This window comes from Brevibacterium sp. 2SA (genome assembly GCF_005502845.1).
GTDB lineage: Bacteria > Actinomycetota > Actinomycetes > Actinomycetales > Brevibacteriaceae > Brevibacterium.
The window spans coordinates 1-55,563 of sequence record NZ_SCMW01000015.1; the positions used below are offsets into that span (position 1 = coordinate 1).

Annotated in this window: 58 protein-coding genes and 2 tRNA genes (1 of these 60 only partly in view); 21 read left to right on the forward strand and 39 right to left on the reverse strand. The window is 68.8% G+C overall.

Translation table 11 applies throughout. The annotated features are described in order from the left end of the window. The 5 genes from FFS20_RS07620 to FFS20_RS07640 all read right to left on the reverse strand — a co-directional run. Positions 1-729, reverse strand: a 729-nt coding sequence (locus FFS20_RS07620) for an ABC transporter permease (RefSeq protein ID WP_137825267.1), incomplete at its 3' end; no start/stop codon positions are given. 99 nt (positions 730-828) lie between these two features. After that, positions 829-1,230 (reverse strand): TOBE domain-containing protein, encoded by a 402-nt coding sequence (locus tag FFS20_RS07625; RefSeq protein ID WP_137825268.1) that lies wholly within the window; start codon positions 1,228-1,230, stop codon positions 829-831. Continuing rightward, positions 1,227-1,649, reverse strand: coding sequence for a molybdenum cofactor biosynthesis protein MoaE (locus tag FFS20_RS07630; RefSeq protein WP_137825269.1), 423 nt, complete (start codon positions 1,647-1,649; stop codon positions 1,227-1,229). Before FFS20_RS07630 ends, FFS20_RS07625 begins: the two co-directional genes overlap by 4 nt. Further along, positions 1,646-2,116 carry a cyclic pyranopterin monophosphate synthase MoaC gene (gene moaC, locus FFS20_RS07635; RefSeq protein WP_283202125.1) on the reverse strand — a complete coding sequence of 157 codons (471 nt, stop codon included), beginning with the start codon at positions 2,114-2,116 and terminating at the stop codon, positions 1,646-1,648. Before moaC ends, FFS20_RS07630 begins: the two co-directional genes overlap by 4 nt. Beyond that, positions 2,113-3,327, reverse strand: coding sequence for a molybdopterin molybdotransferase MoeA (locus FFS20_RS07640; RefSeq protein WP_137825271.1), 1,215 nt, complete (start codon positions 3,325-3,327; stop codon positions 2,113-2,115). The genes moaC and FFS20_RS07640 overlap by 4 nt, the downstream gene beginning before the upstream one ends. 45 nt (positions 3,328-3,372) lie before the next feature. On the opposite strand from FFS20_RS07640, the gene moaA reads away from it, so the two are divergent. Both moaA and FFS20_RS07650 read left to right on the forward strand, forming a co-directional pair. Continuing rightward, complete coding sequence (gene moaA / locus FFS20_RS07645) at positions 3,373-4,461, forward strand: GTP 3',8-cyclase MoaA (RefSeq protein WP_137825272.1); 1,089 nt, start codon at positions 3,373-3,375, stop codon at positions 4,459-4,461. Positions 4,462-4,469: 8 nt separating this feature from the next. Continuing rightward, entirely contained in the window at positions 4,470-4,748 is a 279-nt protein-coding gene (locus FFS20_RS07650; protein ID WP_249356721.1) for a MoaD/ThiS family protein, read from the forward strand. A gap of 74 nt (positions 4,749-4,822) precedes the next feature. Here the strand turns inward: FFS20_RS07650 and FFS20_RS07655 are convergent, their stop codons facing one another. Together FFS20_RS07655 and FFS20_RS07660 are read right to left on the reverse strand one after the other, a co-directional pair. Continuing rightward, entirely contained in the window at positions 4,823-5,962 is a 1,140-nt protein-coding gene (locus tag FFS20_RS07655; protein ID WP_137825274.1) for a HesA/MoeB/ThiF family protein, read from the reverse strand. A gap of 42 nt (positions 5,963-6,004) precedes the next feature. Then, the gene (locus FFS20_RS07660; RefSeq protein ID WP_137825275.1) at positions 6,005-7,210 is read right to left on the reverse strand and encodes a molybdopterin molybdotransferase MoeA; all 1,206 of its coding nucleotides are present in this window, start codon (positions 7,208-7,210) and stop codon (positions 6,005-6,007) included. A 132-nt stretch (positions 7,211-7,342) separates the two neighbouring features. Here FFS20_RS07660 and FFS20_RS07665 point away from each other — a divergent pair, with 132 nt between their 5' ends. After that, positions 7,343-8,182, forward strand: coding sequence for a CPBP family intramembrane glutamic endopeptidase (locus FFS20_RS07665; RefSeq protein WP_249356722.1), 840 nt, complete (start codon positions 7,343-7,345; stop codon positions 8,180-8,182). Between the two features lie 92 nt (positions 8,183-8,274). Here the strand turns inward: FFS20_RS07665 and FFS20_RS07670 are convergent, their stop codons facing one another. Next, on the reverse strand, positions 8,275-9,744 hold the full coding sequence (locus tag FFS20_RS07670) for a peptide MFS transporter (RefSeq protein WP_137825277.1): 1,470 nt from the start codon (positions 9,742-9,744) through the stop codon (positions 8,275-8,277). Positions 9,745-9,863: 119 nt separating this feature from the next. Continuing rightward, on the reverse strand, positions 9,864-11,174 hold the full coding sequence (locus FFS20_RS07675) for an MFS transporter (RefSeq protein ID WP_137825278.1): 1,311 nt from the start codon (positions 11,172-11,174) through the stop codon (positions 9,864-9,866). Between the two features lie 280 nt (positions 11,175-11,454). Between FFS20_RS07675 and FFS20_RS07680 the strand changes: the two genes are divergently transcribed. Further along, complete coding sequence (locus tag FFS20_RS07680; RefSeq protein WP_137825323.1) at positions 11,455-11,868, forward strand: phage holin family protein; 414 nt, start codon at positions 11,455-11,457, stop codon at positions 11,866-11,868. 92 nt (positions 11,869-11,960) lie between these two features. Next, complete coding sequence (locus tag FFS20_RS07685) at positions 11,961-12,188, forward strand: hypothetical protein (protein ID WP_137825279.1); 228 nt, start codon at positions 11,961-11,963, stop codon at positions 12,186-12,188. 66 nt (positions 12,189-12,254) lie between these two features. Here FFS20_RS07685 and FFS20_RS07690 read toward each other — a convergent pair whose 3' ends face one another. Together FFS20_RS07690 and FFS20_RS07695 are read right to left on the reverse strand one after the other, a co-directional pair. Then, positions 12,255-13,118 carry an alpha/beta hydrolase gene (locus FFS20_RS07690; protein ID WP_249356723.1) on the reverse strand — a complete coding sequence of 288 codons (864 nt, stop codon included), beginning with the start codon at positions 13,116-13,118 and terminating at the stop codon, positions 12,255-12,257. Between the two features lie 2 nt (positions 13,119-13,120). After that, positions 13,121-14,062, reverse strand: coding sequence for a universal stress protein (locus FFS20_RS07695; RefSeq protein WP_249356724.1), 942 nt, complete (start codon positions 14,060-14,062; stop codon positions 13,121-13,123). Positions 14,063-14,739: 677 nt separating this feature from the next. On the opposite strand from FFS20_RS07695, the gene FFS20_RS07700 reads away from it, so the two are divergent. Then, positions 14,740-14,958 (forward strand): hypothetical protein, encoded by a 219-nt coding sequence (locus FFS20_RS07700; protein WP_137825281.1) that lies wholly within the window; start codon positions 14,740-14,742, stop codon positions 14,956-14,958. A 161-nt stretch (positions 14,959-15,119) separates the two neighbouring features. Continuing rightward, a tRNA-Ala gene (locus FFS20_RS07705) sits at positions 15,120-15,192 on the forward strand. 81 nt (positions 15,193-15,273) lie between these two features. On the opposite strand, the gene FFS20_RS07710 is transcribed toward FFS20_RS07705, so the two are convergent. From FFS20_RS07710 to FFS20_RS07725, 4 genes are all read right to left on the reverse strand, one after another. Next, positions 15,274-15,798, reverse strand: a complete 525-nt coding sequence (locus tag FFS20_RS07710) for a methylated-DNA--[protein]-cysteine S-methyltransferase (protein WP_137825282.1) — start codon at positions 15,796-15,798, stop codon at positions 15,274-15,276. 90 nt (positions 15,799-15,888) lie between these two features. Beyond that, the gene (locus tag FFS20_RS07715) at positions 15,889-17,340 is read right to left on the reverse strand and encodes an Ada metal-binding domain-containing protein (RefSeq protein ID WP_137825283.1); all 1,452 of its coding nucleotides are present in this window, start codon (positions 17,338-17,340) and stop codon (positions 15,889-15,891) included. Positions 17,341-17,372: 32 nt separating this feature from the next. Continuing rightward, positions 17,373-18,329 carry an arsenic resistance protein gene (locus FFS20_RS07720; RefSeq protein WP_137825284.1) on the reverse strand — a complete coding sequence of 319 codons (957 nt, stop codon included), beginning with the start codon at positions 18,327-18,329 and terminating at the stop codon, positions 17,373-17,375. Next, positions 18,326-19,777, reverse strand: a complete 1,452-nt coding sequence (locus tag FFS20_RS07725) for a PLP-dependent aminotransferase family protein (protein WP_249356725.1) — start codon at positions 19,775-19,777, stop codon at positions 18,326-18,328. The genes FFS20_RS07720 and FFS20_RS07725 overlap by 4 nt, the downstream gene beginning before the upstream one ends. A gap of 122 nt (positions 19,778-19,899) precedes the next feature. Here FFS20_RS07725 and FFS20_RS07730 point away from each other — a divergent pair, with 122 nt between their 5' ends. Continuing rightward, positions 19,900-20,571, forward strand: coding sequence for a hypothetical protein (locus FFS20_RS07730; protein ID WP_137825285.1), 672 nt, complete (start codon positions 19,900-19,902; stop codon positions 20,569-20,571). 143 nt (positions 20,572-20,714) lie between these two features. Here FFS20_RS07730 and FFS20_RS07735 read toward each other — a convergent pair whose 3' ends face one another. Next, positions 20,715-22,088, reverse strand: coding sequence for an aminotransferase class V-fold PLP-dependent enzyme (locus FFS20_RS07735; protein ID WP_137825286.1), 1,374 nt, complete (start codon positions 22,086-22,088; stop codon positions 20,715-20,717). A 288-nt stretch (positions 22,089-22,376) separates the two neighbouring features. Between FFS20_RS07735 and FFS20_RS07740 the strand changes: the two genes are divergently transcribed. Genes FFS20_RS07740 through FFS20_RS07750 form a run of 3 tightly spaced genes read left to right on the forward strand, consistent with a single transcriptional unit; the run spans position 22,377 to position 25,641 of the window. Then, positions 22,377-23,231: a TetR family transcriptional regulator C-terminal domain-containing protein gene (locus tag FFS20_RS07740; RefSeq protein ID WP_137825287.1), complete on the forward strand. Its 855-nt coding sequence runs from the start codon at positions 22,377-22,379 to the stop codon at positions 23,229-23,231. Next, positions 23,228-24,139 (forward strand): 3-keto-5-aminohexanoate cleavage protein, encoded by a 912-nt coding sequence (locus FFS20_RS07745; RefSeq protein ID WP_137825288.1) that lies wholly within the window; start codon positions 23,228-23,230, stop codon positions 24,137-24,139. Before FFS20_RS07740 ends, FFS20_RS07745 begins: the two co-directional genes overlap by 4 nt. Continuing rightward, positions 24,136-25,641, forward strand: a complete 1,506-nt coding sequence (locus FFS20_RS07750; RefSeq protein ID WP_137825289.1) for a 3-hydroxyacyl-CoA dehydrogenase NAD-binding domain-containing protein — start codon at positions 24,136-24,138, stop codon at positions 25,639-25,641. Before FFS20_RS07745 ends, FFS20_RS07750 begins: the two co-directional genes overlap by 4 nt. Before the next feature lies 1 nt (position 25,642). Here the strand turns inward: FFS20_RS07750 and bioD are convergent, their stop codons facing one another. From bioD to bioB, 4 genes are read right to left on the reverse strand one after another with little or no spacing between them, the layout of a single operon-like run. Beyond that, on the reverse strand, positions 25,643-26,377 hold the full coding sequence (gene bioD / locus FFS20_RS07755; RefSeq protein WP_137825290.1) for a dethiobiotin synthase: 735 nt from the start codon (positions 26,375-26,377) through the stop codon (positions 25,643-25,645). 2 nt (positions 26,378-26,379) lie between these two features. After that, positions 26,380-27,510 (reverse strand): 8-amino-7-oxononanoate synthase, encoded by a 1,131-nt coding sequence (locus FFS20_RS07760; protein ID WP_249356726.1) that lies wholly within the window; start codon positions 27,508-27,510, stop codon positions 26,380-26,382. After that, entirely contained in the window at positions 27,507-28,829 is a 1,323-nt protein-coding gene (locus FFS20_RS07765) for an adenosylmethionine--8-amino-7-oxononanoate transaminase (protein WP_212743300.1), read from the reverse strand. The genes FFS20_RS07760 and FFS20_RS07765 overlap by 4 nt, the downstream gene beginning before the upstream one ends. Next, positions 28,822-29,994: a biotin synthase BioB gene (bioB, locus tag FFS20_RS07770; RefSeq protein WP_137825293.1), complete on the reverse strand. Its 1,173-nt coding sequence runs from the start codon at positions 29,992-29,994 to the stop codon at positions 28,822-28,824. The genes FFS20_RS07765 and bioB overlap by 8 nt, the downstream gene beginning before the upstream one ends. Positions 29,995-30,193: 199 nt before the next feature. Between bioB and FFS20_RS07775 the strand changes: the two genes are divergently transcribed. Then, entirely contained in the window at positions 30,194-30,727 is a 534-nt protein-coding gene (locus FFS20_RS07775; protein WP_137825294.1) for a YdeI/OmpD-associated family protein, read from the forward strand. A gap of 220 nt (positions 30,728-30,947) precedes the next feature. Beyond that, entirely contained in the window at positions 30,948-31,094 is a 147-nt protein-coding gene (locus FFS20_RS17910) for a hypothetical protein (RefSeq protein ID WP_171007027.1), read from the forward strand. On the opposite strand, the gene FFS20_RS07785 is transcribed toward FFS20_RS17910, so the two are convergent. Both FFS20_RS07785 and FFS20_RS07790 read right to left on the reverse strand, forming a co-directional pair. After that, positions 31,091-32,266 (reverse strand): MFS transporter, encoded by a 1,176-nt coding sequence (locus FFS20_RS07785; RefSeq protein WP_137825295.1) that lies wholly within the window; start codon positions 32,264-32,266, stop codon positions 31,091-31,093. The genes FFS20_RS17910 and FFS20_RS07785 overlap by 4 nt on opposite strands. A 118-nt stretch (positions 32,267-32,384) precedes the next feature. Next, complete coding sequence (locus FFS20_RS07790; protein ID WP_249356727.1) at positions 32,385-32,750, reverse strand: hypothetical protein; 366 nt, start codon at positions 32,748-32,750, stop codon at positions 32,385-32,387. A 304-nt stretch (positions 32,751-33,054) separates the two neighbouring features. Between FFS20_RS07790 and FFS20_RS07795 the strand changes: the two genes are divergently transcribed. Further along, the gene (locus FFS20_RS07795) at positions 33,055-33,756 is read left to right on the forward strand and encodes a hypothetical protein (protein ID WP_137825296.1); all 702 of its coding nucleotides are present in this window, start codon (positions 33,055-33,057) and stop codon (positions 33,754-33,756) included. A 48-nt stretch (positions 33,757-33,804) separates the two neighbouring features. Here FFS20_RS07795 and FFS20_RS07800 read toward each other — a convergent pair whose 3' ends face one another. Continuing rightward, complete coding sequence (locus FFS20_RS07800; RefSeq protein WP_137825297.1) at positions 33,805-34,470, reverse strand: TetR/AcrR family transcriptional regulator; 666 nt, start codon at positions 34,468-34,470, stop codon at positions 33,805-33,807. A gap of 198 nt (positions 34,471-34,668) precedes the next feature. On the opposite strand from FFS20_RS07800, the gene FFS20_RS07805 reads away from it, so the two are divergent. The 4 genes from FFS20_RS07805 (at position 34,669) to FFS20_RS07820 (ending at position 38,056) form a co-directional block, all read left to right on the forward strand. Beyond that, a complete protein-coding gene (locus tag FFS20_RS07805) occupies positions 34,669-36,285 on the forward strand; it encodes a bifunctional 3-(3-hydroxy-phenyl)propionate/3-hydroxycinnamic acid hydroxylase (protein ID WP_137825298.1) in 1,617 nt (538 codons plus the stop codon). After that, positions 36,282-37,196: a dioxygenase gene (locus FFS20_RS07810; protein WP_137825299.1), complete on the forward strand. Its 915-nt coding sequence runs from the start codon at positions 36,282-36,284 to the stop codon at positions 37,194-37,196. The genes FFS20_RS07805 and FFS20_RS07810 overlap by 4 nt, the downstream gene beginning before the upstream one ends. A gap of 42 nt (positions 37,197-37,238) precedes the next feature. Next, complete coding sequence (locus tag FFS20_RS18090; protein ID WP_212743301.1) at positions 37,239-37,445, forward strand: hypothetical protein; 207 nt, start codon at positions 37,239-37,241, stop codon at positions 37,443-37,445. A 281-nt stretch (positions 37,446-37,726) separates the two neighbouring features. Beyond that, positions 37,727-38,056: a hypothetical protein gene (locus FFS20_RS07820; protein ID WP_137825300.1), complete on the forward strand. Its 330-nt coding sequence runs from the start codon at positions 37,727-37,729 to the stop codon at positions 38,054-38,056. Positions 38,057-38,152: 96 nt separating this feature from the next. Here FFS20_RS07820 and FFS20_RS07825 read toward each other — a convergent pair. After that, positions 38,153-38,225, reverse strand: a tRNA-Ala gene (locus FFS20_RS07825). Between the two features lie 115 nt (positions 38,226-38,340). Between FFS20_RS07825 and FFS20_RS07830 the strand changes: the two genes are divergently transcribed. Both FFS20_RS07830 and FFS20_RS07835 read left to right on the forward strand, forming a co-directional pair. Continuing rightward, positions 38,341-39,549, forward strand: coding sequence for an FAD-dependent oxidoreductase (locus FFS20_RS07830; RefSeq protein WP_137825301.1), 1,209 nt, complete (start codon positions 38,341-38,343; stop codon positions 39,547-39,549). Between the two features lie 7 nt (positions 39,550-39,556). Continuing rightward, positions 39,557-40,279, forward strand: a complete 723-nt coding sequence (locus FFS20_RS07835; protein ID WP_212743302.1) for an alpha-ketoglutarate-dependent dioxygenase AlkB — start codon at positions 39,557-39,559, stop codon at positions 40,277-40,279. A gap of 6 nt (positions 40,280-40,285) precedes the next feature. Here the strand turns inward: FFS20_RS07835 and efeB are convergent, their stop codons facing one another. The 9 genes from efeB to FFS20_RS07880 form a co-directional block, all read right to left on the reverse strand. Beyond that, positions 40,286-41,536 (reverse strand): iron uptake transporter deferrochelatase/peroxidase subunit, encoded by a 1,251-nt coding sequence (efeB, locus tag FFS20_RS07840; RefSeq protein ID WP_137825303.1) that lies wholly within the window; start codon positions 41,534-41,536, stop codon positions 40,286-40,288. After that, on the reverse strand, positions 41,536-42,687 hold the full coding sequence (efeO, locus tag FFS20_RS07845) for an iron uptake system protein EfeO (RefSeq protein WP_137825304.1): 1,152 nt from the start codon (positions 42,685-42,687) through the stop codon (positions 41,536-41,538). The genes efeB and efeO overlap by 1 nt, the downstream gene beginning before the upstream one ends. A gap of 111 nt (positions 42,688-42,798) precedes the next feature. Continuing rightward, a complete protein-coding gene (gene efeU, locus FFS20_RS07850; RefSeq protein WP_137825305.1) occupies positions 42,799-43,659 on the reverse strand; it encodes an iron uptake transporter permease EfeU in 861 nt (286 codons plus the stop codon). A 109-nt stretch (positions 43,660-43,768) separates the two neighbouring features. Further along, positions 43,769-44,143, reverse strand: coding sequence for a monovalent cation/H(+) antiporter subunit G (locus FFS20_RS07855; protein WP_137825306.1), 375 nt, complete (start codon positions 44,141-44,143; stop codon positions 43,769-43,771). Beyond that, positions 44,143-44,403 carry a monovalent cation/H+ antiporter complex subunit F gene (locus FFS20_RS07860; RefSeq protein WP_137825307.1) on the reverse strand — a complete coding sequence of 87 codons (261 nt, stop codon included), beginning with the start codon at positions 44,401-44,403 and terminating at the stop codon, positions 44,143-44,145. Before FFS20_RS07860 ends, FFS20_RS07855 begins: the two co-directional genes overlap by 1 nt. Continuing rightward, positions 44,400-44,843, reverse strand: coding sequence for a Na+/H+ antiporter subunit E (locus tag FFS20_RS07865; protein WP_137825308.1), 444 nt, complete (start codon positions 44,841-44,843; stop codon positions 44,400-44,402). The genes FFS20_RS07860 and FFS20_RS07865 overlap by 4 nt, the downstream gene beginning before the upstream one ends. Continuing rightward, on the reverse strand, positions 44,840-46,357 hold the full coding sequence (locus tag FFS20_RS07870) for a proton-conducting transporter membrane subunit (protein ID WP_137825309.1): 1,518 nt from the start codon (positions 46,355-46,357) through the stop codon (positions 44,840-44,842). Before FFS20_RS07870 ends, FFS20_RS07865 begins: the two co-directional genes overlap by 4 nt. Further along, positions 46,354-46,686, reverse strand: coding sequence for a cation:proton antiporter subunit C (locus FFS20_RS07875; protein WP_137825310.1), 333 nt, complete (start codon positions 46,684-46,686; stop codon positions 46,354-46,356). The genes FFS20_RS07870 and FFS20_RS07875 overlap by 4 nt, the downstream gene beginning before the upstream one ends. Beyond that, positions 46,683-49,730 carry a DUF4040 family protein gene (locus FFS20_RS07880; protein WP_137825311.1) on the reverse strand — a complete coding sequence of 1,016 codons (3,048 nt, stop codon included), beginning with the start codon at positions 49,728-49,730 and terminating at the stop codon, positions 46,683-46,685. The genes FFS20_RS07875 and FFS20_RS07880 overlap by 4 nt, the downstream gene beginning before the upstream one ends. A gap of 108 nt (positions 49,731-49,838) precedes the next feature. Here FFS20_RS07880 and FFS20_RS07885 point away from each other — a divergent pair, with 108 nt between their 5' ends. After that, positions 49,839-50,969 (forward strand): glycosyltransferase family 1 protein, encoded by a 1,131-nt coding sequence (locus FFS20_RS07885; RefSeq protein ID WP_249356728.1) that lies wholly within the window; start codon positions 49,839-49,841, stop codon positions 50,967-50,969. On the opposite strand, the gene FFS20_RS07890 is transcribed toward FFS20_RS07885, so the two are convergent. The 6 genes from FFS20_RS07890 to FFS20_RS07910 all read right to left on the reverse strand — a co-directional run. After that, positions 50,970-51,566, reverse strand: a complete 597-nt coding sequence (locus tag FFS20_RS07890; RefSeq protein WP_137825312.1) for a histidine phosphatase family protein — start codon at positions 51,564-51,566, stop codon at positions 50,970-50,972. It lies immediately after the preceding gene. After that, positions 51,563-52,000, reverse strand: coding sequence for a ribosome silencing factor (gene rsfS, locus FFS20_RS07895; protein WP_137825313.1), 438 nt, complete (start codon positions 51,998-52,000; stop codon positions 51,563-51,565). Before rsfS ends, FFS20_RS07890 begins: the two co-directional genes overlap by 4 nt. Before the next feature lie 26 nt (positions 52,001-52,026). Then, positions 52,027-53,763: a hypothetical protein gene (locus tag FFS20_RS07900; RefSeq protein ID WP_137825314.1), complete on the reverse strand. Its 1,737-nt coding sequence runs from the start codon at positions 53,761-53,763 to the stop codon at positions 52,027-52,029. After that, positions 53,756-54,361, reverse strand: a complete 606-nt coding sequence (nadD, locus tag FFS20_RS07905; RefSeq protein WP_137825315.1) for a nicotinate-nucleotide adenylyltransferase — start codon at positions 54,359-54,361, stop codon at positions 53,756-53,758. Before nadD ends, FFS20_RS07900 begins: the two co-directional genes overlap by 8 nt. A 1-nt stretch (position 54,362) precedes the next feature. Continuing rightward, positions 54,363-54,515, reverse strand: a complete 153-nt coding sequence (locus tag FFS20_RS17915; protein WP_171007026.1) for a hypothetical protein — start codon at positions 54,513-54,515, stop codon at positions 54,363-54,365. A gap of 84 nt (positions 54,516-54,599) precedes the next feature. After that, a protein-coding gene (locus FFS20_RS07910; RefSeq protein ID WP_137825316.1) for a glutamate-5-semialdehyde dehydrogenase crosses the window boundary here: on the reverse strand, positions 54,600-55,563 show its 3' portion. 326 nt of this gene lie beyond the right edge of the window; 964 of the gene's 1,290 nt are visible here — the last part of the coding sequence; the start codon falls outside the window, past its right edge — the gene reads right to left on this strand; the stop codon is at positions 54,600-54,602.

The window sequence follows — 55,563 nt, forward strand, 5'->3', positions numbered from 1 at the left end:
GGAGAGGGCGATCGCCGACTGCGGATCGGACTCGCGGACGAGGTAGATCTGCAGCGGCATCGTCCGGGTCACCCCAGACAGGGAACCGGCGAAGGTGAGGGTCGCCCCGAACTCGCCGAGGGACCGGGCGAAGCAGAGGACGGCACCGGTGAGGATGCCCGCCCTCAGCATCGGCACGGTGACCGTGACGAACACCCGCATCGGCGTCGCCCCGAGTTCGGCGGCGGCGATCTCATAGCGCTGCCCGCGCGCGGCGACCGCGGTCTCGACCGACATCACCATGAACGGGAGGGAGACGAAGATCTGGGCGACGACGACGGCTGCCGTCGTGTACGCGAGCCCGAGACCGGCCTCGGTGAGCAGGGACCCGAGATACGCCGAGCGCCCCCACGTGTAGAGGAGTGCGAGGCCGCTGACGACCGGCGGCAGGACGAGCGGGAGGAGGATGAGGGTGCGCACGAGCCGCTGCCCCGGGAACGTCGTCGTGGCGAGAAGATACCCGAGCGGGAAGCCGAGGACGACGCTGACGAACGCGGAGATCGTCGACGTGAGCAGGGACAGTCCCATCGCCAGCTGGGACTCGGGGGCCGCGATGACCTCGCCGAGGTGGCCGAGGTCGATGCGGGTGACCATCCCGATGATGGGGACGAGGAGGAACGCGACGGCGAGGACAGCGGGAATCCACAGCCACCTCGGCGCCGTCGCATGTCTCCGGGCACGTCCCGTCACGGACGGTACCCCGGTGTGGAATCACAGATCATCCACCCATTATCACCCGCAGATGCGGAGTTTCATGCCATCTGCGTCAGCATCTGAGACTGGTTCGGGTCAGTCGCCGCCGGCGGTGTCGATCCACACCATCGTCGCCTTGACGGCCGCGGTGGCGAGACTGCCGGGTTCGAGTTCGAGCTGACGGCACGCCTCGGCGGACATCAGGGACACGACCCGGAACGGTCCGCACTGGAGGCTGACCTGCGCCATCACCCCGTCGATGACGACATCGGTGACGAGACCGGTGAAGCGGTTGCGCGCCGAGCTGCGCACGTGCGTCGGGTCCTCGAGGGAACCGGCGCCGTCCTGGGCGAGCACGGCGAGTTCGGCGCCGTCGACGACGGACCGGTTCGAGGCGTCCTTGTGCTGAGCGAGCCGGCCGTCGCTGATCCAGCGGCGGATGGTGTCGTCGCTGACGCCGAGGAACCGGGCGGCCTCGCTGATGCGCAGCTGAGTCATTCGAGCGCTCCCACCCATTCGTCGTCGCCGTCGGTGAAGAACTGGTGCTTCCAGATCGCCACCTTCTCCTTGACCTCGTCGACGAGCTCGCCGCACGCGACGAACGACTCACGACGGTGCGGTGAGGCGACGACGGCGGCCAGCGCCACGTCACCGACGGACAGCTCTCCGACCCGATGGACGACGGAGAGGCGGACCGCGGGATGCCGCGCGGCCACGGCGGCGGCCGCCTCGGCGATGTGCGCGGGCGCCAGCGGGTGGGATTCGTAGACGAGCCGGGTGACACCGCGGCCCGAATCGTGGTCGCGGATGATCCCGGAGAAGGTCACGGCGGCGCCGCATTCGGCGGTGACGACCTCGGGTTCGAGCTCGGTCACGCTGATCGGGGACTCGGTGATGCCGGTGTTGATGACGGTCATGACTCCCGACTCCAGTCCCCGCTCTTGCCGCCGGTCTTCTCGAGCACCTTGATGTCGCCGATGACCGCGCGGTTGTCGACGGCCTTGATCATGTCGAAGATCGTTAGCGCGGCGACGGAGACCGCGGTCAGGGCCTCCATCTCGACACCGGTCACCGAGACCGTCTTCACGGCCGCGGTCACCGTGACGGCCGAGTCGGTGAGGGTGAAGTCGACGTCGACGCCGGTCAGCGGCAGCGGATGGCAGAGCGGGATGAGGTCGCTCGTGCGCTTGGCGCCCATCACCGCGGCGATCCGCGCCACCGGCAGGGCGTCGCCCTTGGGCAGGCCCGCCTCGGCGATGAGGGAGATGACCTCCGGGGTCGTCGTGATCGTGGCCGTGGCCACGGCCCGCCGCCGGGTGGTGCTCTTGTCGCCGACGTCGACCATCCGGGCGGCTCCGGTCTCGTCGAGGTGTGTGAGGCTCACGCGATTGTCCACGTTCTCAGCCTATCCCCCGCGCCCGCGAACGGGTCGTCAGGGTCATCGGTGGGCGGGATGAAGACGAGGTGGGTGCTCTCGGCGTAGCTGTGGAGCAGATGCGACCGGGAGCCGCCGACGAGGGTGATGCCGTCGTCGTCGACGATCGCCCGCCGCACCTGGAGTTTGCCGCGGGGCGGGGTCTCGTCGAGGTCGGCGGCGAGTCGGTGGAAGCCGACGGGGCGGGCGTCAGTGCCGGGATCGATGCCGAGGAGGGCCGGGCGGATGAAGAGCTCAAGACTGATGAGGGCGCTCACGGGGTTGCCCGGCAGGGCCACCCAGGGGCGACCGGCGAGCCTGCCCACGCCCTGCGGTCCGCCGGGCTGCATCGCGATGGGTTCGAAGAGCATGTCCGCGGCCGGGTCGAGGGCCGCGGCGAGTTTGACGACCTCGCGGGCGCCCTTCGAGATGCCGCCGGTCGATACGACGAGGTCGGTGTCGACGTCGCGCACTCGACGCAGCAGCTCCTCCGGGTCGTCGGGCACCCGCAGCCGGGTGACCTCCGCACCGAGGCGGGTGAGGCTCGCGGTCAGGGTGATGCCGTTGGCGTCCTCGATGCCGGCGTCGGCGTCCCCGGCGATCTCGTCTCCGGTGCTGAGGACGAGGATGCGCGGGAGGGTGACGACCTCGAGGTCGACGACTCCGCAGGCGGCGGCGACGCCGAGGCGGGCGGGGGTGAGGAGCGCACCGGCGCGCAGGACGGTGGTCCCGGCGGTGACGTCGCTGCCGCGGGAGCGGACGAACGCGCCCGGTGCGGGTGCGGTCTCGACGATGATCTCAACGGCCCCGAAGGTGCCCGGTTCGGTGGCCTCGATGGGGATGATCGTGTCCGCACCCTCGGGCACCGGGGCCCCGGTCATGATCTCGACGACGGTGCCGGGGTCCACGGCAGCGCCCCGGGCTCCGGCGGCGACCTGCCCGACGACGGGCAGCGGGCCGAGGCGGGACCCGTCCCGCGGTGCGGTCGTCAGGGTCTGCGCGGCGACGGCGAAGCCGTCCATGCTCGAGTTGTCGAACGCGGGGACGTCGACGGCGGAGACGACATCGGCGGCAAGCTGCCTGGGCCCCTGGAACAGGGCTGTCAGGGGCCTGCGCGCCGCGCCGCGCAGCGGACTGATCGTCTCGAATACCCGACGACGATGCGTGAAGGCGCTGGTCATGGGACGATGATAGCGAAGAGCTTTCGTCAAGGGAGGAGAACGGACATGGGGACGATCGGTCTGCCGACCCCGGTGCTGAGGACTCCGACTCTCGACCCGGGCACGTCGTTCACCGCGCACAGCGAGGAGTCTCTCCTCGACACGTTCGGGCGTCGCGCGCGCGACCTGCGGATCTCGCTGACGGATTTCTGCAATCTGCGCTGCAGCTACTGCATGCCCGCCGAGGGTGTCGAGTTCATGCCCCGCGACGCGGCGATGAGCGCAGAGGAGATCATCCGCTTCGCCCGCATCGGCGTCGAGCGGTTCGGTGTCGACCAGATCCGGTTCACCGGCGGAGAGCCGCTGACCCGCCACGACATCACCGACATCATCGCAGGCGTCGCCGCCCTGACACCGCGGCCGAACATCGCCCTGACCACGAACGCGATCGGTCTCGACAAGCGCGCGGCGAAGCTCAAGGAGGCCGGTCTCGACCGGATCAACGTCTCCCTCGACACGGTCGATGCGGACACGTTCGCCGCGATCACCCGGCGACCGTTCCTCCAGCGCGTCCTCGACGGAGTCCGGGGTGCCCAGGAGGCCGGTCTCGACCCGGTGAAGATCAACGCCGTGCTCCTGCCGGGAGTCAACGACGCTCAGGCGCCCGACCTCCTCCAGTGGTGCCTCGACCACGGGCTGTCGCTGCGGTTCATCGAGCAGATGCCCCTCGATGCGGGACACTCATGGGATCGCGGCACGATGATCACCGCCGCCGACGTCTTCGCACTGCTGGCACCCCGCTTCGTCCTCACACCCGACGAGGCCCCGCGCGGTGGGGCGCCGGCGGAGAAGTTCCGGGTCGCGAGCCGGGAGGATCCGGACACCGACCTCGGCGACGTCGGCATCATCGCCTCGGTCACGCGTCCGTTCTGCGCCGACTGCACCCGCACCCGACTGACCGCCGAGGGCAGAGTGCGCACGTGCCTGTTCTCCCGCACCGAGGTCGATCTGCTCGCCGCACTGCGCTCGGGTGCGACTGATGAGGAGATCGCGAACCTGTGGAAGGGCGCGCACTGGGCGAAGCTCGCCGGGCACGGCATGGACTCCGCCGACTTCACCCAGCCGCAGCGACCGATGAGCGCCATCGGAGGATGAGAGAGACCGTGTCGACCACCGCAGACTCGCATGCCGCCGCACCCGCGACCGTGACCGTGCGCTTCTTCGCCGCCGCCCGGGAGGCGTTCGGCACGAAGCAGTCCACCGCCGAGGCGGCCACCCTCGGCGATCTCATCTCCGTCCTCACCGCCGGGGCCGACACCGAGGCGGTCACCGTGCTTGAGCGGTCGAGCTTCCTCGTCAACGCCCGGGCGCGCACCGACCGGCAGGCGCCCTTGGCCGCCGGGGACACCGTCGACGTCCTCCCGCCCTTCGCGGGAGGCTGAGCGGGACAGAGCGCCGTGCGAGCGGCGGAGTGCGAACGCCGTCGGGTGATTGCCTGTCGGAGCGTGACCGCCGGTCAGGTCGCGGCGTCGATGCCGCCGCGGGAGAGGTGGGCGAGGTAGCCGCCGGAGATCGACACGGCGTCGACCCCCGCCCGGCGCAGAGCGCTGACCGTCCGGGCCGAGCGCACCCCTGACCGGCAGTAGAGGGCGAACCGTGCGGACTCCCCCACGACCGCCGCGCCTGTGGCCGCCGTGAGCAGCTCGGGCTCGGCGAGGAGACGCTCCATGGGAATGTGGGCGGCTCCGGCGACGCTGCCCGCCGCCACCTCGTCGTCGTCTCTGATGTCGACGAGCACGTCGTCCGCGGTGAGGTCATCCCACGTGATGACCGGGATGGCCTCGTCGGCGGGCGCGTTCGCCGCGGTGGCTCCGGAGAGGTCACCGGCTGCTCCCTGGGCACCGCCGGTGCGGTGGGCCTCCAGACTCGTCACCGGCCGGCGCTCTGGGTCTCGGGCGACGGGGATCGTCTCCCAGCTCGCTTCGAGGCTGCTGTGGATCGAGACGGCGTCGAACAGGGGTGTGCCGATGCCGGCGAGCACCTTGACGGTCTCCATCGCCATCGCCGAGCCGATGCTGCCGCACAGGGCGCCGATGACCCCGGCGGTCGCACAGTTGGGCACGGACCCCGGCGCGGGCATCTCGGGATAGAGGTCGCGCAGCGTCGATCCGGTGCGGGCGTCGAAGACGGCGAGCTGCCCGTCGAAGCCGAGGATCGTGCCCCACACGAGGGGGGTCCCGAGCATCTCGCACGCGTCGTTGACGAGGTAGCGGGTCTCGAAGTTGTCGCTGCCGTCGACGACGATGTCGGCCCCGGTCAGCAGCTCCTCGGCGTTGTCGGCGGTGAGCAGCACCGGGTGCGTGATGATCTCGATGTCGGAGTTGAGACCGGCCAGCCGCCGGGCTGCGGAGTCGACCTTGCGGTTGCCGACCTCCTCCTCGGCGTGGAGGAACTGCCGGTGGAGGTTGCTCAGTTCGACGACGTCGGGGTCGATGACGCTGATGGTGCCGACCCCGGCGGCGGCGAGATAGGTGAGCACGGGCGCTCCGAGGCCACCGGCGCCGATGACGACGACGTGGGAGGCGAGCAGCCTCTCCTGAGCCTGGGCGCCGAATCCGCGGAGGCGGATCTGGCGGGTGTAGCGGGCGAGGTCCATGGCTCTCAGTCTAGGACCGAGGAGCGCACGCGTGCGCACCCCCTACCTCTCGAGGCCGGTCGCCGGCAGGGCGAGGACCTCGACGAGGTCGCCTGCAGTGATCGCCGCCGGGGCAGTGGGCACGCGGAGGATCGCGTCGGCACCGGCGAAGTCGCGCAGCCGGGAGCGTTCGGCCGGGACGACGGTGCCGTCGACCGAGACGGTGACCGGCACGAAGGACACGCCCTTGACGTGGCCTGCGAGCTCAGGGCCGGCATAGACGGCTTTCTGCCAGCGTGCGGCGAGGTCGGTCCCGGACATCAGGGAGAGCGCGAAGAGGTGGAAGGACAGCAGCGCGCCGGACGGGGTGCCCGGGAAGTGGAGCAGGGGCACGCCGCCGCGGCGCCCGTGGCCCTGCGGACCCCCGGGGCGTTGGCGGACCCGGACGAACTCGGAATCGGTGCCCTCGAGGCTCGCCCGCACGACTTCGAAGGCCCCGGCGCTGATCCCACCGGTCGTGATGACGAGGTCGACGTCCGGGAGGAGACCGTCGAGCACGGTGAGGAACTCGGTCGGATCGTCGCTGCTCGTGCCCACGTGCGGGATCGCCCCGGCCGTGACGATGGCGGCGGAGAGCATCGGCAGGTTCGAGTTCGGGATGATCGGCGCGCTCGCCTCCTCCGCACCCGAGGCGGCGGCGAGTTCGTCGCCGGTGACGATGAGTCCGACGCGCAGCCGCCGGCGCACCTCGACGGTGGTCTCCCCGAGCATCGCGAGCGTCCCGATCGCCGCGGCCCCCAAGCGCTGACCGCCGAGGACGACGATGTCGCCGACCGCGGTGTCCTCACCGACGTCGCGGATGTTCCACCGGTCGACAAGGTTCTCCGGCAGGCTGGCGACGGTGATCGTCTCGGGGATGCCTCCGGTCCGGGCGGCATCGGTGAATTCGACGGGGATGACGGCCGCGGCACCATCCGGCACGGCGGCACCGGTCATCACGCGCACCGCCGTGCCGCGGGCGACGTCGACCGGCCGGTGACCGGCGGGCACGTCGCCGACCACGGTGACGAGGGCGCCCGCGCGGGCTAGTTCGAGGGCGCGGGCGTCAAGGGCGTAGCCGTCCATCGCCGAGGTGGCGAAGGCCGGGATCGGATCCCGGGCGACGACGTCGTGGGCGAGGATCCGACCGACCGCCTCGGCGAGGGGCACGATCTCACTGCCGACCGGCAGGGGTCCGGCGATGATCCGGGAATAGGCCTCGGGGTCCACGCACGTCCTTTCGCTGCGGCGGGCCGGAGGAGTCGCGGTGAGTCGTCCGGTCGGAGATGTCTCCGTCGATCCTAGGGCGTGGGCGCCGCTCTCGACCAATGCGCCCTGCCGGCCTCGATTAGAGTGGGTGACGTGGAGGAGAAGACCGAACCGAGAAGATGGAGCGTCGTCTCGCAGCCGGGGCTCGCCGCGGTCCTTCTCGCCGTCTCGGCGGTCATCCTCTTCGGGATCGGCACGGAGTTCCGGGCCGTCAAGGTGTGGGGCTATGCGCCGATGGCCGCGTCTCTCATCCTCGCGTGGACGACGGCGGACAGGAGCTTCGCCCGGGATCTCAGTGTCATCGCCGGCGCGCTTGCGCTCATCTCCGCGATCTCCGTCGAGGCCGACATCTCGTGGACGAACATCCTGCGGATGGGGATCGTGCTCAGCGCCGTCGTCATCGGGCCCTTCCTCGTCACCCGGTACTGGTTCAAGGAGAAGAGCATCGTCTACCCGCGCCGGCACGGTCAGCCGTGGTCGAAGCTCGAGTGGGGGTGGCTGATCTTCGTCGTCGTGGTCGCCTGGCTCGTCCTCCCCCAGTACTTCTTCCGCACCGGGGTCTACCTCAACTGGCCGGCGGTGACCGAGTGGCATGAGATCCTCAGGCTCTTCATCGGCGTCAACGCCGTCGGGCTCTGGGACGAGCTGTTCTTCATCTGCACGGTCTTCGCCCTGCTGCGCCGGCACTTCGACTTCTGGACGGCGAACGTGCTCACGACGATCATTTTCGTCTCGTTCCTCTGGGAGCTCGGCTACCGGTCGATCGGTCCGCTGCTGACCATTCCCTTCGCCCTCGTCCAGGCGGTGATCTTCACGAAGACGAAGTCCCTGCCCTACACGGTCACGGTCCATCTCATCTTCGATGCGATCGTCTTTCTCACGATCGTCGCCGCCCACCACCCGCAGGCGCTGCCGATCTTCATCGGGGTCTGATCCCGACAGGAGAACCGCCCTGTCCGGAGAGTTCCGGACAGGGCGGTTCTGTCGTGGTCTGGTCACCCGCGGCGACGGGTGTCAGAGGCTGCTCAGCGCACGCCCTTGAGCAGCTTGAGCATCGGCTTCGTCAGCGTCAGCGCAAGCAGGCCGAGGACGACCGAGGTGCCGCCGATCGACGTCCAGTACGGGGTCTGGTTCGCCGGGTCGAAGTACCCGCCGAGCACACCCGAGAGCGCGGTGCCGACACCGGAGGCGAGGAAGAACACGGCGATCATCTGCGACTGGAACACCTTCGGGGCGACCTTCGTCGAGAACGACAGGCCGACCGGGGAGATGAGCAGCTCGCCGAAGACGAAGACGGCGAGGATGAGGCAGACCCACAGCAGCGGCGTCGAGTTCGCCGGCGCAGTCGCGTACGGCAGGAACATGAGGAAGCCGAGGCCGATGAAGACGAGCGAGAGGCCCGCCTTGACCGGGGTCGAGATCTGCTTGGGCCCGAGCTTCATCCACATCGTCGCGAACAGCGGGGCGAAGATGATGACGAACGCGGCCGGGATGAGCTGGATCCAGTTGATCGGCATCTCCCACCCGAAGATCGACCGGTTGAGGTTGCCGTCGGAGTAGACGGTGAGGACACCGAAGATCTGCTGGTACATCGACCAGAAGACGACGCTCGTGATGAAGAACGGGATGAACGCGAGCACCCGGGAGCGCTCGGTGGCGTTCGTCTGCGGCGAGGTGTACATGACGATGAAGTAGCACGCTGCGGCCGCGGCGGAGATGCCGGCGATCCACCAGTCGAGGTTCTCGGGGTTGACGAGACCGGTCATCCACAGCACGGTGGCGAGGACGACGACGGCGACGACCGCGACGATGAAGAGGTAGAGCTTCGACTTCGGCAGCGGGTTGACCGCGGTGCGCGATTCGGCGGGCAGCTTCTTCCGGCCGGAGCCGTAGATGACGAGGCCGAGGGCCATGCCGACGGCGGCGGCGCCGAAGCCGTAGTGGAAGCCGACGTTCTGCTGGAGCAGTCCGGTGATGAGCGGGCCGAAGAGGGCACCGATGTTGACGCCCATGTAGAAGATCGTGAAGCCCGCGTCGCGGCGGGGGTCCTTCTCGTCGTAGAGCTCACCGACGAGCGCGGAGGCGTTGGCCTTGAGTCCACCGGAACCGAGGGCCACGAGGATGAGGCCGGCGGCGACACCGCCGAAGCCCGGCACGAGCGCCAGCGCGATGTGGCCGGCCATGATGATGATCGCCGAGTAGAAGAGGACCTTCTCCGCGCCGAGGATGCGGTCGGCGATCCAGGCGCCGAGGATCGTGGCGAGGAAGACGGCACCGCCATAGGCGCCGACGATCCCGACCGCTGTGGCCTGCGGGAGTCCGAGTCCGCCGTCTGAGACCTGGAAGTACAGGTAGAGGGCGAGGATGCCGTTCATGCCGTAGTAGGAGAAGCGCTCCCACAGTTCGAGGCTGAAGAGCTGGAAGAGCGGAAGCGGGTGTCCGAAGAACCGCGTATCGCTCTTGACGACCTCGGTCGTCGAGGTGCTGGTAGACATATCGTGCTTTCCGTTGTGACGTGCGGTCGCGCGATGTGAGAGCGCGAACAACGGGTTACTCTACTCCCACGACATGGCACACAGCACATTTTCGCCGATATGGGAAGAGGCGTCCCAGATCACGGAATCTCGGTGTGAACCACATCTCGTTTCCGCTGGCGGAAGCGCACGAGCACGTTGAGCAGGGCGGCGAGGACGACGACGACCGCGGCACCGATCGGAACGGCGATGGCCGTGGACGTTCCGGCCTCCTCGGCGAGGATGCCGCCGAGCGCCGAGGCCACGGACTGCCCGACGATGATCGCCGATCCCGCCATCGACATCACGGTGGCCGAACGTCCGCGGGGGCTGCGTTCGGCGGCGAGGCTGAAGAGGGTGACCAGTGACGGCCCGATCGCGGTGCCCATGAGGAGGAGCCCGATGACGACTCCGGGCATCACTGACGCGGTCGCGAGCACGATGGTCCCGGCGAGCAGCAGCGGGGCGAAGCACAGCAGCCTCGCCCAGAGGGCGAAGCGCGGAGAGAAGAGGGCGACGGAGATCGCGAGGATCGCTGAGCCGATGCCGAGGACGCCGTAGACGAGCCCGGCCTGTTCGGGGTGGCCGAGGTCATTCATCAGCGAGGTCAGGGCCGTGAGCGTCGAACCGAAGACGAGCCCGATGCCGAAGACGCCGAGGACGACGACGAAGATCCGACCGGTGAAAAGGTCGCGCACCGGTCCCTTGCCGACGGTCGCGGCCCCGCCGGACGTCGCGATGCGACCGCTGCGGTGGAGGGCGAAGGCGGTGACGAAGATGAGCGTCATGGCGACGGCCCCGAGGATCGGGGCGACGGGTGAGAACCACGTGGCGAGGAGGCCGACGATGAAGGGGCCGAAGACGAAGACCACTTCGTCGGCGGCGGACTCGTACGCCATCGTGCCGTTGAGCACCTTCGACTGCCGGGTGCCGGGCAGCACCGAGAGGATGACATCGACGAGGCGGGAGCGCGACATCGGGGACACCTGCGGGGCGCTCGCCCCGATGAGGAAGGACGCGAGGAGGACGACGACGTCGGGCAGCGGGGAGAAGACGACCCAGGCGAGGAAGAGCAGCGCCGCACTGTTGATCGCCCCGACGACGAGGAGAACGGGACGCTGTCCCCAGCGGTCAGCGGCGGCACCGATGAAGGAGCCGAAGATCGCCGTGCCGAGCCCGACCATCGCGGAGTTGAGACCGCCGAGGCTGAGCGAATCGCAACCGGCGACGACGAGCGTGAGTACGCCGACGACGACCATCGCATAGGGCATGCGGGCGAGGAAGGCGATGGGGAAATAGCTGAGGCCGACGGCGCGCAGCAGGCCCGGCTCGGCCGCGACGGGGGTCGCATCCGGAGCCGTCGCCGCGGCCGCGGGGTCGGTGTGCGAATTCGTCGGTTCGGGATGTGGCATGGCGCTCTTCGTTTCTGCCCGCGGGTGACCGCGAGGATTCGGTGCCGCCGTGGTGAACTGCTCTGCACTCGGTAGATGCACATCGACTTGCTGGGAACTGAGCTCCCAGCCTACCCGCCAGCGACCGTCGCCGACCGGTGTCATCGGTCACGATCCGGCCGTGGGGTGTGGCCGCTCACCCCGGCGGCGCCCCCGGAACGGTCGGCCGCAGAGCGGCGCGGACACGGCTTTCCCATCCCTGACTCAGTGGACCCGCAGACGAGAGTGAAAGGATATGACCATGAACTTCCTCTTCCGAGTCGGCATCAACGCCTTCGCCATCTGGGTGGCCGTGTGGCTGCTGCCCGGCGTGAGCATCGCCGGCAATGAGCTCATCGAGGAACAGGTCGGTCCGGTCTTCGCGATGGTCGTCTCCTACCTCGTCATCGGTCTGATCTTCGGGTTGGCCAACGCCTTCATCAAACCGATCATCAGCGTGCTGTCGGCACCGATCACGTGTCTGACCCTCGGGTTGTTCTCGATCGTCATCAACGCGGCGATGCTCGCGATGACGAGCTGGCTGAGCGGGTTCACGCCGTTCGTCTTCACGATCGACTCGTTCTTCTTCCAGGCGATCCTCGCCGCGATCATCGTCTCCGTCGTCTCCGCGCTGCTCGGCTGGCTCGCCCCGGAGCGCTCCTACGACCGGGACTGACACGGCCGGCTTCCGAATGCCCGTGTCGTTCTCTACGGCATGTAGACTGATGGCTGATCATCGCCGTATCGCCGCAAGTCTCGGAGGAGAACATGTCCAACCCCGTCGCGCAGAGAACGCAGAACTCCGCGAACTTCGCTGACGTCGTCGTCTTCGTCGTCTGCTTCGCGCTCTTCATCTTCTCGATCTACCTCTTCGGCGCGGCGTTCTCCTCCCCCGCCGGCACCGAGTTCTGGGTGTTCTGGGCCGGCCTCATCGTCGCCTCGATCGCCTTCATGCTGCCGATGATCTACCACGCGATCGTCGATCGCCGCTCCTGATCCTCACGTCGGGTCACCGCTGACCTGAGACTTCGCTGACCGCGTCGCAGAGCATCTGCGGCGCGGTCAGTCGCGTGTGCGGGAGAACTCCTCGATCGCCGAGGCGGCCTCCTCGGGCCGCTCGTAGTGGACGAGGTGCCCCACCCCGGAGAGTTCGACGAACCTGACGTCGTCGAGTCCGCCGACGACGGAGCGGGTGACGCCGATCGGGGCGATCGCATCCGCGTCCCCCGCGATGACGAGGAGGGGCATCGTCAGGTTGTCCGCCACCTCGGTGACGGTGTGAGCGACGGACACGTCGAAGGCCTGCGCGAGCGAGCGCCGGTCGCTGAAGGTCGAGAAGTAGCGGGCGTGCTGGTCATGGATGTAGCGGCGCAGCCCGGGATCCTTCGTCGTCGCCATCACCTCGCTCATCAGCCGGACGATGACGGGACTGGAGAGCAGTGCCCGGCCGGGTCCCTCCGGCAGGCGGGCGCCGAGCTCGTAGTAGACCCGGGTCAGTGCCGTGAGGACGCGCGCTGAGCCTTCGAGGGCGGGGGTGGTGATCGGGTTGATGAGGACGAGCTCGGGCATCGCGGCAGGATCGGCTGCGGCGAGGTGCGAAACGAGGATCGACCCGAAGGAGTGGCCGACGAGGATCGGAACGGCCTCCCACTGAGCGGTCACCTCGGCGATGAGCTGGCGGAGATGATCGAGGTAGGCGGCCAGACTCAGCCCGCCGGTCAGGGGCGCCGCCTCACCGAAACCCGGCAGGTCGGGCACGATGACGGTGCGATCGCGCAGCGCGCGGGCGATCCGGTCGAGACCGTGGTGGTCACCCCGGAAGCCGTGGATCATGAGCACCGGTCGCCCGGGCCTGCGCCCGGGGTGCACCCACACCGGGGTGGGATGCCCGGCGACGCTGAGGTCGCGGCGCTCCGGCTCCCCCACGCTCAGCGGTCGTCGGCCGCGGTGGCCGACTCGGCGGGGTCGGAGGCCTCCGCCGGTGCGGAGCCGGACAGCGTGCGACGCGGAATGACGACGACGGGCACCGGGAGCACGCGCAGCAGGCGGCGCGCCCGGGCGCCGATGAACACACGCCCGTGACCGAGCCGGCTCGAGCCGATGAAGGCGAGCTCACCGGAGATCCATTCGACGCTTTCGGCGGCCTCCTCGATGTCGGCACCGGCCTCCGAGACGACGGTCGCCCGGCCGGAGGCGAAGAGGTCGGAGGCCCGGCCGGCGAGCATTGCTCCGCCGAACTCCTCGGCGAACTCCGTGACCTCGGCGACCTCGTCCTCGGCCATGCCGTCGTTCTCGATGAGCGCGAGCAGACGGAGGGGAACGTCGAAGGCGGTGGCGGCTTCGATCGCCGACCCGACGAGAGCGGCGGCTCCGGGTCGGGCACCGAAGAGCGCAGTGATGCGCGAGACCGGGCCGATGTCCGAGCGTCCGGCCGGGGCGAGGACGACGGGGACTTCGGAGGAGTGGAGCAGCGAGGTGGCGACTGTGCCGATGCGGAACTGGCGCATGAGCGTCGTGGCGCGGGCGCCGATGACGATGGCGACGGCGTCCTCGTCGGAGGCGACCTCCATGAGTCCCTTCGACTCGTTCGTCGCGGTGTGGATGACGCCGCGGGCGGCGATGTCGTCGGGGATGAGCGCGAGGGCCTCCTCGAGCCAGTCGTCGAGCTGCTGGGCGACGATTCCCGTGCCGTCCTTGGGGATCGACCCGGCGGCGTGGAACGTCGAGGTCTCCGGCCGGATGATCGTGACGACGAGTTCGACGGCGACGGAGCGGGCGATCGAGATCGCCAGGGAGATGGCGTCGCGTCCGCGGTCGGTGGCGATGTAGCCGACGACGAGGCGCGGCAGGGAGGCAGCGGATTCTGACATGGAGGACTCCTGGCTGGTAGCGGTTCTCTCAGCGATTCTACGTGGGCGGAGACGGTCCGCGCTGAGCATTCCGCACATGGTGATATGTGGGTCTGCGCACAATGCCGACGACTGGGAAATCGACCGGAGGAGAAATAAAGTTCAGCAATTCTGACCAGAAGTCCCACGATGCAGAGATTCTGTGATAACTTCGTGAGTGCAATTACGGATTCGCACCCATAAAGAATTGCATTGTTCCCCATGAGCACTGACGCCGCTCATCGACGATCCACGACCATGAAAGGAGTGCAGCTGAGATGAATGCCAATGACATCTTCCACCCCGTCTTTCCGGACTCCGACATCCGTCCGACGACGCTCGCTGCCTGCTCGGTCGGCGGACTGGGACTCGACGGCTGATCCTTCCAGCCTGACTCGTCTTCTTCCGCCGGCACCCTGAGCGCCGGCGATTCCTCTGCGCTTCGCGCATCGATTGCCCTCGTGGACCTCACTCCCGGACTGTGATCCTCACGTCCTGGCTGTGATCGTCACGTGGCACGGTGCCGGTGTCTCGGAATTCCGCTCAGCGAGCATTTCACCTCATTGCTTCTCGTGCATTGCCGCACGCTCGAAACAGTGAGTTTTCACCTGACATTCTTCCGGGGATTTCCCCTGCCCGAAAACACGTGAGGACTAATCGTGTCGACAACATTTGCATTCACTTTTCCCAGACGGGTCGCACTGTCCGCGGGTCTGCGCCTGGTGCGCTGGGCTCGGCGTCCGCATACCGCGGTCACGCAGCGCGACGTCGACCGTCGCATCGCCGAGGTCAGCAGCCTGGCCGCCCGGGAGGAACTGGCGCGGCGCCGCGAACGCGACGTCGCGCGCTACCTCTGGCACGTCCGCCCGTTCGTCTGAGCGGCTGCAGGCCCGCGGCCGGACACCGGTCGCGGGCCTGCGGGCTCTGCAGCCGGACTCTGGCCGCGGGGTCACCAGCGCCTTTCCGCACGATGTGCCGAGCGTCACGCACCGCCGATTTGGCGCACAGCCCGCGCCTGAGTAATATTGATCAGGCAAGCGGGGGTATGGCGCAGTTGGTAGCGCGTCTCCATGGCATGGAGAAGGTCAGGGGTTCGAATCCCCTTACCTCCACCGCAGGGCGAAGGCCCCGGACGAATGAGTCCGGGGCCTTCGTCGTACCACCGAGACCGTCGTTTCCGCGACGGGCGCCTGTCAGCCGGCTGACCGCTCGAGGTCAAGCAGGGTCTGCTTCCTCTCCTCGCCCCACGCATACCCGGTGAGCGCACCTCCTGCGCCGATGACCCGGTGGCACGGGACGATGATGCTGATCGGGTTCTTCCCGTTGGCCGCCCCGACGGCACGCGCCGCGGTCGGGCGCTCGATCCATCCCGCGAGCTCGCCGTAGCCGGCGGTCTCGCCGAAGGGAATCGTCGTCAGGGCCTCCCACACCTGCAGCTGGAAGACGGTGCCGATGGGGGCGAGCGGCAGGGCGAACTCTGTCCGATCGCCGGCGAAGTACTCCCCCAGCTGCGCTCGCGCCGCGACGAGGACGTCGAGGTCGGGATCCTCGACCGGGTCGGCGCCGGTGCGCACCGTGAGGCGGTCGAGGACCTCGGCGAATCCGTCGAGGTAGGCCCCGGTGAGGCTGGCCCCGTCCGAGGTGAGCAGGATCTGCCCGAGGGGCGAGTCGATGATCGAGTAGATGAGGACGTCGGTCCTCGGAGTCGTGAACGTCATGGTCGTTCCTCTCAGTGCGATGGACGGTGTGGTCGACGGTGGTCGGCTGTGACGGCAGCGGAGCCGTCGGCGGTGAGAAGTGCTCTGCGGTCAGGGACCCGACGCGACTGATCGCGCGTGGAGCGCCCAGAGCAGATGGGTGAGATACGACCGCCACGGGCGGGCCCGGTCGAGGTCGGGCAGCCCCCGCGTTCCGGCGGCGGTGAGATCCTCGAGCGCCTTCCGCACCCCCAGGTCGGAGCCGAGGAGGACGTCGGGATCGCCGAGGGCGCGCATTCGGATGTAGCCGACGCTCCACGGCCCGACACCGGGCAATGCGAGCAGTCTCTCCGCGGCTTCCTCTCGGTCGCAGCCGGGACCGAGGTCGATGTCACGACATGCGAGCGCCTCGGCGAGGGTGCGCAGCGTGGCGATGCGCTTGGCCGGCAGCGCCCACGCGTCATCGGGCAGCTCCGCGATCGCCTCTGCGGTCGGAAACACCCGATCGACGGCACCCGCGCGCATCTCGACGGGAAGCATCTCACCGGTGGACTCGACGAGCCGCGTGAGGTGGGTCTGCGCGGCGCGGATCGAGATCTGCTGTCCGAGCACGGTGCGGACGGAGAGTTCGACGGGGTCGCCGTGGCCCGGTGAGCGGATGCCCGGCACGAGGGCGGCAAGGTCACTCAGCCGCGCCTCGGCGAGGGTCCCGTGGACGGCGGCGGGATCCGCGTCGAGATCGAGGATCCGGCGTGCCCGCGCGACTGCCGCACCGAGGTCGCGGGTGTCGGCGAGGTGGAGGCGGCAGCTGACGAAGTCCCCGGTCCCGGCGGCGAGCGAGATCACGGCGGGCCCGTGGGCGAGTCGCAGGGACCGGGTGTAGCGCCCGTTCCCGGCCTCCTCGATGCCGGGCACGCTGCGGGCGGAGAGATAGGCGACGAGGTGGTCGAAGTCGAACGGGGGCCGGTACGCGAGCCGGACGACGAGGTCGTCGCCGCGCGGCAGTCGCGCACCGGTGCGCAGCCGCCCGGGGGCCAGACCGTACGTGTCCCTGAACGTGTCGTTGAACTGCCGGATGCTCGAGAAGCCCGAGGCGAAGGCGATCTCACTCATCGTCAGCGTCGTCGACTCGACGAGGGTGCGCGCGGTGCGGACCCGTTCGCTGCGGGCCAGCGCCAAGGGCCCGGCCCCGAGTTCGGCGTGGAGGACCCGGCCGAGCTGCCGGCTGCTGTAGCCGAGTGCCGCGGCCAGCCCGGAGACGCCGGACCGGTCGACGAGGCCGTCGCGGATGAGCCGCACCGCGCGGGCACTGACATCGGCGCGGACATCCCAGTCCGGGGAGCCGGGACTGACATCGGGTCGGCACCGCTTGCATGCCCGATAACCGGCTTCGACGGCAGCGGCAGCGGTGGGATAGAACGTGACGTTCTCCCGCATCGGCGTGCGTGCCGGGCACGAAGGCCGGCAGAAGATCCGCGTCGTCGACACAGCCGTGAAGAACATGCCGTCGAAGCGCCGGTCGCGGCCGGCGACTGCCTGGTAGCACTGATCCGTGGAGAGCATAGGACCATTCTGCTCCCCTGCGCGGCACCGTGCTAGCGGTTTTCGGACATCGCAGTGCGGGGAACGATCCGCGGCACGAGCCACACGAGGGCGACCATCGTGACGAGTTCGATGAGGGTCTGGGTGACGACGGCCGCGGTGCCCAGACCGTCACGATCGACAGCGCGGACGAGAGGCAGCATGACGAGCGAATTCCGCGTCACACCGGAGAAGATCAGGGCCCGCCGCTCCCCCGCCTCGGGCAGACTCGCGCGACCGAGGAGCCATCCGATGCCCGTCATGGCCACGGCGAAGACGATGAACGCCAGGGCCGCGGGACCGAGGTCGGAGAGATGGGGAACGACGACAGCCACTTCGGCGGCGGCGACGAGCGCAAGGGTGAGGAGCATGAGCGGCATCATCGCCGCGGTCGCCCCTGCGAGCACGCGCACGGCCCCGGCCGACCGGACTGCCGCGACCTGGAGAAGGGCCGCGGCCAGGAGCGGGACGATGATGAAGACGACGAGCGCCCAGAGGAACGGGCCGGGGGTGATCGCCGCGGTCGCGTCCTCGCCGAGGATGATCCGCAGCCACACCGGGAGCAGGAGGATCTGGGCGATCATGAGGACGGGGGTGAGCGCGAGCAGCCTGTCCGCGGAACCGCCGGCCAGCCCGGTGAAGACGATGACGTAATCGATGCACGGGGTGAGCAGGACGATGAGCACCGGGACGACGACAGGGCCCGGCAGGGGCACAGCGAGGTGGATGCCCGCGACGACGACGGGGACGACGAGGAAGTTGAGGCCGAGGACCGTGAGGGCGAAGCGCGGCCTCCCGAACGCGCGTGCCGCCCCGGCAAGCGGGATGGAGGCGAACGTCGTGAAGAGCAGCAGGACGAGCACCGGGGTGACGAGCAGTCCGGAGAGATCCCCGGCACCGGGGATGAGGGTGCCGGCGATGATGCCGACGGCCACCGCACCGAGGCAGCCGAGCGTCTGCCAGGCAGTCACGCGACGATCCGTGCGCGTTCGTCGGGGATGGGCCCGGGCATCTGCAGAGCGTCCTCCCACGCCGCGGCCAGGCGCGGGGCGACCTCGGCCAGCTCCGCCTCGGCGACGGTGTAGGGCAGGCGGATCCACCGATCGAGCCCTCCGATCGGGGCGAAGTTCGGACCCGATGCCAGGGTGACGCCGTGCGCCCGGGCCGCGGAGACGAGCGCCCCGGAGCGCTCCTCGGGCAGTCGCGCCCACAGCGCCATGCCGCCGTCGGGCACGGCGACCTGCCAGCTCGGCAGGTGGGTGCGTACGTCGGCGACGAGTCGGTCACGAGCCGCGGCGAGCCGAGCCCGCATCTGCGCGACGAGCTCATCGTGGTTGCGCAGCAGTTCGACGGCGACGAGCTGCTCGAGGACGGGCGCCCCGAGGTCGAGGGTGAGGCGGACGGCGGCGGCTTCCTCCATCCGGGCGGCCGGAACCCGCATCCAGCCGACCCGCAGCCCGCCCCAGAAGATCTTGCTCGTGCTCCCCACGGCGATCGAATCGGGGGCGAACACCGACAGGGGCGTCTGTCCCGGCGTGCCGTCGAGACCGAGCTCGACGAGCGACTCGTCGACGACGGGAACGACCGCGGATCTGCCGAGCTCCGCGGCCAGGGCTGCGCGATCGGCATCGGGCAGGAGCGCCCCCGTGGGATTGTGGAAGTCGGGGATGAGGTAGGCGGCGCGCACGCGGTTCTCGCGCATCGTCTGCCCCATCGCCCTGACGTCCCAGCGGTGGCGGCCGTCGTCGTCGACCTCGAGCGGGTAGGCGACGATGCGGGCGCCGGCGCCTTCGATCGTCGCGATCGCGTTCGGGTAGCTCGGGCTCTCGACGAGGACGCCGCCGGACCCGCCGAGCAGGGCGCGGATGCCGATCGCCGCGCCGCCCAGGGCCCCGGAGGTGATGAGGATGTCGTCCGGGCGGGTCGGCAGACCACGCTGGGTGTAACGGGCGGCGACGAGTTCGCGCAGCGCCGGAATGCCCGAGGGATAGTAGCCGGTGCCCGGCAGATACGCGTGGACCTGCGACACCGCGCGCTCGTAGGCGTCGACGAGTCCGAGCGGTGCGACCGTGGCCGTGCACGTGAGATCGATCGAACCCGCAGTCGGCTCCGTCGGGGAGAGCAGGTGGTCGATGCGACCGCCGGGCACCTCGGGAAGTTCGACGAGGCTGCCCGACCCCCGGCGCGTGCGGACGAACCCGAGTTCCCGCAGCCGGGCGTACGCCCGCGACGACGTCGTCCGGGAGAGGTCGAGGGCGGTCGCGAGTTCGCGTTCGCTCGGCAAGCGGACGCCGACCGGGATGCGGCCATCGGAGATCGCGTGGGCGATCGCCCCGGCCAGCGACTCATAGGCCGGCGGCGCGAACGGGCCGGTGCCGATGATCCGTGCCAGCCGGCGGGCTCCCATCGCAGTCGTCATGGAACCACTTTGTCTCAATTGGCTATTTTCCGCAATGCCAATTCACGACATCATGGTCAGACGCCGCACTCCCGTGCGGTCCTCTGACACAGACCGCACCGACCGACCCGAAAGTCCACTCCATGGCCTCGACTCCTCCATCGCGACGCGAACTCGCCAACGTCGGACCGCTTCAGCAGCTGTCCGGGGGACGGCTCCCCCGCCGTCTCGTCCAGCTCCTCGTCGGCCTCTACCTCTACGGCGCGTCGATGGCGATGGTCGTCGTCGCCGGACTCGGCATGATTCCGTGGGACGTGCTCCACTCGGGCATCCTCAGGCATGTCCCGCTGACGTTCGGCACGATCATCACGATCACCTCGGTGCTCGTCCTCCTCGCGTGGATCCCGCTCAGGCAGATGCCGGGCCTGGGCACGGTGCTCAATGCGCTGCTCATCGGCCCGTCCCTCGATGTCACCCTGCTCTTCCTGCCGCGGCCCGAGGACCTGGGGTGGCGGATCGCCCTCCTCGTCTCCGGCGTCGTCCTCAACGGGGTCGCCTCGGCGATGTACATCGGCTCGCAGTTCGGTCCGGGACCGCGCGACGGCCTGATGACCGGGCTCTCCCGGGTCACCGGTCGTTCGATCCGGCTCGTGCGCACGCTCATCGAGGTCACCGTCGTCGCCGTCGGGTGGGCGCTCGGCGGGGTCATCGGGATCGGCACCGCGCTCTACGCGCTGAGCATCGGACCGATCACGCAGGCGCTTCTGCCCGTCTTCACCGTCGAGCTGCGGCCCCGCAGGGCCGCCCGAGACTGACCGGACCGCACCGGGCCCGGCAGCACCGTGGGCACCTGACCTGACGACGGCCGACCTGAGGGCAACTCACCCGGACAACGCCGACGGCGCCGCCCTCCCTGCATCAGGAGAGCGGCGCCGTCGGCGGCACCAGGCTTGCAGGCTCACTCCATGGTGTCGAGGATGTCGACGAGGTCGTCGAAGGTCGTGAGCGGATTGACGATCGCGAACCGCGCGTTCGGGCGACCCTCGTGGGAGCTCGGGACGACGAAGGCCCGCTGCTCCTCGAGGAGCTTGTCCGACCAGGCGTCGTAGTCCTCGCGCTCCCAGCCGACGCGTTCGAAGACGACGACGGAGAGCTCGGGGTCGCGCACGAGGCGGAGGTTCGGCCGCTTCTTGATCTCCGTACTGATCTGCCGGGCGAGATCGATCGAATGGCTGATGGCGTCGCGATAGGTCTGCGCGCCGTAGGTCGCGAGCGAGAACCACAGCGGCAGGCCGCGCGGGCGGCGTGTGAGCTGGATGGCGTAGTCCGAGGGACTCCACTCATCGGACTCGGTGAGAGTGTCGAGGTACTCCGCCTTCTGCGTGTGGGCGCGCCGGCCGTTGCGGGGATCACGGTAGATGAGCGCACACGCGTCGAAGGGGGCGAAGAGCCACTTGTGCGGATCGACGATGACGGAGTCGGCGCGTTCGACGCCGGCGAACTTGTGCTTGGCGAGCGGGGAGAGCATCGCGGCGAGCCCATACGCGCCGTCGATGTGGAGCCAGAAGTCGAAGTCGTCCTTGAGGGCGGCGATCCCGGCGATGTCGTCGATCGTCCCGAAGTTCGTCGTCCCCGAGGTGGCGACGACGGCAATGACGGCGTCGCCGTGCTCCTCGAGCGCCTCCCGGACGCCCTCGGGCCGGAGGATTCCGGACTCATCGGTGGGCACGGGGGCGATGTCGACGTCCATGACGTCAGCGGCGGACTTCACCGACGAGTGCGCCTCGGCGCTGCAGACGATGACCCACCGGCCCGGTCGCGTGTCCCCAAGTTTCGTCTTCTGCGCCTCGCGGGCCGCGACGAGCGCGGAGAGGTTGCCGATCGTCCCGCCCTGGACGAAGACCCCACCGGCGGTCTTCGGGAGGCCGAACTCGGAGGCGAGCCACGACAGCACCTCGTTCTCAGCGTGGACGACTCCAGCGCCTTCGAGCCACGACCCTCCGTAGAGAGCGCTCGCGGAGACGACGAGGTCGAAGGCCACGGCGGCCTTCGTCGGGGCGCTGGGGATGAAGGAGAGGTACTTCGGGTGGTCGGTCGTGATGCACGCGGGGGCGAAGATGTGCTCGAAGATCGCGAGTGCGCGGGCCGATCCGAGGCCCTCCTCGCTGATCGTCGGTCCGGCCAGCCGCGTGAGCTCGGAGTCCTTCATCGGGTGGTCGAGCGGGGTGTCGACGGCGAGGGTGCGCCGCCGTGAGTAGTCGAGCACGAGGTTGACGAGGTTGCGGGTCTCATCGGAGACGACGTGCATGCGGTCGTGGGGAGTGTCGGTCATCGGGGCCTCCGAGAGAAAGAGCGGGTGTTCATTCGTCCGAGGATATCGGTTCGCAGACCGATTCCCGACCTCGTGCCGCACCGCGCAGCGGCCGATTGCCGCCGCTCGACGACCAGCGGCAGTCGCTCGACGGCCGGCGGTAGTCGCTCCCGGCGCGGCCGTCACGGTTCACGACGACCGCTGACCTCACTATGCTCGCCAGCGGTGCCCGCCTCACCGAAATCGCAAATGCTGATTGATCATCATATTTGCTTGCGATTCCCGCAGACTCTGCCGTAGGCTCGAGGCATGGCCACCAGTATCGCCGCCCGCGCCCGGGAGACCGTCGCCGGCAGCGGCCTGTCCCAGCGCCGCCTCGCCCAGGCGATCGGCATCGACGAGACCAAACTGTCGAAGTCGCTCTCTGGTCGGCGCAAGTTCACCGCCGAGGAGCTCCTCGGCCTCGCGACGGCGACCGGCGTGACCGTGCGCTGGCTGCTCGGCGACGAGTCGACGGTCTCCGCGGTCCCTGCCGGGCTGCGCACCGCCTCGGCGCTCGCCGAGGTCGATCAGTCCTCGCCGCGGCGCCTCATCGTCGAGACCGCCTGGGATCTCTTCGCCCGCCACGGCTACGATGCGGTCCGCATCGTCGACATCGCCGAGGCGGCCGGCGTCTCCAGTGCGGCCGTGCACTACCACTTCGCCGGGAAGTCGGAGCTCTTCGACGCCACCCTCGAGTTCTCGGTCAAGCTCGCCTTCGACCGTCAGGTCGCGTGGCTCGACGAGATCGTCTCGCCGCGCCGGCGCCTCGAGCGCCTCCTCGAACTCCAGTCGCCCATCGGACCCGACGCCCGTCGGGAATGGTCGATCTGGATTCAGACGTGGAGTCGCCTCGCCGTCGAGGACCCGGCGGAGTCCGCGTATCCGGCCGGGTACGACCGGTGGTCGCGGACGGTGCGCGCCACGCTCGAAGACGGTCAGGCCAGCGGCGTCTTCCGGCCCGGCGATGCGACGGAGATGACCGACGAACTCACCTCCGTCGTCGACGGCCTCGGCATCAAAGTCGTCACCGGACTCATGGACGTGCCGACGTTCCGCCACCGCCTCGACCGCTACCTGCGGCGAGCGATCATCACCCCCGAACCTGATGAGGAGTCATCATGAATCGCAAAGTCATTCTCACCTGTGCTGTCACGGGTGCCGGCGATACCGCGGGCAAGAGCGAGCACGTGCCCGTCACCCCTGAGGAGATCGCCGCCGACGCGATCGCCGCCGCCCGCGCCGGCGCCTCGGTCGTCCACATCCACGTCCGCGATCTCGAGACGACGCTCGGCTCCCGCGAGGTCGCCTACTATCGTGAGGTCGTCCGCCTCATCCGCGCCTCCGACGTCGATCCTGTCATCAACCTCACCGCAGGCATGGGCGGTGACCTCGTCATCGATCCTCAGGATCCGACGACGCAGATGCCGGGCACCGACCTCGTCAACGCCCTTGAGCGCCTCCCCCACGTCGAGGAGCTCCTGCCGGAGATCTGCACGCTCGACTGCGGGTCCCTCAACTTCGGGGAAGGGTCGAACATCTACGTCTCGACCCCGGACATGCTCCGTGAGGGGTCGAAGAAGATCCAGACCCTCGGTGTGCGGCCCGAACTCGAGATCTTCGACACCGGCAACCTGTGGTTCGCCAACGTCCTCGTCGAGGAGGGGCTCATCGACCCGCCGCCGCTCTACCAGCTGTGCATGGGCATCCCCTACGGTGCCCCCGTCGACGCCGGCCTCCTCCAGGCCATGGTCCACCTGCTGCCCAAGGGCGCGGAGTTCACCTCGTTCGCGATCGGCCGCAACCAGCTGCCATGGGTCGCGCAGTCGGTGCTCGCCGGCGGCCATGCCCGAGTCGGCCTCGAGGACAACCTCTACATCTCCAAGGGGGTCAAGGCGACGAACGCCGGTCTGACCGACCGCGCCGTGTCGATCATCGAGGACCTCGGCGCCGAGGTGGCCACCCCCGACGAAGCCCGCGAGATCCTCGGTCTGCGCGTGCAGACCGCGACCGCGATGGGAGCCGACCTGTGACCGCACCCTCCTCCTTCCCCGCCCCCGAGTCCGTGCGGACGATCACGTGCATCGGCGCAGGCACGATCGGCGGCGGCTGGGCCGCCTACTTCCTCGCCCGCGGGTACACGGTCAAGGTCTGGGACCCCGATCCCGCGGCCGGTGAGCGCCTCACCCGCCTCATCGACGCCGCCTGGCCCGCCCTCGCCGAACTCGACATGGTCCCCGGAGCCGACCGCACCGCCTGGACGATCCACACCGACCTCGCCGAGGCGCTGGCCGGCACCGAATTCGTCCAGGAGTCCGCTCCGGAGAACCTCGACCTCAAGCGCCGCCTCTTCGCCGACATCGACGTGCTCACCCCCGCCTCGGTGATCATCGGATCATCGACCTCGGGGTATTCGATGACGGAGATGGCCACCGAGGTGACCCGCCCCGAACGCTTCGTCGTCGGGCACCCGTTCAATCCGCCCTACCTCATCCCCTTGGTCGAGGTCGTCGGCGGTGAGGCCACCGCCCCGGCCGCCGTGGACTGGGCCGCGGACTTCTACGCCCACATCGGGAAGTCCGTCATCCGCATGGACCGCGAGGTCCCCGGGTTCATCGCCAACCGCCTCCAGGAGGCGCAGTGGCGCGAGGCCCTGCACATGGTCGAGGCAGGCGAGGCCACCGTCGAGCAGATCGACCGGTCGATCACGGACGGTCCGGGCCTGCGCTGGCCGTTCCAGGGGCCGATGCTCACCTTCCACCTCGCCGGGGGTGAGGGCGGCATGGCCCACATGCTCGATCACTTCGGTCCCTCGCTGAAGTCGCCGTGGACGCGACTCGACGCGCCCGAGCTGACGCCTGCGCTGCGCGATGCCGTCGTCGCCGGCTGTGAGGACGAGAGCGCGGGGCGCTCGATCGCCGACCTCGTCTCCGCCCGCGATGCCGGCATCGTCGCCCTGCGCAGGCTCACCGCCGACCTCGACTCGGGCGGGGGTGCCACCGCTGCCGTGACTCAGGCTTCAGCTCAGTCGACCACCGCAGCGACAGGCGATGCGGCCGGCCCGGGCACTGTCGACCCGGCCGCGGCCGACACCGGTCGTCAGCTCAGCGAGTACCGCACCGCGGTCCGCGAGGAGTGGATCGACTACAACGGGCACCTCTCCGAGGCGTTCTACGTCCTCGTCTTCGGGTTCGCCACCGATGCGATCATGGACGAACTCGGCCTCGATGCTGAGTACCGGAAGGCGACCGGGTGCTCCCTCTACACGGTGGAGTCCCATGTCCGGTACCTCGACGAGGTCTCGCTCGGCTCGACGCTCATCGTCCGTCCGCAGCTCGTCGCCGCCGGGGCGAAGAAGCTCCATCTCGCGTACGAGATGATCGTCGACGGCCGTGTCGTCGCGACCGAGGAGATCCTCGCCCTCCACGTCGATCAAACGGCGGATGCCGCTACGGAGTTCCCCGCGGAGATCGCGACGACGATCGCCGAGGTGGCCCGCAGCACGCCCGAGTGGTCCGGTCGCCGCGTGGGCTGAGTCAGGCGACGCTCGTCCAGCTGCCTGCCGCGGCGCGGAAGGCGGCTGGGCGCAGCTGTCCGGCGCCGGCAGGGACAGCGCCGAGCACCGGGGCGCTGTCGCCGAGGCGGCGACGGTTGTCGACGGCGACCGGAGCAGGATCGGGAGGCCACGAGCCGAGGACGATCCCGCCGATGGGAGGCCCGCGGACCCGCAGGGCCTCACAGGTCAGCGCCGTGTGGTTGAGGGTTCCGAGACCTGGCCGGGCGACGATGACGAATTCGACCCGGACCGCGGGAGCGAGCTCGCTGAGCGCAGCGGCGATGTCGGCCAGCGTGTGCCCGTCGCCGAAGTCGACGAGGAGACCCCCGGCGCCTTCGACGATGACCGCGGCAGGATCGGCGGCGTCCCGACCGCACGCGAGGATCGCCTCGGCGTGGTCATGGGGCGTCGGCAGCGACACCCCGACCGCGGCGGCCGCGGCCGCCGGTGCCATCGGCAGTCTCAGGCTCACCCCGGTCGACCAGGCGACGCCGGCGAGGGTCCCGGCGATCTCCGCATCACCACAGGTGACGACGTCGGTGTAGCGGGATTCGAGGTCTCCGCGATGCCGGTCGTCGGCGGCGATGAGACCGGTCTGCACCGGTTTGCGGATGTGCACTGCGACAGCGCGCTGCCGCAGTCGGACGGCGAGAGCCGCTGTCACGATGGTCTTGCCGACCCCCGTGTCGGTCCCGGTGACGACAATGCAGCGCATCGTCAGCCCATCTCCGCGACGACGGCGCCGATCGCCGCGGCGGCGGTGTCGACGTCGGACGGGGTGAGGTCGCCGCGACAGGTGATGCGCAGGCGGGAGACGCCGTCGGGAACCGAGGGCGGACGAAAGCACCCCACGGTCAGACCGCGATCCCGCAGTGCATCACGCGCGGCGACGGCCGCCCGGGCCGAGGACATCGGCACGGAGGCCACAGCCCCGGCCGGTTCGGCGATGCCGAGGGATGTTGTCAGTGCTCGCCGGTTGGCGGCCAGCTGCGCCACCGGTGCCTCACCGGCCGCGATGAGCCGGACCGCGGCGGTGGCCGCGGCCGCTGCCGCCGGGGCGAGTCCGGTGTCGAAGATGAAGGTCCGGGCGGTGTTGACCAGCGCCTCCCGGACGGCAGCGGGACCGAGCACCGCTCCGCCTTGGGCTCCCAGGGCTTTCGACAGGGTCGCCGTGACGACGACACGGTCACGGTGGTCCTCCAGTGCGGCAGCCACACCCGCTCCACCGCCGACGACGCCGATGCCGTGGGCTTCGTCGATGACGAGCAGGGCATCGAAGCGAGCGCAGAGCTCGAGCAGACCCGCAAGGTCCGGAGCGTCGCCGAGGACCGAGTAGACGGACTCGACGACGATCGCCTCGGGTCGGGTGCGCTGCCGCAGGGCCTCCTCGACGGCCGTGGCATCCCCGTGCGGGGTGCGCACGACCTCGGCCTTCGAGAGACGACACGCGTCGATGAGCGAGGCGTGGTTGTGGGCGTCGGAGACGATGAGGCAGTCGGGTCCGCTCAGCGCGGTGAGCACGGCGAGGTTCGCGGTGTAGCCCGAGGAGAAGACGAGCGCCGTGTCCCGCCCGGTGAGAGCCGACAGTGCCGCTTCGGCCTCATGGTGGGCCGGGGTGGTGCCGGTGACGAGGCGTGAGGCCCGCGCGGATGTCCCCCAGCGGGCGATCGCCTCGCGTCCGGCGGCGATCACCCTCGGGTGGTTCGCGAGTCCGAGGTAATCGTTCGAGGCGAGATCGAGACCGTGTGCTCCGGCGTCGACGCGGTCGAGGCGGGCCTCCGCACGGGCTCGCGCCTCGGCGTCGAGGCGGTCGAGGATCCTGTTCGCCTCACGCACCGGCGCGGTCACGAGCATCCCTCCGCGACGGCGAGCATCGCCGCACAGATCCCAGCGACGTCCTCGGTCGTGGCGATGTAGGGCGGCATCGTGTAGATGTGCGTGCGGAAGGGGCGCAGCCAGACACCGTGGTCGGCCGCGATGCGGGTGACGGTGTCGACGTCGACGGGGCGATGCATCTCAAGGACGCCGATCCCGCCGACGACGCGGACGTCGGCGACCCCGGGCAGGGTCGCGGCCGGCGCGAGACCCGTGGTGAGGCCCTCCCCGATCCGGGTGACGGCTGTCGCCCACGCAGGCGTTCCGTCGGGGGTGGGAGCGAAGAGCAGATCGAGCGACGCCCGCGCCGCAGCGCAGGCCAGGGGGTTGGCCATGAACGTCGGCCCGTGCATGAGGGCACGGTGGGGTGATCCGGCGATCACTTCGGCGAGGTCGCGCGCACAGAGCACCGCCGCCAGGGTCATGTACCCGCCGGTCAGCGCCTTGCCGAGGCAGAGGATGTCGGGAACGATGCCGGCTTGCTCGCAGGCGAACGCGGTTCCGGTGCGGCCGAAGCCGGTGGCGATCTCGTCGGCGATGAGCACGGCGTCGAGGTCGCGGGCACGGGCGGCGAGATGGCGGAGGGCGTGGACGTCGTACGGCCGCATTCCGCCGGCGCCTTGGAAGAGGGGTTCGACGATGATGCCCGCGAGCTCGTCACCGTGGCGGTCGCAGAGCTCGTCGACGGCCGCGCACCACGCGTCGACCTCGGCATCGGGGGCACCCGGCAGCGGGGGCCGCGGGGCGAAGAGCTGCTCGCTGAGCACGGCCCGGAAGTCTGCGTGCATGCTCTCGACCGGGTCGCACACGCTCATCGCACCGGTGGTGTCGCCGTGATAGGCCCCGCGCAGGGCGAGGAAGCGCCCGCGGTCGCGGCCTTGGGCACGCTGGTACTGGATGGCGGTCTTGAGTGCGACCTCGACTGAGACCGACCCGGAATCGGCGAGGAAGACGTGGTCGAGACCCGGCGGGGTCACGGCGACGAGGCGCTCGGCGAGTTCGACGGCCGGTTCGTGGGTGAGCCCGCCGAACATGACATGAGAGAACGACCGCAGCTGGGACTCGAGTGCCTGGTCGATCGCAGGATTGCGGTACCCGTGGACGACTGACCACCATGAGCTCATCCCGTCGAGGGCGGTGATGCTGCGCCCGTCACGTCCGACGAGGTCGACGCGGGGGCCGCGGGCACCGGCGACCGCGAAGTGCGAACCGTCGGCGAGGGCGCCGTAGGGGTGCCAGAGCAGGCCGCGCTCGCGGTCGTGGAGACCAGCGGCGGTCGTGGCCTCACGCATTGGGAGCCGCGGCCGTTCCCGCCCCGCGACGGCGGATCGTGGGGACGACGATCCCATCGGTCGCGGTGGAGGCCGGGGCCGGCTTCCCGCACGGCAGGCTCGCGGCGGCCGGGGCGGCCTCGGGGAGAAGAGCCGCGGTGCGAGCCGCCTTGGCTGCGCGCACCTGCTCCCGCAGCTGCATTGCGCTGTCGGCGCCGACGATGGAGAAGCCGCCGTCGACGATCATGTCGAGGTCCGCCTCGGCGTCCTGGCCCTCGCTCGTGAGGTAGTCGCCGAGGAACAGGGAGTTGGCGACGTGGAGGGCGAGCGGCTGGAGAGTGCGCAGGTGCATCTCGCGGCCGCCGGCGATGCGCAGCTCGCTGTCCGGGCACATCAACCGCACTGCGCAGAGGATGCGCAGGCAGTGCTGGGGAGTGAGTTCGTGGGTGCCTGCCAGCGGGGTGCCCTCGAACGGGATGAGGAAGTTGACGGGGATGGAGTCGGCGTCGAGGCGGCGCAGTTCGAGGATCGTCTCGACGATCTGCTCCGGGGACTCCCCCATGCCGACGATGAGTCCCGAACATGGGGAGAGGCCCGCGTCGCGGGCCTGTTCGACGGTGTCGACGCGGTCGGCGAAGGTGTGCGTCGAGCAGATCTCGGAATAGTTGGACTCGGCGGTGTTGAGGTTGTGGTTGTAGGCGTCGACCCCAGCCGACCGGAGGCGCTCGGCCTGGCCGCCTTTGAGGAACCCGAGGCACGCGCAGACCTCGACCTCGGGGTTGTGGGCTTTGATGTCCTCGGTCATCGACGCCACGCGTTCGACGTCCCGGTTCGAGGGGCCGCGGCCGCTGGCGACGAGGCACACCCGGGAGGCACCGCCGGCGAGACCGAACTCCGCCTGCCGGCGCGCTTCGTCACCGGGCAGCCACGAGTACTTGAGGATCTCCGATTCCGACCCCAGTCGTTGGGAGCAGTAGCCGCAGTCCTCCGGGCACAGTCCCGATTTGAGGTTGACGAGATAGTTGACCTTGACCGCGTCGCCGAAGTGTTGGCGGCGGACCCGCGCGGCTGCCGCGACGACGTCGAGGAGGTCGTCGTCGGAAGACTGCAGGATGGCCAGAGCCTCGTCAGGTGTGGCCGGCGAACCGGAGCAGGCGCGATCGGCGATGGTGGTGAAAGACGGCATGGCCACGATCATTGAACACTGTTCAGGAAAAGTCAATCCTGCTCGCTGCCCCGCCTGTCGCCTCCCCGGCCCCGGTCACAGAGGGTGATGAGCACACCGGTCAGGAATCGAGAAGCCTGCTCAGCAGCCCGCGAGTATCCTGGAACGAGAGCAGTTGAGGGGATCCGAACAGTCGGACCCTGGTCCCGTGAGGAGAGACATGGCAGCGACGCAGACCGCACCGATCGAGTTCGCCGGAGAGGTGTCGACGCTCGGTGATCGCACGATCATCCGGCTGAGTCCCGATGCGAGTGCGGAGCTTCCCTCACGGGGTCAGGTCGCCGCCGAGGCGGTCGTCGGCGACGCGCGGTTCGCGACGGTTGTCGAACCTGATGGGATGCGCGGTCACTGGCTCAATCTCGATGACGTTGCGGGCCTCGAGGACGGCGCGACGGTGTCCGTGACGCTGACTCCGACGAAGGACTGGCCCGAGGTGAGCGTGCCGGAGGATCTCGCCGCGGCGCTCGCGGATGCAGGCGATCTCGATGAGACGTGGGCGAGCCTGACGCCGATGGCGCGGTGGGAGTGGGTGCGCTGGATCAAGGCGACGAAGAATCCCGCGACGCGAGCCAAGCGCGTCGGCGTGGCCATCGACAAGCTCGAGAACGGCAAGCGCCGGCCGTGCTGCTTCGACCTGTCCTCCTGCACGGATCCGGAACTGTCGAAGAGCGGGAAGCTCATCGACTTCCGCTGACACCCTCCCGGTCGAGCACTCCGACTCGTCGCCCTCGTCGACCCCGATCGATTCGGTGACGGCATCACCGGTGCCGTCGACCGCCACGTCGCGATGACCCGATCAACCGCGGAGCTCGTGATTCTATCCTGACACCGCCCGCCTCGAAGCAATCAGTCTGACTCAGCACAATGACACCTTTCGCGCAGGCCTCGAAGAGCGCGGCGATGCCGCACGGAGCGTGCTCGCACGCGCATTCGGGGGTGACGACGAAAAGGCCGGGTCGCGTCACTACGCGATGCTCATCGGCGTAGCCGCCCAGTGGCTGCTCGACCCTGACTCGGCGCCGAGTGCTGAAGAGATCACCTCGCCGATTTCGGAGGACTAAGCCGCCGTGCCGGTCTCGTCACCACGCGACGCGGGACGAAGAGCGAAGAGGATGCCGAGACTACCGGCGAGCACCGCGCCGGTGACCGTCCACGGCAGGCCCACAGCAGAGGAGATCACGCCGATGAGCAGCGGACCGATCAGACCTGCGGTGTAGCCGACCACACTGATGCGGGCGATCGAGGCCGCCGGATCACCGAACCGGGAGGCCCGGCTCAGGGTGATCGGAAACACCGGACCGATCGCCAAGCCAATGACGACGATCGACCCCACGACAATCCCGGGCACCGCGCTGAGCATTCCGATCGTCATCGCCGTCGCGGCCGTCACTGCCCCGGCGCAGAGGATCACCGTTTCGCCGAGGCGGTCGACGAGCAGGTCGGTGACTGCTCGTGATCCGACCATGGCCACGGAGAACAGCGTGAGCGCCAATGCACCCTGCGTTGCGGTGGCGGCGAGGTCGCGAGTGAGCAGGAGCGCCGACCAGTCGGTGATGACGCCCTCGAGCAGCAGTCCGCAGATGGCCATGACGGCGATCGCCGCCGGGAGGTGCGAGGTGAAACGTGGACCGTCGGGAGAGCGTGCGGTTTCGGGCACGCGCTCCCGCTCAGGTCGCCGTCGGCCGATGCGCATGAGACCGGGAGCACCAGTTGCCGCGAGGACAACGAGCACGGCTGCCACGACCGCGAAATGCCCGGCGACGCTCGCACCGAGGGCGGTCGCGATAAGTGCACCGACACCCCCGGCCACGACCCCGAGACTGAATCCGGCGTGAAGGCGTCCGAGCACGCTCGAGCGCAGTCGATGCTCAATGCGCACCCCTGTGAGGTTCATCGTGATGTCGCACAGGCCCCCGGCGATCCCCATGCCGAAGAGAGCTGCGAAGAGCGCAACGAGGTTCGGTGCCGCGGCGATCATCGGCAGGCCGAGGGAGAACCCCGTCGCAGAGAGGAGGCTGACGAGTTCGGGCGACACCCAGCGGGTCAGGTGACCGGCACACAACATCGCCGGGATGGCTCCGGCGGCGAAGCCGAGCAGAGCGATGCCCAATGCCGCGTCACCCACGTCGAGGGCGGCTGCGACCTCGGGAATGCGCGGCGACCAGCTGGCCATGACCGAGCCGTTGATGAAGAAGATGAGCCAGAGGCTGACGAGGTGGTGGCGCTGAGACATGGGAACCCCTTGGGCCGCCCTCACGATGCCTGCTGACGTCTGCCCGGACGGGCCAGGCACACGGGCACTCGCTGTCCCCAGGCTACCAATGACCGCCGATCGGCGCACCGCCCGGAGGTCAGTCCTGCGCGCCCCTGTCGGTGGCGATCGCCCACGACATCTGCACGAGGGGAATCTGCAGCGGCAGTCGCGCGAGCGCGATCGCCCGCCCGCGGGGTGAGCGCCAGTACTTGACCACGGTGTAGAGGTTGGCCGGGTAGACGGCGACCATGAGTGCCGCCGAGGCGGCCCCTCCGAGGCGTCGTGTGCCCGGGGTGGCGAGCAGGGCGGCGCAGCCGAGTTCGGCGACCCCGCTCGCATAGGTCCACGCCCGCCGATTGCCGAGGGCAGGCGGGACGATCGAGTCGAATGTCCGCGGTCGGATGAAGTGCATGGCCCCGGCGAATCCGAGCAGGCCGGTCATCAGTGCAGGTCTCAGTCTCATCGGACTCCTCTGGGTGAATTAGTCAGCGTCGTGGACAGGTCAGTCGTCAGGCTAGTCGATTCCGGCGTCACGGTGTTACCGGTGAGTATTCGGACTCCCAGCACAATCGGATCGACCACAGGGATCCGACGTGCGTCCCCGGGTCCGCGATGACGGATCTCTGCAGACTGCGCCGGCTTCGATCCCTGCACTCACGGCCGTGATACGATCCGTCACCACGCATGGTCGGCAAAGACCAGGTGGAGTTTTGGCCGCCGTTGAGCTCACTGACGGAACCCACCACGCCGACGAGGGGAGAGAACACGTGGCAGACAGCACGCGGGACCTGAAGGAGATCGCCAGGTCCGCTCCGAACGACCGGCCTGTCTCCTGGGGTGATATCGAGGCTCAGATCCTGTCCCTGCCGGTGTCCCCTGACGACGCCGCTCGGGCGGACGAGATGCGGCATCCGATGAACGCCGCAGCGCTGGGGGCGATTCTGCTGGCGGTCTACGTGCTCCCCGCGCTTGCCACCATCGGCCTCGTCGCCTGGGCCACCCAGCTCCCCGAGGCGCCATCGTGGTTCGCGACGATCACCGGCGGTGCATTCATCGTCGCCGGTATCGGGATGCTCATTCCGACACTGACGTCTGAGGCAGGCCGGCGGGACCGGGGCAGCCTTCGGGTCACCGCGCTCGCCGTCGTCATCACCGCAGCGGCAGCCGGACTGCTGCTCGCTGACGGATTGTCGCCCGCATGGCTGTCCTGGCTCGCTGTCGCCGTCGTCCTCTCAGGCATCGTCTCCATCGCGCTGCTGGTCAGGATGCAACGGACGCACCCCCACTCACGCCTCGATCGAAACACTCTCTCCCCGGAAGACAAGTGGCGCTATGACGCTCGAGCGTACGTGCTCGACCAACTCCTGCGTCTCGGCCGGGTCTCCGAACGCGATATCGATCGGTACGCCATGGTCGAGATGCCTCTGGGTTCGTGGGCGCAGTTCGACACGACGACCGGGAACGGATAGAACGGTCGCCACGGGAGCCGGCCCGCACTGCTTGAGTGCCGCGCCCGGTCACTCAGGTACGGCTGGACTCCCGGTCCCGTCGGATGCCTCGAGCGGCGGCAGAGGCGGCAGCGGTCGCCGGGCGAGGTCGCGCGCCTCCTCACGTGAGATCCCCACCATCCGCAGCAGGTACTGGGTGTAGGTGGCGACGACTTCATCGGATCCCCCGCGTTCAAGGCGCAGGCGCATCGCCGAGAGCAGCGCCCCGAAGGTCATCGCCCCGGCCAAAGCGACATCATCGATGTCGAAGCGACCGCTGTCGACGCCCTTCTGGATGTCGCGATTGGCACGCGGACCCAGCACGTCGAGCAGACCTGCATGGGCGAGACCGAGCCGGACGAGCAGCCACCCCCACACCGGATCGGAGATCGCCGTCGTCGCCAGGTGTCGCAGAGACACCGCATAGACCTCGGCGGCATCGTCGAAGTCCCCGGTCAGCGCATCAAGGCGCTGGCCGAAGGTCTCGACGAGATCGAAGACGACCTCATCGGTGAGCTGCTCGACGGAGGTGAAGTAGTTGTAGAACGTCCCGACGGCGATGTCGGCACCGCTCGACACAGCCCGAATCGTCAGCGCCTCCGGCCCGCCGGTGGCGATGACGTCGCGCGCGGCGTCGAGGATGCGACGACGAGTTGCCTCGGCCTTGCGGGCTCGCCGGTCAGGAGATTCTGCCATGGACACGATTGTGCCTGCTCAGGCCGCGCCTCGGCCAGCAGGCGCGCGAGGTCGGAGGAGACGGGAACGGGCGACAGCCTCGGCGCGAGAGGAGAACTCCCAGGCGGAATCCGCGCGCGAACCCTTGACGGCCCCTCACCCCATCTCCATAATGAACATAAGTTCAACGATGAACATATGTTCACATAGGAGTGAGACATGACCCCCGCATCCGCCCCCACCGTCGAACACACCGCCGATGTCGTCATCAATGGCCTCGGCCCCGTCGGCCTCCTCGCCACGATCCTCCTCGGCCGCCAGGGCTACCGCGTTCACGCCCTTGACCGGTGGCACACGCAGTACGGACGCCCGCGTGCGGTGACGTTCGATCATGAGATCGCCCGTGTGCTCGCGATGATCGGGATCGATCCCGACAACGACCCGGCGATCGACTTCCACGACGACCACTACTACTGGCTCAACGGGGACGGCGAGATCCTCATGGAGATCGACTGGTTGGGCAAGGAGGACAACGGGTTCCGCAAGCGGTACTGGTTCAGCCAGCCCGAACTCGAGGACCGGCTGCGCGTCATCGCCCAGACCCTGCCCAACGTCACCCTCCATTTCGGACGCGACACCGTCGCCTTCGCTCAGGACGAGGACGGCGTCACCCTCGACTTCCGGGAGACAGTCCCCGGTCTTCGCACCGTCGAATACGCCGAGGGCGGGGAGTCCGGTCGGATCCGGGCGCGGTATGCGATCGGGGCGGATGGGGCGAATTCGTTCCTCCGGGAGTCGGTCGGGGCGGAGTTGACGGATCTCGGATTCCTCTTCCACTGGCTCATCGTCGACACGAAACCCGAGGTCATGCCCTCGTACAGGACTCACCACTTCCAGGTCTGCGATCCCGTGCGGCCGACGACGGTCGTCCCGGGTGGGCCGGGCAGGCGCCGGTGGGAGTTCATGATGCTGCCCGACGACGATCTCCAGGAGATGCTCACCCCGGAGGCGGCGTGGAAGCTCCTCGAGCCGTGGGACATCCGTCCCGACAACGCCTCGCTCGAGCGCCTGGCCCTCCCCCGGTTCGAGGCGAAGTACCTCGAGAAGTGGCATCACGGGCGGACGATGCTCGTCGGCGATGCCGCCCATCTCATGCCGCCGTTCGCCGGTGAGGGCATGTGCGCGGGGCTGCGTGATGTCGTCAATCTCGCGTGGCGCCTCGATCTCGTGCTCCAGGGGCTCGCCGACGGGAACCTCCTCGACGCCTGGTCCGACGAGCGGCGCGATCAGGCGAAGTGGTACATCGAGTTCTCCGTCGATCTCGGCAAGATCATCTGCATCACCGATCCCGCCGAGGCGGCCGCCCGGGACGCGCGCATGCTCGCCGAACACGCCGAGCAGTCGAAGGTCGGCCCGCTGCCGGCGCATGAGACGATCCTCGGCCCCGGCACCTGGGTCGCCGAGGACGGCACCGCGGGCAAGACGGGCATCCAGGGCCGAGTCGCCCATCAGGGGCGGACCGGCCGCTTCGACGATGCCGTCGGCCACGGCTGGTTCCTCCTCTCGACTCCTGAGGCGGCCGGTGACCTCGATCCTGGCCTGGCCGCCGACCTCGAGCGGGTCGGGGGTCGGCAGCTGACGGTCGGCGGTCCCGACAGCGGTGCCGAGGTCATCGATCTCGACGGCACGTATGCGACGTGGATGAGTGAGCACGGTGCCCGCCATCTCCTCATGCGCCCGGACTTCTACGTCGCCTTCGTCGCCGGTGATGCCGCCGAGCTCACCACGCGCCTCGATACGATCCTCTCGGGCATGATCGTGCGGGCAGCAGCATGAGCGACATCTCCCCCGAGCAGTCGGCGCGCGAACAGGGACTCGTCGATGAGGTCATCGCGTCGTTCGCCGGCACCGACGACGCCCGCCTGAAATCCGTCATGGAGGCCCTCACCCGACATCTGCACGCCTTCCTCCGGGAAGTGCGCCTCACCGAGGCGGAGTGGAACGCCGGCATCCGCTTCCTCACCGATGCCGGGCACATCACGACCGAGACGAGGCAGGAGTTCGTGCTCCTCTCGGACACGCTCGGGGCGTCGATGCAGGTTGTGGGCATGAACAACCCCGAGCATGCGAATGCCACCGAGGCGACGGTCTTCGGACCGTTCTTCGTCGACGATGCCCCGGAGATCGCCCGCGGAGAGGACATGGCGTTCGGGGCACTCGGCGAACCGTGCCTCGTTGAGGGGTCGGTCACGGACACTGAGGGCAACCCGATCCCCGGGGCGCGCATCGAAGTGTGGGAGGCCGATGAGGACGGCTTCTACGACGTCCAGTACGACGACGAGAGGACGGCTGCCCGTGCGCATCTGTTCTCCGACGATTCCGGCACCTACCGGTTCTGGGGCCTGTTTCCCACGCCGTACCCGATCCCCGATGACGGACCCGTCGGGGCGATGCTCGCAGCGACCGGACGCTCGCCGATGCGCGCGAGCCACCTGCACTTCATGGTCACGGCACCGGGGTTCCGGACGCTCGTCACGCACATCTTCGTCCGCGGTGATGAGCAGCTGGAGATCGGTGACAGCGTCTTCGGGGTCAAGGAGTCGCTCATCATGGACTTCTCCCATCATGAGCCCGGCACCCCGACACCGGACGGACATGACGTCGGTGGCAGAGGGTGGGCCGAGACGCGCTTCGACATCGTGCTCGCCCCCGGAGATGGGGAGGGCATGCGCGTCGCGGGGTCATGACTTTCCCGCCGCTCGCCTCGCATCACCGGTGATCGTCCTACGATGAACGCGGACCGTGTCTCCGGTTGCCGCGTCCCCAGCGCAGTCGGAGGTGCCGCGCTGCCGGGTCTGAGCTTCGGGATCGCCGAGCGTCTCTCCTTCGACACGCTCACCGTCTGGACGGCTGCGGTCGGCGTCGCCGTTCTCGTCGGTCGCGGTCGACACGGTGAGCCGAAAGAGATCGCCACCTCGGCGGAATCGAACCCCTGAAACATCGTCAATTCCACCTCATCGTTCGAGGCATCTCGACCCAGGTGCAGTTCCGATGCTCGCACGCTGGAATTGCCGCCACCTCGCCGCTACGGGAATGGGAAAAGCGCCGCGATCACGCCGCGCCACCACAACAGGGAGGAGACAAGGAGGATTACGCCGCGGCGGTTGACGATTTGCCTGCGTGCGTGTTTGCCTCGAAAGCAAGGGATCGTCACACCGGCCCTGACCGACGAGGCCATGTGCACCACGATTTCGCAGCACTGAGGAGGCAAGGCTTTATGGCAGCCGACGACAGCTCTCAATCCGATCAGTCCAGCGGGCAGCCAAGGCGCACGATCAGATTCTTCCCCGACTATGGGAGGACCGTCCTTTGGGAGAACGGATCAGCGAACTACGCCCTCTATCCCGAGGACCTCGGCCTGTCTGACTCGTTGAGCAAGGACATACGAGATTGGAATTCCTACTGGAACAGTCACTTCGACCCGTTCGACGGTTGGAAGTCCGAAGAGAGTCACCAGCGAAGTCAGGCTGAAGGGGATGCCATCGTCGATCGCCTGCGAGCCGAGATCTGCAGTTTCGCCGATGTCGTCGATGACAGGTGGGTTTGAAAGACTCAGCGCGCGACAATCGCTGCCCCGGTGCCGTCTGACTTCACTGAGTGGGAAAGCGAAAGGCGCCGCGATCACGCGGCGCCTCCGACAGGGTGGAGCTAAGGGGAATTGAACCCCTGACCTCTTCATTGCGAACGAAGCGCTCTACCAACTGAGCTATAGCCCCTGACACCGCACTACTCTAGACCCGAGCACCCAGGAAGCACAAAACCGGGAGTGGTTGACTCGGGATTCCGACAGTAGAGTCTGTGACAAGGACCCCGATAGAGCAAGGAGCGAGCATGGCCCAGGAATTCGGAATCGTCGTCATCGGTGCGGGAATCGGCGGAGGTCAGGTGGTTGAGGCCCTGCGCAATGACGGCTTCGCCGGCACCATCGCCCTGGTGGGCACCGATCCCCTTCCGCCGTACTACCGTCCTGATCTGTCGAAGAAGGTCATGCTCGAGGACACCGACCCCGCGGACTCCGCACTGCGCGGCGCGGAGTGGTACCCGGCCCATGACGTCACGACGTTCTTCGGCGACACCGTGACGAAGCTCGACACCTCCGCCAACACGGTCACTTTGGCCTCCGGCGAGGAGCTCACCTATGCTCAGGCGATCCTCTCCACCGGTTCGACTCCGCGCACCCTCGAGGTTCCCGGTCAGGAACTCGCCAACGTGCACACCCTGCGCACTGCCGGTGACGCCGTGGCCATCCGCTCGCAGTTCGGCGAGGGCAGGAAGGTCGTCATCATCGGCGGCGGCTGGATCGGTCTCGAGGTCGCCGCTGCCGCCCGCACGCACGGCTCCGACGTTACCGTCGTCCTCCGCGACGCTCCCCCGCTGAAGAAGGTCCTCGGCGACGAGCTGGGCCAGTACTTCGAGGATCTGCAGACGAAGAACGGCGTGAAGTTCCTCGCCGACGCCGACACCACGGGCTTCGCCGGCGAGGACTCCGTCGACACCGTGCAGACGACGAAAGGCGACCTGCCCGCTGATCTCGTCGTCGTCGGCATCGGCGCGGATCCGACGATCGAACTCGCCGAGGCGGCCGGCCTCGACATCGACAACGGCGTTCCGGTCGACGAGAAGATGCGCTCGAGCGAACCGAGTGTGCTCGCCATCGGCGACATCGCCAACGCCTTCAACACCCGGCTCGACTCCCGGATCCGCGTCGAGCACTGGGACAACGCGGTGCGCCAGGCCGATGTCGCCGCCTCGACGCTCACCGGCGGCAGCAAGGTCTACGACTGGGAACCGTACTTCTACACCGACCAGTTCGACCTCGGCATGGAATACGTCGGCCACGGCTCAGGAGACGACGACGTCGTCATCCGCGGCGACAAGGACTCCGGCGAGTTCATCGCGTTCTGGACCAAGGACGGCACCGTCACCGCCGCAATGAACGTCAACGTCTGGGACGTCAACGATGACCTGCGCACGATCGTCGGCACGCAGGTCGACGCCTCCCGCCTCGCCGACGAAACGGTTCCGCTCACCGACCTCTGAGGCGTCTGTGCCCGCCCTCTTCGCCGACGACGCCTTCGACCGCGGCCCCCGGGTGATCGCGCCCGGGGCCGTGTGGCTGCCCGGCTTCCTCGACGATGCCGGGCAGGCATGGATCGTCCGCCAGTACGCCCAGTGGCGCTCCGGCCCGGTCCCACCGCACTCGACGACGATCATGGGACACCCGATGAGCGTGACGACGATCGGACTCGGGTGGCACTGGCGGCCGGGCCGCTACGACCGTGAAGCCGTCGACGTCAACCGGCAGCGCGTCCCGCCGTTCCCCGACTGGATGACACGGCTCGGACGCCAGATCCTCACCGCCGCCACCGAGGCGGTCGACGCCGACCCCGACCACCCTGCCGGGGCGGCCGCGGCGTGGGGGTTCGACCCCGCGCACTACTCCCCCGACGTCGCCCTCATCAACTACTACGACGAGGCGGCGAAGATGGGAATGCACCAGGACAAGGACGAACACGATCCGGCCCCGGTCGTCTCCCTCTCCCTCGGCGACACGTGCACCTTCCGATTCGGCAACACCGAGACGCGGAACAAGCCGTACGAGGACATCCGGCTCGCCTCAGGCGACGCCTTCGTCTTCGGCGGCCCGGCCCGCTTCGCCTACCACGGTGTGACGAAGATCCACCCGGACACCGCCCCGGAATCGGCGCGGCTGACCGACCTCGGCGGCGGCAGGATCAACATCACGATGCGCACGACCGGCCGCGACTGAACGCGCTCACCCGAAGAGCGTTTCCCCGATCCAGCCGCCCCTGCTCACACCCGGCGGGATCGCGAAGAGCCCCGACCCCGTGTGGAGCAGGTATTCGCTCAGCGCATCCTGGGACGCGAGCCGGTTCTGCATCGGCACATAGTCGCGGGCGGGATCGGCGACGAAGGCGATGAAGAACAGACCCGCGTCGAGGTTGCCGCGCGCATCCGCTCCGTCGGCGTAGTTGTATCCGCGGCGCAGGATCCGCACCCCGCCGTTCTGCTTCGGATGCGCGAGATGAACGTGTGAGGACACCGGGATGATCGGCTGGTTGCCGGCCCCGGCCATCGCGAAATCAGGAGCCGTGAACTCCTCGCCGCCGGACAGCGGCGCACCGGTCATCTTCGTGCGGCCGAAGATCTGCTCCTGCCCGTCGAGGCTCTCCCGATCCCACGTCTCGATGTGCATGCGGATGCGCCGGGCGACGAGATAGCTGCCGCCGTCGAGCCATGAGCCGTCACGGACCCACACATGCTCGTTGAGCGCGGTGTCCTCGTCGGTGCGGATGTTCGCAGTGCCGTCCTTGAACCCGAAGAGGTTGCGCGGGGTCTCCTGGGCCGGTGACGTCGACGCCGTGCGACCGAAGCCCAGCTGCATCCACTTCGTCGAGACGATGCCGAAGCCCATCCGGATGAGGTTGCGCACCGCATGGACGGCGACCTGCGGATCATCGGCGCACGCTTGGATGCACAGATCCCCGCCGACGCGCGCCTCGTCGAGCTGATCTCCGGGAAAGTGCGGCAGGTCGATGAGCCCGGCCGGCAGTTTCTTCTCGATGCCGAAGCGGTCCTTCCCCTCGGCATCGGTGAAGAGGCTGCGGCCGAACCCGATCGTCACCGTGAGGTGTCCGGCGCTCAGCCCCTGCGCCTCCCCCGTGTCCTCGGGCGGGGCGTACCGAGAGCCGTCGGCGACGCCGCCCTCGACGACCGGCAGCCCCTGACTGAGATTGGCCGCCGCTGCCGTCCACGTCTTGAGGAGGTCGACGAGCTCCGCACGGTCGTCGGTGAGGACGTTGATCGCGGCGAAGCACATGCGGTCCTGGGCCTCGGTGACGATCCCGGCCTGGTGCGCGCCGTAGAAGTCGACGACATCGGAATCGGCCCCGACCGCCTCGGCGATCGGATCATGCGCGAAGTACCCGGCCGCGGCACCGGCCGCGACGGCACCCGCCCCGATGCCGAACATCGCCCTCCGCGACACACCCGGCCGGTCCGCCATCAGCCCACCACTTTGTCGGTGAGCTGGGAGAGCGGCTCGGAGAGCGCATTGACGGAATCGGACAGGGTCTTGACCTCGTCCTCGCTCAACTCGGTGTAGAGGACGAACCCGTCGCCCTTGCGGTGCTCGTCGAGGAGGGCCTGGAGGTCGGCGAAACGCGTCTTGAGCGTCGCGTCGAGCTCCTTGTCGCGCGTGGCCAGCAGCGGCTGGAGGTTCTCGTACGCGACCCGCGCGCCGTCGACGTTGGCCTGGAAGTCCCACAGGTCGGTGTGCGACCAGGTCTCCTCCTCACCGGTGACCTTGCCGGTGGCCACCTCGTCGAGGAGCTCCTTGGCCCCATTGGAGAGCTGGTCGGGGGTGAAGCTGATGTCTCGGGTCCGGTCATAGAGGACCTGCGTGTCGGAGACGAGGAGGTCGGCGTACTTCGTCCGGTCAGCATCGCTCAGTGCCGTGTATCCGTCCTTGGGCGGCCACAGGTCCTTCTCGATGCGGTGCCAGCCGGTCCACTCCTGTCCCTCCTCGAGGTCGGCCTCACGCAGGTCGAGCTTGGGGTCGAGGTCGCCGAAGGATTCGGCGACGGGTTCGATGCGCTCCCAGTTCGTGCGCACCTGGGCGTAAAGAGTCCGCGCCTTGTCGTCGTCGCCGTCCTTGTACGCCTTCGCGAACTCCTCGGTGCCGGTGAGCAGCTGCTCCGTCTGATCCTTCACATACGCCGCGTACTGCGTCGTCGCCTGCTCTGCGAGCTGCGAGTCCTCGGCGCTCACGCTCTGGTCCCCGGTGCCCTTCGTCACCGTGAAGTCCCCGCGCAGCCCGTCACCGACCATGCCCGGCTTGCACGCCGTGAAGTACTTGCCCTCCGGGGCGGTGACCGTGAGGGTGCGCTCGAGTCCGGGCGCGATGTTCTCGACCTCGCCGATGATGCGCAGGCCGTCCTCGCCGAGGAGGTAGAACTCCGTGACCTTCGATCCGTCGTTCGTCACGGAGAACTTCAGAGTGCCCGCCGGGGCCTCCTGGGCGGCGACGTCGCACGAGTCGTCGGTGCTCGTCACCGCGATCGTGCCGTCGCCTGAGTCATTGGGTTCGCAACCGGTGAGCACGAGTGCACCGCCGACGGCGAGGCCGATGGCGAGACGGGGCCAGAGAGTGGTCATATCGGTCCTTTGTTCGTTGGCCTGCGAAGAGGCAGAGGAAGGTCCGCCGAGGCGGTCGCCGGGGAGCCGGCAGAGATGGGGTCAGGATGGGGCGCCGGTGACAGCGCGGGCTCAGGCGGCGGTGACGCCGCGGGCGGCCGGTCGCGCTGCCGGTGCCGGGGAGGCGCGGAGGCTGCGGATGAAGAGCGCGCCGACGACGATGACGTAGAGCCACCACACGGTGAACTCGACCCACGTCGTCGCCGGGGAGAAGTTGAAGATGCCCTTGAGCAGGACCCCGTACCAGCTCGTCGGCGGCACGGCGTCGGAAACGTCGAAGGCCAGGGCGTGGAGACCTGGGACGACTCCGGCCTCCTGGAGGTCGTGGAACCCGTAGGCGAGGACGCCGGCGGCGACGAGGATGAGGAACGCCCCCGAATAGCGGAAGAACGCCGAGAGGTTGAGTCTGAGCAGACCCTTGGCGATGAGCCACGCGAGGACGACGGCGATGGCGATGCCGGCGATCGCGGCCGCCGTGAGGCCGAGCGCCGAGGTGGTGCCGGTGGCGTTCGCGCGGGTGGCGGCCCAGAGGAAGAGCGCGGTCTCCAGCCCTTCCCGGCCGACGGAGAAGGCGCCGAGGGTGACGAGCCCGATGACGGGACCGTCGAGGGCCTTGTCCGCCGCCGCCCGCAGCTCCCCGCCGAGGCTCTTCGCCGTCCGCGCCATCCAGAAGATCATCCACGTGACGAAGCCGACGGCGACGATCGACAGGGTCCCGCCGATGAACTCCTGGGCCTCGAACGTCAGCGTCGAGGGACCGAAGGTAAGCAGCGCCCCGAAGCCGAGGGACACGAGGATCGCCGCAGCGATCCCCCACCACATCGCCCTGACCTCACGGGTCCGGCCGATCCTGCCGAGGTAGCCGATGAGGATGCTCACGATGAGAGCGGCCTCGAGGCCTTCGCGCAGGCCGATGAGGAATGTCTGGAACATGGGGCGGCTTTCTGGTCCTGGGGAGCGCCGCGGGGCACGGCTCGCTCAGCGTAGCATAAGGAAAGCCTTACTTAATCCTCAGAGTGCCGCGAATCCTCGCCGCGCTGTCTCACGCAGCCGGGTCCTCGATGCCCTCCGGGGGCTGGGCCAGACGGTTCGGGGAGGTCTTGCGGTAGATCGGCTGCCCGGACAGCACACTCGCCCGCGACAGCGTGTTGCTCGCGACCGAGGAGACGATGATGAGGCAGAGGATGGCGATGATCGCGATGAACAGCGTCATCACCCTGAAGCCCTCGGTGTGGAGCGTGTGGATGTAGGCGGCGACGACGATGAGCGGCATGCCTAGGCCGGTGGCCGGGGAGAACACGTTGATCCGGGAGAGCGCGTCCTTGACCCGGAACATCGCCAGCGCCGAGGCGAGCATGAGCAGGGACCCGGTGATGCCGAAGATCCCGACGAGAACGGTGGCGACGGTGTCCGACATCAGCGGTGCCCCCTCGTGAGGATCCGGGACAGGGCGATCGTCGCCAGGATGCCGACCATCGAGGCGAGGAAGATGACGTCGAGGACGATCGAGGATGACACGCCGATCGCGATCATCGTCAGGATTCCGATCGCACAGAAGTAGATGAGATCGCTGACGACCGCGCGGGACCCCAGATCGCGGGCGGTGAGCACGCGGATGAGGCCGACGACGATCGCGGCGGCGAGAATGATCGCACAGATGGCGACGATGACGGTCATCGCCCTCTCCTCTCCTCTTCGGCGGACGGGTTGTGGGGGCCGGGGTCGACCCATGCGGCCTCCACCTCGGCGACGTCCGAGGCCGAGGACTGCGGCGCCCGGCCCCGGGTCATCGCGAGCAGGCGCGACTCCATGTCGTAGAGACCGGCCAGTGCGTCCTCCTCGGAGTCCTCGAAGAGGCAGTGGACGAAGAACACCGGCGGGGTGGTCGCGGTGCCTGCGGCGATCGCGGTGACGAGCGTGCCCGGGGTGATCGTGATCGACGAGGCGAAGAGGGTGACCTCGAGGTCGGTGCGGCAGCGCAGGGGCACCTCGACGATCATCGGGTGGGCGTAGGGCCGGCCGACGCGGAAGAGGTGGCCGACGACCGTCGCCGATCCCGTGATGATCGCCCAGAGAATGTAGAGGACGTAGGAGATGCCGTGGAGGATGCGCCTCATCGTCCGATCACCGCCTCGATGTATTCGGTGTGGTCGAGCAGTCCCGCCGCGGCCCGCCCGGTGATCTCGAGCAGGGGTTCCGGCCAGACGAAGATCGCCACGGACAGCGCGATGAGGATCGTCGCCGGCACGAGCAGCCGACCGGGGATGCGCACATCATCGGTGATCGCCACCGAGGCGGCGCGTCCGGTCTCCGCGGAATCCGGGCGGTACGACTGCATCGGGGCGCCCCAGAACGTGTTGCGCCACGTGTTCTGCAGGGCGAGCATGGAGATGAGCGAGCCGATGACGATCGCGGAGACGAGCCACCAGCCGGCGGCGCCCTCGACGGCGGTGGCCGCGGAGATCAGGCCGATCTTCCCCCACATGCCCGAAGTCGGGGGCAGGCCGATGAGGGAGAAGAGACCGAGGACCATGAGCACCGCCGCCCACTTCTCCCGACTGGCCAGACCGGAGAGCTTCTTGAACGACCCGGTGCCGTAGGTCTGCTCGACCGCGCCCATGACGAGGAGGAGGCCGGCCATCGTGATCATGTGGTGGACCATGTAGAAGGCACCGGCGGCCAGAGCCTGGGCGGTGAGCAGGGCGACGCCGAGGAGGATGTGGCCGACGCCGGAGGTCATCTGGAACGCGAGGACGTTGCGCACCCGGTTCTGTCCGAAGCCGGAGAGGGAGCCGACGAGGATGCTGACGACGGCGATCGCGACGATCGCGTTGGCCCAGGCCGGGGGCTCACCGTAGACGGTCGTGCAGATGCGGTAGATCGCGTAGAGGGCGACCTTCGAGTGGAGACCGGCGAAGAGCGACATCATCCCCGCCGAGGTGTTCGGGTAGCTGCGGGCCAACCAGCCGTGGAACGGGGCGCCGCCGGCCTTGACGAGCAGGGCGAAGAGGACGATCCCGAGCGCGAGCGCCCCCTGTCCCGTCGGGGTGCCGAGGGAGGCGAGCACGGCGAGGTTGACGGTGCCGAGGGCACCGTAGACGAAGCCGACGCCGATGAGCAGCAGGGTCGAGGTGAGCAGGTTGACCATGACGAACATCCGCCCCACGCCGAGGCGGCGCCACGTTCCCGTGACCGCGATGAGCGCATAGGCCGGCAGCACCATGACCTCGACGAAGACGAAGAAGTTGAAGAGGTCGCCGGTGAGGATCGCCCCGTAGACGCCGGTGAGCATCATGAGGATGAGCGCCGGGACGAACCGGTACTGGTCCTCCCCCGTGCTCACGAGGAAGATGCAGCTGACCAGGGACGTCAGCGACGTCAGGAGCAGCATGAGGGCGGTGAACGTGTCCGAGACGAACGGGATCGCCAGTCCCGGGATGTAGCCGCCGACGGAATGGGCGACGACCGGTTCCGTGCGGTGGAGGATGAGCAGCCCGATCGCCGCGGCCCCGACGAAGGAGGGCACGGCGAAGAGCAGGATGCGGTCGAAGGTGCGGGAGGTGATGAGCACGCTGAGCGCCGAGGCGAGCAGCGGGATCGCGACGAGGAGGAGCAGGAGGGAGGAATTCACGATTCGCGGACCTCCCCGGTCTCCGGAGCGCGCTTCTGGTCGTCGTCGTGGCCGAGCACGGCGAGGGCGAGCATGAAGATCGTCACCGCGAGCGTGATGACGATCGCGGTGAGGACGAACGCCTGCGGCAGCGGGTCGGCGGCCATGGTCTGGTCACCGCGTTCGGCCAGCGGCTCGACGCGCCAGGCCCCGACTCCGGCGGACAGCAGGATGAAGTTCGCGGCGTGCGAGATCAGGGTGAGGCCGAAGACGCCGCGGACCATGGACCGCTGCATCATGAGGTAGACACCGCCGGCGGTGAGCACGCCGATCGTCAGGGCAAGGATCATCGCGGATCCCCCTCCTTCGTGGTCGGGGCTTCACCGCGGTCGAGCGGTGCATCACCGTCGAGGATGTGCGTCGTCGAGGCCTTGGCCTTCTCCTCGGAGCCGCGACCGGCGATCTTCTCTCCGCGGCCGGGCCGCTCGCCCCTGATCGACTCGAGCGGTCCGCGCAGCTCACCGTAGAGGAGCTCATCGGCGCGCTCACGCGTGAGTTCGACGTCACGGCGGATGATGCCGTCGGTGAGGACGTCGTCACCGGCCGGGGTGGCCGCGGAGTCGGAGACGCCGAGGATGTTGAAGGAGAGGAGGATGAGGCCGAGGACGGCGAGGTAGACGCCGACGTCGAAGAGCATCGAGGTCGTGAAGCGCTGCCCGAGGATGTAGGTGTGCAGCGGCTCGAGGAAGGATCCGGCGAAGATCAGCCCGAGCAGGCCGGTGACCACGGCGATGCCGATGCCGAGGCCGATGAGGTAGAGGGGCGCCCGTGGGGGTCCGATGGCACGGTCCTTGGCCGTCGACATGTAGAGCAGGCCGATAACGGCGGAGCCGACGAGCGCGGCGATGAAGCCGCCGCCGGGTTCGTTGTGGCCGCGCCAGAAGATCATCAGCGAGGCGATGATGAGCAGCGGTCCGAGCACCTTGATCGTCAGCTGCAGCGGGATGACGTTGGGCCACGCCTCGTGGACGCCGCGGTAGGCGCTCGTGCCCTTCGGGCGCACCGTCACCCACGCCCGCCTCGGCGGTTCCGGGATGTTCTCCGCCGGCGGGTCGATGTAGCGGTCCTTGACCGTCGACATCACGGCGACGATCGCGATGCCGGCCATGCCGAGCACAGTGAGCTCGCCGAGCGTATCGAGCGCACGGAACTCGACGAGGATCGTGTTGACGATGTTGTGGCCGCCGCTGATCTCCGGGGCCTGTTCGATGTAGTAGAGACCGAGGTCGGAGCGCTCACGCCGTCCGTTGAGCATGAGGGTGAGCACGGTGACGGCGATGCCGACGAGGATCGCGAAGATCGCCCGGCTCGACTGCAGGCGCTTCGAGTACCGCCAGAACGACCGGGGCAGCTTCTGGAGGACGAGCATGATGACGATGATCGTCATCGCCTCGACGAGCAGCTGGGTGAGGGTGACGTCGGGCGCGCCGAGGGCGAGGATCTGCACGGTCGCGAGGATGCCGATGGCCGAGAGCGCGACGACCGTGGTCAGACGCGAGTGCGAGGTGCACACGACGAGGACGGCGACGGTGATGAGTACGAGGAGGATGATGTCCACTGGCCGCCACAGGTTCTCCTGGAGCGGCGGCAGGCTCGGGTAGACCGCAGGCACGGAGAGGAACGTGATGAGCGCGAGGCCGCCGAGCGTCGTCGCCAGGTAGGGCGTCGAGTTCATCGGGCGCACGACGATGCCGAGGCCGCGCCCGAGGCGCTGGAGGCCGTCGGCGATGCCGGCGATGACGTCGGCGCCGTCGAAGCTGAGCCGGGCGCGGTGGAAGAAGACGAAGACGCGGGAGCGGTTGATGATGATGACGATGCCGATGGCGATGATGAGGCCCGAGGCGATGAGCTCGGGGGTGAACCCGTGCCAGAACTTCACGTGGACGGGTTCGACCTCACCGGGAAGCGCCGCGGCGACCACGGCGGTGAGCGGGGTGTCGAAGAGGTAGAGGACGAGGCTGAGCGGGAGGGAGGCGACGATCGGCAGGGCCGCGGCGGCGAGCATGATCGGTGAGGAGTGCTCGAGTTCGGACTTCGTCACCGGTTTGCCGTCGATGAACGCGCCCCACACCGTCTTCGCACAGTAGGCGAAGGTGAGCACCGAGGCGGCGACGGCGATGACGAAGAGCATCCACCCGGCACCGCCGGATTCGACGAGCGCGGTGAACAGCGACTCCTTCGACACGAAGCCGAGCAGCGGCGGGATCCCAGCCATCGAGGCGCAGCCGAGGATCATGACGACGAAGGCTGTCGGGGCCGGACCCATGAGACGCGGGATGCGGGTGAGTTCGCGGGTCCCGGCGAGGTGGTCGACGACGCCGACCATCATGAACAGGCCCGACTTGAAGAGCGCGTGGGCGATGATGTGGAGGGCCGCCGCGGCGATCGCGGCTTCGGTGCCGACGCCGATGACGGCGGTGATGAGGCCGAGCTGGGAGACCGTCGAGTACGCCATGAGCTTCTTGACGTCGTGCTGATTGAGCGCGAACCAGCCGCCGATGCACGCGGTGATGAGACCCGAGGTGATGAGGAGGATGTTCCAGGCCGGGGTCGCATGGAAGGCCGGGGAGAACCGGAGCATGAGGAAGACGCCGGCCTTGACGACGGCCGCGGCGTGGAGGTAGGCCGAGACGGGGGTGGCCGCGGCCATCGCGTCGGGCAGCCACGAATGGAACGGGAACTGCGCGGACTTCGTCATGCCGGCGATCGCGACGAGAACGGCGACGAGGGTGGCGGCCGCCGGCTGCGCGGCCCACGCTCCGGAGAGCAGCGCCTCGTTGAGGTTCGTCGTGCCGGTCACCGCGATCGTCAGTCCCACGGCGACCAGCAGCGTGAGGCCGCCGATGAAGGTGATGAACAGGGTGCGCAGGGACGGTGCCTGCCCGGGCGACCCGGAGCGGGCGATGAGGAAGAACGAGGCCAGCGACGTCAGTTCCCAGCAGATGAAGAGGACGATGAGGTTGTTGCTGAGCACGAGGGCGACCATCGAGAACGTGAAGATCACCATGAGCCAGTAGAAGCTCGTATTGCGGCCCTTGGGCAGGTATCCGGTCGAATAGACGAAGACGACGGCGCCGATGACGAGGGCGATGTATGTGAAGATCACGCCGATGCCGTCGGCGCGCAGGGCGAGATCGACGCCGAGGCTCGGCACCCATGAGACGGTCTCCTCCGGCGTCGACCCGGCCATCACCTCGGCGGCGGTGGGAGTGAAGAGGGCGGCGACGGCGAGGTAGGCGGCGGCCAGCGGCCATCCGGTGGCTCGACCCATGAGGCGGGTGAGGAGCGGGGTGAGGACGACGAGGGCGGCGAGTGCGATAATCGTTAGGATCATGACCGGAGCCTCAGGGCTTCGGACGCAGGTGCTGGTTCCTTCACTCACTGGCCCTTCGTCGCGGCGAACGCTCACTTTCGAATGTTCAGACTATCGACTCGGAGTTCCATGAGCAAAAACCCACGCGTTCCACAGGCCCCCGACCGAATCAGGGTCTTCTTCGACGCGCGCTTCACCCGAACGACCCATCATGACGGGATCTCCCGGTACGGTTCGTGCCTGCTCGAAGCCCTCCTCGAGGCGACCGCGGGCACGGACATCGAGGTCACCGCGATCATCAGCGACGAGGACCAGCTCGCTCTCCTCCCCGAATGCCCGTGGGTCAAGCTCAGCTCCCCGCTCTCCCCCGCCGAGGTGGGCATCGCGAAACGGCTCAACGACCTCGGCGCCGATGTCGTGTTCTCGACGATGCAGGTCATGGGCTCGACCGGTCGCCGCTACGGGCTCATCCTCACCGTCCACGACCTCATCTACTACTCCCATCCGCTCCCGCCGGCCGACCTGCCGGCCCCGGTGCGGCTGCTGTGGCGGCTCTACCATCTCAGCTATGCCCCGCAGCGACTGCTGCTCAACCGGGCGGATGCGATCGCCGCGGTGAGTGAGACGACGAAGGCCCTCATCGCCGAGGAGCATCTGACGACGAAACCGGTGACCGTCGTCTCCAACGCCGCCGAGGTCACCGTCGCCGCACCCCGATCGGTCGATCACTCGGGGGCGAAGTCCCTGGTCTACATGGGCTCGTTCATGCCGTACAAGAACGTCGAAACCCTCATCCGCGCCCTGGCGCACCTGCCCGGGTGGACGCTGCACATCGCGAGCCGGATCGAAGGGCGGCGGGAGGCGGCGCTGCGGGCGCTCATCCCCGACCGTGCGCGGGTCGTCTTCCACCGCGGGGTCAGCGATGAGGAGTACGCCCAGCTGCTCGAGGAGGCGACAGCACTCGTCACGGCCTCCCGCGCCGAGGGCTTCGGGCTGCCCGTCATCGAGGCGATGGCCAAGGGCGTGCCCGTCGCGGTCTCCGACATCCCGATCTTCCATGAGATCGCCGGGGATGCGGCGGAGTTCTTCGACGAGGACGATCCCGCCTCGATCGCCGAGGCGGTCGGAAGACTCACCGTGCCCGCCGCCTGGGCCCGGGCTGCCGCGGCCGGGCAGGTGCAGTCGCAGAGGTTCGCGTGGTCGGAGTCGGCCGACGCTCTCGTCGGCCTCATCCGGGATGTGAACGCGAGGCGACGGTGATCAGTCGGGGGCTTCGCCCCAGTTGCGCAGCACCCACGTGTCGCCGGTGAAGCCGAATTCGCCGTGCCCGCAGTTCGCGAGGACGGCGAGTCTTCCGGATCCGGTCATCTCGAGGAGGATCTCTGCGGCACCGCGCAGCACCGCCCCGTGGGCGACGATGGCGATCGTCTCCGCGTCCGAGGTCGTGACGATGTCGGTGATGGCGCGGGCCACCCGCAGCGAGGACTCGCTGCGGGTCTCGCCCCCGGGCGGCTTCGGGTCACCGCCGGAGACCCACTTGTGGAGCTCCTCGGGCCAGACTGCAGCGATCTCCTCGCGGGTCAGGCCCTCCCACTCGCCGAAGGCCATCTCCCGCAGTCGCGGATCGCGGTCAACGCTCGTCCCCAGCCGGTCGGCGAGGGTGTCGGCGGTGACCGCTGCGCGGAGCAGGTCGGAGGAGACGATGAGTTCGGGGCTGCGGGCGGCGAGGACCGCGGCGGCCCGTTCGGCCTGATCGAGTCCGACGGCGTTGAGCGGAATGTCGGACTGTCCCTGGAAGCGCCGCTGCAGGTTGAAGTCCGTCTGTCCGTGCCGCCAGACGATGACGGTCTTCGTCATCGAGTCTCGCTGCCGGCGGCAGGACCGTCGGACTCGGTGTCGACAGGTGCAGCGTCGTCGGCCGAGTCGTCGTCATCGGCAGTCTCGTCGATCGTCACGTCGATGACGGGAACGTCCTTCCACAGGCGCTCGAGCGCGTAGTACTCGCGCTGTTCGGTGGAGAAGACGTGGACGACGATGTCGCCGTAGTCGAGGAGCACCCAGTCACCGGTGCCGCGTCCCTCCCGCCGCAGGGGTTTGCGTCCGGCCTGCTTGAGCAGCGCCTCCTCGACGCCGTCGACGATCGCACCGACCTGCCGTTCGTTCTCCGCGGACACGATGAGGAAGGCGTCGGTGATGTAGAGGGTGGAGCTGACGTCGAGGGCGACGATATCGGTGCCGAGCTTGTCATCGGCGCCTTTGGCGGCGATCCGAAGCAGTTCAGTGGTGTCCACGTGGTCCTTTCCCAGGGTTCAGGTTGTCACAGCAGCATGACGAGTGCGATGACGATGAGGGCGACGGCGAAGAGCGCCGCCACGCCCAGCACGATAAAGGGTACTTTGGATGGCTCTTCGCCAACAAGGATCTGCCCGTCGTACCCGGTCACGGCACTCGCCTTGATGCGGGTGCCGGGCGGGTTCTCGGTCTCTTCGTCCTCATAGTCGGAGTTCGGCAGGGACCACGCCTCGGGCACGGTGTCCATCGGACGGGTCTCGGGGTTCGCGGCGAGTTCGCGGGCGGCGTCGTCGGCCGACTGTGCCGTCGTCTGCTCCTCGGTGCCGGAGTCACGGTCCCGTGCGGCGTCCGACGAGGAGTTCGGCGCCGAGGCGGCCGCCGCGGTTCCGCGCTTCGTCGACGCTGCCTCGCCCTTCGACGCGGCCTGGCCCTTCGAGGCCGCCTGGCCCTTCGAGGCCGCACCGGCCTTCGACGCAGCATCGGCCTTCGACGCGGAATCACCCTTCGACGCAGCACCGTCCTTCGAGGCTGCGGTCTCCTTCGCTCCGGGTTCGGAGACCTTCGCCGAGGCGGCGGTGACGACCCGCACGCCAGAGGTGCTCGGCGGATTGACGATCGGCATCCGCCGGGACCGGGTGGCCGGCTCCGGACCGTCCGTGTCCGTCGCGGCGGCGGGCTTCGCGGCCGCATCGGGGGTCGCCTTCGTCGCCGCCGACTCGGCGACGTCCGGCTTCGCGTCGGTCGTGGCGGCGTCCGTCTTCGCGGCAGTCGCAAAGGTGTCCGCCGCAGTTGCCTTCGCCGCCGCAGCGTCGCCGCTCGGCGTCGGCTGTGGGGAGGCCGACGTCTCGGGGGTGGTCTCCGGGAGAGGACGCGAGAGCGCGTCGTCGGGTCCGGAAGCCGGTCGCGGCGCCGAGTCGGCGGTCACCGGTGATTCGAAGTCGCGGGCAGCCACTTCGGCTGACGACCCACCGAAGCCGGCGGCGTCGAACGATTCGTGCTCGGCCGAGGCTGCCTTCGCGGTCGTGTCGCTGGTCTGTGAGGCAGTGTCGCCGGATTGGGAATCCGCGGCGGGGTCGGCGATGACGGGGATCGCTCCGGTGGAGAGGTCGCCGTCCATCGACAGGCCGTGCTCGCGCAGGTAGCGTTTGCGCGCGGCGCGCGATTCGAAGTGCGGCAGCGGCGCGCGGCGGGGGTCGAGCCGATCCTCAGCGTTGACCGGTGGCCGCTCCTGCGGCAGGTGATCGGAGGCCAGTGCCCCGCGCTCATGGGAGACCTTCGGCGTCGGCGCCGGGTCGATGCGCGACGAGGGAAGGTCAGCGGGAGTCGATCCCGCGCTGCTGCTGACCGGGGCCGGCGCTGCCGCGGCGGGCCGGACCGAAGTGGACTTCTCGGGAGCCGGTGTCGCCGGAGACTCAGGGGTCTGTGGGGCCGCAGCGGCCGGAGGAGTCTGCGGGGCCGCAGGTGTCTGCGCGGCCTGCGCGGCCTGCGGCGGAGACGCCGGGGGCGTCGACGGCGCCGGTGCGGAGGGAGCCGCTTCACCGGTGCCCGATGCTGAACCGCCACCGGCGGCAGGCAGAGCGTCGCTGACCGACGCGGTGGCCGTCGCCGGCTTCTCGGTCGGACGCTTCGGTGGGGTGAGGAAGTCCGCGCGGCTGCCGTCGGACGCCTGGGGAGCGGACGACCTGGCCTCGAACTCCTCTTCCGCGGCCAGTCGCTCGGCTTCGCGCCTGGCACGTCGAGACGTGAACTGCTCTTCAGCCATTTCCACTCCTGTACAGATCGTGTTTCGCGATGTACTGCACCACGCCGTCCGGCACGAGGTACCAGACCGGGGCTCCATCCATCACCCGTTGCCTGCAGTCCGTTGACGAGATCGCCAGCGCCGGGATCTGCGCGAGACTCAGCCGGTCGACGGGCAGTCCCTCGCTGCGGAGTTCGTGCCCCGGCCGACTGACCCCGACGAAGTGCGCCAAGGAGAACAGCTCATCGACATTCTTCCATGTCAGAATCTGAGCCAAAGCGTCCGCGCCGGTGATGAAGAACATCTCCGTGTTCTCGCCGAGGCTGTTCGACAGATCCCGCAGAGTGTCGATCGTGTAGGTCGGACCGGGACGGTCGATGTCGACGCGGGAGACGCGGAACCGCGGGTTCGACGCCGTCGCGATGACCGTCATGAGGTACCGGTGCTCGGCGTCGGTGACGGTCTTGTCGTCCTTCTGGTACGGCCGACCGGTGGGGACGAAGACGACTTCGTCGAGGTCGAACGTCGACTGCACCTCGCTGGCCGCGACCAGGTGTCCGTGGTGGATGGGGTCGAAGGTGCCGCCCATGACACCGACCCGACGTGTGCGTTCTGCCATATCAGTGGCGGTACGAGATGCCCTTCCACGACCGTGCGACGACGGCCATCGAGATGAAGATCGCGAGGGTGATGAGGCCGTAGCCGATCGGCTCCATCGGCAGCTCGGTGTGTGCCGCGCCTTCGGTTGCGGCGGCCAGCAGAGTTGCGTTCACGAGAGTGCTCCTTGTCCCTTGATGAGTCTGTTCACTTCAGTTTCTCACGCCCTGTCGTCTGCGTGCGCAGCGACATGGGCGAAGTCAGTCGCGGATCTGCCCGTTTCCGAGCATGACCCACTTCGTCGTCGTCAGCTGCTCGACGCCCATCGGTCCGCGGGCGTGGAGCTTCTGCGTCGAGATGCCGACCTCTGCGCCGAACCCGAACTCGCCGCCGTCGGTGAAGCGGGTCGAGACGTTGACGCCGACGGCGGCGGCATCGATGGCTGTGACGAAGGTCTCGGCGTTGTCGATGTCCTTCGTCACGATCACCTCGGTGTGGCCGGAGGTGTAGGCGCGGATGTGCTCGATCGCCTCGTCGATGCCGTTAACGAGCTTGATCGCGAGTTCGAGGTCGAGGTACTCCTTGGCCCAGTCCCGGCGCGAGACCCGGCGGATCTTCATCGACTCGGGCGCCAGCGCTGCGACATCGGCGTCGGCGTGGACGACGACGCCGGCCTGGTCGAGGCGTTCGAGGATCTTCGGCAGCACGCGCTTGGCGGCCTTCTCATGGACGAGCAGGGTCTCGAGTGCGTTGCAGACGCTGGGCCGCTGGGTCTTCGAGTTGAGGACGAGGTCGACGGCGTTCTTCACCGTCGCCGAGGAGTCGATGAACATGTGGACGTTGCCGATGCCCGTCTCGATGACGGGCACGATCGACTCCTGGACGACGGTGTTGATGAGCTCGGCCCCACCGCGCGGGATGAGGAGGTCGACGTAGTCGCGGGAGTTCATCAGCACGACGGCCCCGTCGCGGCCGTGCTGGTCGATCGTGTTGATCGTGTCCGCGGGCAGGCGGACGGATTCGACGGCGCGGCGGAGGACGGAGACGAGTTCGGCGTTCGTGTTCTCCGCGGCCGATCCCCCGCGCAGGATCGTCGCATTGCCGGCCTTGAGCGCGAGGATCGCGATGTCGACCGTGACATTGGGGCGGGCCTCGTAGATCGCGCCGATCACACCCATGGGCACCCGGTTCTGGGTCAGGCGCACACCGTTGGGCAGGGTGCGG

Bases quoted from the DNA above. Each gene is read 5' to 3' on its own strand.
- FFS20_RS07765 (WP_212743300.1), bottom strand. From the start codon at position 28,829: ATGCGTGAGGCCACGACCGCCGCTGGTCTCCACGACCGCGAGCGCGGC.
- FFS20_RS07715 (WP_137825283.1), bottom strand. From the start codon at position 17,340: ATGCTCTCCACGGATCAGTGCTACCAGGCAGTCGCCGGCCGCGACCGG.
- FFS20_RS07640 (WP_137825271.1), bottom strand. From the start codon at position 3,327: ATGACCAGCGCCTTCACGCATCGTCGTCGGGTATTCGAGACGATCAGT.
- bioB (WP_137825293.1), bottom strand. From the start codon at position 29,994: ATGCCGTCTTTCACCACCATCGCCGATCGCGCCTGCTCCGGTTCGCCG.
- efeO (WP_137825304.1), bottom strand. From the start codon at position 42,687: ATGACCACTCTCTGGCCCCGTCTCGCCATCGGCCTCGCCGTCGGCGGT.
- FFS20_RS07805 (WP_137825298.1), top strand. From the start codon at position 34,669: ATGACCCCCGCATCCGCCCCCACCGTCGAACACACCGCCGATGTCGTC.
- FFS20_RS07860 (WP_137825307.1), bottom strand. From the start codon at position 44,403: ATGACCGTCATCGTCGCCATCTGTGCGATCATTCTCGCCGCCGCGATC.
- moaA (WP_137825272.1), top strand. From the start codon at position 3,373: ATGGGGACGATCGGTCTGCCGACCCCGGTGCTGAGGACTCCGACTCTC.
- FFS20_RS07670 (WP_137825277.1), bottom strand. From the start codon at position 9,744: ATGTCTACCAGCACCTCGACGACCGAGGTCGTCAAGAGCGATACGCGG.
- FFS20_RS07740 (WP_137825287.1), top strand. From the start codon at position 22,377: ATGGCCACCAGTATCGCCGCCCGCGCCCGGGAGACCGTCGCCGGCAGC.
- nadD (WP_137825315.1), bottom strand. From the start codon at position 54,361: ATGGCAGAACGCACACGTCGGGTCGGTGTCATGGGCGGCACCTTCGAC.
- FFS20_RS07880 (WP_137825311.1), bottom strand. From the start codon at position 49,730: ATGATCCTAACGATTATCGCACTCGCCGCCCTCGTCGTCCTCACCCCG.
- FFS20_RS07810 (WP_137825299.1), top strand. From the start codon at position 36,282: ATGAGCGACATCTCCCCCGAGCAGTCGGCGCGCGAACAGGGACTCGTC.
- FFS20_RS07675 (WP_137825278.1), bottom strand. From the start codon at position 11,174: ATGCCACATCCCGAACCGACGAATTCGCACACCGACCCCGCGGCCGCG.
- FFS20_RS07785 (WP_137825295.1), bottom strand. From the start codon at position 32,266: ATGTCTCAGCGCCACCACCTCGTCAGCCTCTGGCTCATCTTCTTCATC.
- FFS20_RS07655 (WP_137825274.1), bottom strand. From the start codon at position 5,962: ATGGACCTCGCCCGCTACACCCGCCAGATCCGCCTCCGCGGATTCGGC.
- FFS20_RS18090 (WP_212743301.1), top strand. From the start codon at position 37,239: ATGAACGCGGACCGTGTCTCCGGTTGCCGCGTCCCCAGCGCAGTCGGA.
- FFS20_RS07725 (WP_249356725.1), bottom strand. From the start codon at position 19,777: ATGACGACTGCGATGGGAGCCCGCCGGCTGGCACGGATCATCGGCACC.
- FFS20_RS07730 (WP_137825285.1), top strand. From the start codon at position 19,900: ATGGCCTCGACTCCTCCATCGCGACGCGAACTCGCCAACGTCGGACCG.
- FFS20_RS07745 (WP_137825288.1), top strand. From the start codon at position 23,228: ATGAATCGCAAAGTCATTCTCACCTGTGCTGTCACGGGTGCCGGCGAT.
- FFS20_RS07680 (WP_137825323.1), top strand. From the start codon at position 11,455: ATGAACTTCCTCTTCCGAGTCGGCATCAACGCCTTCGCCATCTGGGTG.
- FFS20_RS07820 (WP_137825300.1), top strand. From the start codon at position 37,727: ATGGCAGCCGACGACAGCTCTCAATCCGATCAGTCCAGCGGGCAGCCA.
- FFS20_RS07800 (WP_137825297.1), bottom strand. From the start codon at position 34,470: ATGGCAGAATCTCCTGACCGGCGAGCCCGCAAGGCCGAGGCAACTCGT.
- bioD (WP_137825290.1), bottom strand. From the start codon at position 26,377: ATGCGCTGCATTGTCGTCACCGGGACCGACACGGGGGTCGGCAAGACC.
- FFS20_RS07875 (WP_137825310.1), bottom strand. From the start codon at position 46,686: ATGATCCTTGCCCTGACGATCGGCGTGCTCACCGCCGGCGGTGTCTAC.
- FFS20_RS07710 (WP_137825282.1), bottom strand. From the start codon at position 15,798: ATGACGTTCACGACTCCGAGGACCGACGTCCTCATCTACTCGATCATC.
- FFS20_RS07625 (WP_137825268.1), bottom strand. From the start codon at position 1,230: ATGACTCAGCTGCGCATCAGCGAGGCCGCCCGGTTCCTCGGCGTCAGC.
- FFS20_RS07830 (WP_137825301.1), top strand. From the start codon at position 38,341: ATGGCCCAGGAATTCGGAATCGTCGTCATCGGTGCGGGAATCGGCGGA.
- FFS20_RS07865 (WP_137825308.1), bottom strand. From the start codon at position 44,843: ATGAGGCGCATCCTCCACGGCATCTCCTACGTCCTCTACATTCTCTGG.
- FFS20_RS07900 (WP_137825314.1), bottom strand. From the start codon at position 53,763: ATGGCTGAAGAGCAGTTCACGTCTCGACGTGCCAGGCGCGAAGCCGAG.
- efeU (WP_137825305.1), bottom strand. From the start codon at position 43,659: ATGTTCCAGACATTCCTCATCGGCCTGCGCGAAGGCCTCGAGGCCGCT.
- FFS20_RS07885 (WP_249356728.1), top strand. From the start codon at position 49,839: ATGAGCAAAAACCCACGCGTTCCACAGGCCCCCGACCGAATCAGGGTC.
- FFS20_RS07790 (WP_249356727.1), bottom strand. From the start codon at position 32,750: ATGAGACTGAGACCTGCACTGATGACCGGCCTGCTCGGATTCGCCGGG.
- FFS20_RS07630 (WP_137825269.1), bottom strand. From the start codon at position 1,649: ATGACCGTCATCAACACCGGCATCACCGAGTCCCCGATCAGCGTGACC.
- FFS20_RS07855 (WP_137825306.1), bottom strand. From the start codon at position 44,143: ATGTCGGACACCGTCGCCACCGTTCTCGTCGGGATCTTCGGCATCACC.
- efeB (WP_137825303.1), bottom strand. From the start codon at position 41,536: ATGGCGGACCGGCCGGGTGTGTCGCGGAGGGCGATGTTCGGCATCGGG.
- FFS20_RS07685 (WP_137825279.1), top strand. From the start codon at position 11,961: ATGTCCAACCCCGTCGCGCAGAGAACGCAGAACTCCGCGAACTTCGCT.
- FFS20_RS07890 (WP_137825312.1), bottom strand. From the start codon at position 51,566: ATGACGAAGACCGTCATCGTCTGGCGGCACGGACAGACGGACTTCAAC.
- FFS20_RS07695 (WP_249356724.1), bottom strand. From the start codon at position 14,062: ATGTCAGAATCCGCTGCCTCCCTGCCGCGCCTCGTCGTCGGCTACATC.
- FFS20_RS07775 (WP_137825294.1), top strand. From the start codon at position 30,194: ATGGCAGCGACGCAGACCGCACCGATCGAGTTCGCCGGAGAGGTGTCG.
- FFS20_RS07735 (WP_137825286.1), bottom strand. From the start codon at position 22,088: ATGACCGACACTCCCCACGACCGCATGCACGTCGTCTCCGATGAGACC.